Origin of the sequence: Kitasatospora sp. NPDC058032 (assembly GCF_042885845.1) — a bacterium.
Taxonomy (GTDB): domain Bacteria; phylum Actinomycetota; class Actinomycetes; order Streptomycetales; family Streptomycetaceae; genus Kitasatospora.
This window is the reverse complement of record NZ_JBHVRK010000004.1, coordinates 147,746-205,416: the sequence shown is the minus strand read 5'-3', so window position 1 is coordinate 205,416 and position 57,671 is coordinate 147,746. Positions and strand designations below refer to the sequence as shown.

General features: G+C 72.6%; 50 protein-coding genes, 1 tRNA gene and 2 pseudogenes (1 of these 53 cut by a window edge). 23 read left to right on the top strand and 30 right to left on the bottom strand.

The window, feature by feature from the left end:
- Positions 1-325: 325 nt before the first annotated feature.
- Complete coding sequence (locus ACFVUH_RS08745; RefSeq protein ID WP_355362635.1) at positions 326-1,048, top strand: VTT domain-containing protein; 723 nt, start codon at positions 326-328, stop codon at positions 1,046-1,048.
- 196 nt (positions 1,049-1,244) lie between these two features.
- Here the strand turns inward: ACFVUH_RS08745 and pyrE are convergent, their stop codons facing one another.
- The 5 genes from pyrE to ACFVUH_RS08720 form a co-directional block, all read right to left on the bottom strand.
- On the bottom strand, positions 1,245-1,781 hold the full coding sequence (gene pyrE / locus ACFVUH_RS08740; protein ID WP_355360886.1) for an orotate phosphoribosyltransferase: 537 nt from the start codon (positions 1,779-1,781) through the stop codon (positions 1,245-1,247).
- A gap of 30 nt (positions 1,782-1,811) precedes the next feature.
- Positions 1,812-2,885, bottom strand: a complete 1,074-nt coding sequence (locus ACFVUH_RS08735; RefSeq protein WP_387912052.1) for a hypothetical protein — start codon at positions 2,883-2,885, stop codon at positions 1,812-1,814.
- Between the two features lie 108 nt (positions 2,886-2,993).
- Positions 2,994-4,643, bottom strand: a complete 1,650-nt coding sequence (locus ACFVUH_RS08730) for a polyamine aminopropyltransferase (protein WP_387912050.1) — start codon at positions 4,641-4,643, stop codon at positions 2,994-2,996.
- Between the two features lie 137 nt (positions 4,644-4,780).
- Positions 4,781-5,308: a DUF2617 family protein gene (locus ACFVUH_RS08725; protein ID WP_355360877.1), complete on the bottom strand. Its 528-nt coding sequence runs from the start codon at positions 5,306-5,308 to the stop codon at positions 4,781-4,783.
- Positions 5,309-5,762: 454 nt separating this feature from the next.
- Positions 5,763-6,932, bottom strand: a complete 1,170-nt coding sequence (locus ACFVUH_RS08720) for a pyridoxal phosphate-dependent aminotransferase (RefSeq protein WP_387912048.1) — start codon at positions 6,930-6,932, stop codon at positions 5,763-5,765.
- Positions 6,933-7,159: 227 nt separating this feature from the next.
- Between ACFVUH_RS08720 and ACFVUH_RS08715 the strand changes: the two genes are divergently transcribed.
- A complete protein-coding gene (locus tag ACFVUH_RS08715; RefSeq protein ID WP_355360871.1) occupies positions 7,160-7,675 on the top strand; it encodes a hypothetical protein in 516 nt (171 codons plus the stop codon).
- Complete coding sequence (locus tag ACFVUH_RS08710) at positions 7,668-8,726, top strand: peptidase (RefSeq protein WP_387912046.1); 1,059 nt, start codon at positions 7,668-7,670, stop codon at positions 8,724-8,726. Before ACFVUH_RS08715 ends, ACFVUH_RS08710 begins: the two co-directional genes overlap by 8 nt.
- Before the next feature lie 84 nt (positions 8,727-8,810).
- Here the strand turns inward: ACFVUH_RS08710 and ACFVUH_RS08705 are convergent, their stop codons facing one another.
- From ACFVUH_RS08705 to ACFVUH_RS08695, 3 genes are all read right to left on the bottom strand, one after another.
- Entirely contained in the window at positions 8,811-9,374 is a 564-nt protein-coding gene (locus ACFVUH_RS08705) for a YbjN domain-containing protein (RefSeq protein ID WP_355360865.1), read from the bottom strand.
- Positions 9,375-9,556: 182 nt separating this feature from the next.
- Positions 9,557-12,163 carry an ATP-dependent chaperone ClpB gene (gene clpB, locus ACFVUH_RS08700; protein WP_387912044.1) on the bottom strand — a complete coding sequence of 869 codons (2,607 nt, stop codon included), beginning with the start codon at positions 12,161-12,163 and terminating at the stop codon, positions 9,557-9,559.
- A 72-nt stretch (positions 12,164-12,235) separates the two neighbouring features.
- Entirely contained in the window at positions 12,236-13,264 is a 1,029-nt protein-coding gene (locus ACFVUH_RS08695; RefSeq protein WP_355360859.1) for a LysR family transcriptional regulator, read from the bottom strand.
- 71 nt (positions 13,265-13,335) lie between these two features.
- Here ACFVUH_RS08695 and ACFVUH_RS08690 point away from each other — a divergent pair, with 71 nt between their 5' ends.
- From ACFVUH_RS08690 to ACFVUH_RS08680, 3 genes are all read left to right on the top strand, one after another.
- Positions 13,336-14,454: a TDT family transporter gene (locus ACFVUH_RS08690; RefSeq protein ID WP_387912043.1), complete on the top strand. Its 1,119-nt coding sequence runs from the start codon at positions 13,336-13,338 to the stop codon at positions 14,452-14,454.
- 619 nt (positions 14,455-15,073) lie between these two features.
- Complete coding sequence (locus tag ACFVUH_RS08685; protein ID WP_355360832.1) at positions 15,074-16,105, top strand: LuxR C-terminal-related transcriptional regulator; 1,032 nt, start codon at positions 15,074-15,076, stop codon at positions 16,103-16,105.
- Entirely contained in the window at positions 16,092-17,021 is a 930-nt protein-coding gene (locus ACFVUH_RS08680) for a LuxR family transcriptional regulator (protein ID WP_387912041.1), read from the top strand. Before ACFVUH_RS08685 ends, ACFVUH_RS08680 begins: the two co-directional genes overlap by 14 nt.
- Positions 17,022-17,028: 7 nt before the next feature.
- Here ACFVUH_RS08680 and ACFVUH_RS08675 read toward each other — a convergent pair whose 3' ends face one another.
- The 6 genes from ACFVUH_RS08675 to dnaK form a co-directional block, all read right to left on the bottom strand.
- The gene (locus ACFVUH_RS08675; protein WP_344335757.1) at positions 17,029-17,655 is read right to left on the bottom strand and encodes a hypothetical protein; all 627 of its coding nucleotides are present in this window, start codon (positions 17,653-17,655) and stop codon (positions 17,029-17,031) included.
- Between the two features lie 559 nt (positions 17,656-18,214).
- Complete coding sequence (locus ACFVUH_RS08670; protein WP_355360826.1) at positions 18,215-19,216, bottom strand: helix-turn-helix domain-containing protein; 1,002 nt, start codon at positions 19,214-19,216, stop codon at positions 18,215-18,217.
- A 216-nt stretch (positions 19,217-19,432) separates the two neighbouring features.
- Positions 19,433-19,948, bottom strand: a complete 516-nt coding sequence (locus ACFVUH_RS08665) for a heat shock protein transcriptional repressor HspR (protein ID WP_355360823.1) — start codon at positions 19,946-19,948, stop codon at positions 19,433-19,435.
- Between the two features lie 7 nt (positions 19,949-19,955).
- Positions 19,956-21,107: a molecular chaperone DnaJ gene (dnaJ, locus tag ACFVUH_RS08660; RefSeq protein WP_355360820.1), complete on the bottom strand. Its 1,152-nt coding sequence runs from the start codon at positions 21,105-21,107 to the stop codon at positions 19,956-19,958.
- Between the two features lie 158 nt (positions 21,108-21,265).
- Positions 21,266-21,904: a nucleotide exchange factor GrpE gene (gene grpE, locus ACFVUH_RS08655; protein WP_355360817.1), complete on the bottom strand. Its 639-nt coding sequence runs from the start codon at positions 21,902-21,904 to the stop codon at positions 21,266-21,268.
- Complete coding sequence (gene dnaK / locus ACFVUH_RS08650) at positions 21,901-23,751, bottom strand: molecular chaperone DnaK (protein ID WP_380684800.1); 1,851 nt, start codon at positions 23,749-23,751, stop codon at positions 21,901-21,903. Before dnaK ends, grpE begins: the two co-directional genes overlap by 4 nt.
- A 298-nt stretch (positions 23,752-24,049) precedes the next feature.
- On the opposite strand from dnaK, the gene ACFVUH_RS08645 reads away from it, so the two are divergent.
- From ACFVUH_RS08645 to ACFVUH_RS08630, 4 genes and pseudogenes are all read left to right on the top strand, one after another.
- Positions 24,050-26,272, top strand: coding sequence for a (Fe-S)-binding protein (locus ACFVUH_RS08645; RefSeq protein WP_355360811.1), 2,223 nt, complete (start codon positions 24,050-24,052; stop codon positions 26,270-26,272).
- Positions 26,273-26,605: 333 nt separating this feature from the next.
- Positions 26,606-27,679: pseudogene (locus ACFVUH_RS08640) on the top strand (sugar phosphate nucleotidyltransferase); the annotation flags it as partial.
- Between the two features lie 186 nt (positions 27,680-27,865).
- Positions 27,866-28,828, top strand: coding sequence for a YIP1 family protein (locus tag ACFVUH_RS08635; protein ID WP_387912037.1), 963 nt, complete (start codon positions 27,866-27,868; stop codon positions 28,826-28,828).
- Positions 28,829-28,962: 134 nt separating this feature from the next.
- Entirely contained in the window at positions 28,963-29,853 is an 891-nt protein-coding gene (locus ACFVUH_RS08630) for a metal-dependent hydrolase (protein ID WP_355360805.1), read from the top strand.
- Between the two features lie 97 nt (positions 29,854-29,950).
- Here the strand turns inward: ACFVUH_RS08630 and dcd are convergent, their stop codons facing one another.
- Positions 29,951-30,526: a dCTP deaminase gene (gene dcd, locus ACFVUH_RS08625; RefSeq protein WP_355360802.1), complete on the bottom strand. Its 576-nt coding sequence runs from the start codon at positions 30,524-30,526 to the stop codon at positions 29,951-29,953.
- 82 nt (positions 30,527-30,608) lie between these two features.
- Complete coding sequence (locus ACFVUH_RS08620) at positions 30,609-30,830, bottom strand: hypothetical protein (RefSeq protein WP_199839558.1); 222 nt, start codon at positions 30,828-30,830, stop codon at positions 30,609-30,611.
- A gap of 276 nt (positions 30,831-31,106) precedes the next feature.
- Between ACFVUH_RS08620 and ACFVUH_RS08615 the strand changes: the two genes are divergently transcribed.
- Positions 31,107-31,180, top strand: a tRNA-Gly gene (locus tag ACFVUH_RS08615).
- Between the two features lie 1,091 nt (positions 31,181-32,271).
- On the opposite strand, the gene ACFVUH_RS08610 is transcribed toward ACFVUH_RS08615, so the two are convergent.
- The 4 genes and pseudogenes from ACFVUH_RS08610 to ACFVUH_RS08595 all read right to left on the bottom strand — a co-directional run bounded on the left by ACFVUH_RS08610 (position 32,272) and on the right by ACFVUH_RS08595 (position 35,098).
- Positions 32,272-32,904 carry a hypothetical protein gene (locus tag ACFVUH_RS08610; protein ID WP_387912035.1) on the bottom strand — a complete coding sequence of 211 codons (633 nt, stop codon included), beginning with the start codon at positions 32,902-32,904 and terminating at the stop codon, positions 32,272-32,274.
- 372 nt (positions 32,905-33,276) lie between these two features.
- Positions 33,277-33,543 (bottom strand): annotated as a pseudogene (locus tag ACFVUH_RS08605) (transposase); the annotation flags it as partial.
- Positions 33,534-34,886, bottom strand: coding sequence for a tyrosine-type recombinase/integrase (locus tag ACFVUH_RS08600; RefSeq protein WP_387912033.1), 1,353 nt, complete (start codon positions 34,884-34,886; stop codon positions 33,534-33,536). The pseudogene ACFVUH_RS08605 and the gene ACFVUH_RS08600, both read right to left, overlap by 10 nt.
- On the bottom strand, positions 34,886-35,098 hold the full coding sequence (locus ACFVUH_RS08595) for an excisionase family DNA-binding protein (RefSeq protein ID WP_387912031.1): 213 nt from the start codon (positions 35,096-35,098) through the stop codon (positions 34,886-34,888). The genes ACFVUH_RS08600 and ACFVUH_RS08595 overlap by 1 nt, the downstream gene beginning before the upstream one ends.
- 258 nt (positions 35,099-35,356) lie before the next feature.
- On the opposite strand from ACFVUH_RS08595, the gene ACFVUH_RS08590 reads away from it, so the two are divergent.
- Positions 35,357-36,256 carry a DUF5655 domain-containing protein gene (locus ACFVUH_RS08590; protein WP_387912029.1) on the top strand — a complete coding sequence of 300 codons (900 nt, stop codon included), beginning with the start codon at positions 35,357-35,359 and terminating at the stop codon, positions 36,254-36,256.
- 93 nt (positions 36,257-36,349) lie between these two features.
- Here the strand turns inward: ACFVUH_RS08590 and ACFVUH_RS08585 are convergent, their stop codons facing one another.
- The 10 genes from ACFVUH_RS08585 to ACFVUH_RS08540 all read right to left on the bottom strand — a co-directional run bounded on the left by ACFVUH_RS08585 (position 36,350) and on the right by ACFVUH_RS08540 (position 46,956).
- Positions 36,350-37,237, bottom strand: a complete 888-nt coding sequence (locus ACFVUH_RS08585) for a hypothetical protein (RefSeq protein ID WP_387912027.1) — start codon at positions 37,235-37,237, stop codon at positions 36,350-36,352.
- Between the two features lie 49 nt (positions 37,238-37,286).
- The gene (locus tag ACFVUH_RS08580) at positions 37,287-37,916 is read right to left on the bottom strand and encodes a hypothetical protein (protein ID WP_387912025.1); all 630 of its coding nucleotides are present in this window, start codon (positions 37,914-37,916) and stop codon (positions 37,287-37,289) included.
- Entirely contained in the window at positions 37,913-38,890 is a 978-nt protein-coding gene (locus ACFVUH_RS08575) for a hypothetical protein (protein ID WP_387912023.1), read from the bottom strand. The genes ACFVUH_RS08580 and ACFVUH_RS08575 overlap by 4 nt, the downstream gene beginning before the upstream one ends.
- A gap of 337 nt (positions 38,891-39,227) precedes the next feature.
- The gene (locus tag ACFVUH_RS08570; RefSeq protein WP_387912022.1) at positions 39,228-39,656 is read right to left on the bottom strand and encodes a hypothetical protein; all 429 of its coding nucleotides are present in this window, start codon (positions 39,654-39,656) and stop codon (positions 39,228-39,230) included.
- 519 nt (positions 39,657-40,175) lie between these two features.
- Positions 40,176-42,602 (bottom strand): DUF317 domain-containing protein, encoded by a 2,427-nt coding sequence (locus ACFVUH_RS08565; protein WP_387912021.1) that lies wholly within the window; start codon positions 42,600-42,602, stop codon positions 40,176-40,178.
- 119 nt (positions 42,603-42,721) lie between these two features.
- Entirely contained in the window at positions 42,722-43,588 is an 867-nt protein-coding gene (locus ACFVUH_RS08560) for a DUF317 domain-containing protein (RefSeq protein ID WP_387912020.1), read from the bottom strand.
- Entirely contained in the window at positions 43,585-44,502 is a 918-nt protein-coding gene (locus ACFVUH_RS08555) for a DUF317 domain-containing protein (protein ID WP_387912018.1), read from the bottom strand. The genes ACFVUH_RS08560 and ACFVUH_RS08555 overlap by 4 nt, the downstream gene beginning before the upstream one ends.
- Positions 44,438-45,208 carry a DUF317 domain-containing protein gene (locus ACFVUH_RS08550; RefSeq protein ID WP_387912017.1) on the bottom strand — a complete coding sequence of 257 codons (771 nt, stop codon included), beginning with the start codon at positions 45,206-45,208 and terminating at the stop codon, positions 44,438-44,440. The genes ACFVUH_RS08555 and ACFVUH_RS08550 overlap by 65 nt, the downstream gene beginning before the upstream one ends.
- Before the next feature lie 82 nt (positions 45,209-45,290).
- Positions 45,291-46,052 carry a DUF317 domain-containing protein gene (locus tag ACFVUH_RS08545; protein ID WP_387912015.1) on the bottom strand — a complete coding sequence of 254 codons (762 nt, stop codon included), beginning with the start codon at positions 46,050-46,052 and terminating at the stop codon, positions 45,291-45,293.
- 154 nt (positions 46,053-46,206) lie between these two features.
- Positions 46,207-46,956: a DNA-methyltransferase gene (locus ACFVUH_RS08540; protein WP_387912014.1), complete on the bottom strand. Its 750-nt coding sequence runs from the start codon at positions 46,954-46,956 to the stop codon at positions 46,207-46,209.
- Between the two features lie 492 nt (positions 46,957-47,448).
- Between ACFVUH_RS08540 and ACFVUH_RS08535 the strand changes: the two genes are divergently transcribed.
- The 11 genes from ACFVUH_RS08535 to ACFVUH_RS08485 all read left to right on the top strand — a co-directional run.
- A complete protein-coding gene (locus ACFVUH_RS08535; RefSeq protein ID WP_387912012.1) occupies positions 47,449-48,582 on the top strand; it encodes a C40 family peptidase in 1,134 nt (377 codons plus the stop codon).
- Between the two features lie 94 nt (positions 48,583-48,676).
- A complete protein-coding gene (locus ACFVUH_RS08530; RefSeq protein WP_387912334.1) occupies positions 48,677-48,985 on the top strand; it encodes a DUF6112 family protein in 309 nt (102 codons plus the stop codon).
- Positions 48,986-49,708: a hypothetical protein gene (locus tag ACFVUH_RS08525; RefSeq protein ID WP_387912011.1), complete on the top strand. Its 723-nt coding sequence runs from the start codon at positions 48,986-48,988 to the stop codon at positions 49,706-49,708.
- Positions 49,709-49,760: 52 nt separating this feature from the next.
- Positions 49,761-51,371: a conjugal transfer protein TrbL family protein gene (locus ACFVUH_RS08520; RefSeq protein WP_387912010.1), complete on the top strand. Its 1,611-nt coding sequence runs from the start codon at positions 49,761-49,763 to the stop codon at positions 51,369-51,371.
- Positions 51,372-51,492: 121 nt separating this feature from the next.
- The gene (locus ACFVUH_RS08515) at positions 51,493-52,947 is read left to right on the top strand and encodes an SCO6880 family protein (RefSeq protein WP_387912332.1); all 1,455 of its coding nucleotides are present in this window, start codon (positions 51,493-51,495) and stop codon (positions 52,945-52,947) included.
- Positions 52,948-52,970: 23 nt separating this feature from the next.
- Positions 52,971-53,405, top strand: coding sequence for a DUF6238 family protein (locus ACFVUH_RS08510; protein ID WP_387912008.1), 435 nt, complete (start codon positions 52,971-52,973; stop codon positions 53,403-53,405).
- A 29-nt stretch (positions 53,406-53,434) separates the two neighbouring features.
- On the top strand, positions 53,435-54,970 hold the full coding sequence (locus ACFVUH_RS08505) for an ATP-binding protein (protein WP_387912006.1): 1,536 nt from the start codon (positions 53,435-53,437) through the stop codon (positions 54,968-54,970).
- A 163-nt stretch (positions 54,971-55,133) separates the two neighbouring features.
- Positions 55,134-55,991 (top strand): ParB N-terminal domain-containing protein, encoded by an 858-nt coding sequence (locus ACFVUH_RS08500; protein ID WP_387912005.1) that lies wholly within the window; start codon positions 55,134-55,136, stop codon positions 55,989-55,991.
- Positions 55,988-56,506, top strand: coding sequence for a hypothetical protein (locus ACFVUH_RS08495; RefSeq protein WP_387912004.1), 519 nt, complete (start codon positions 55,988-55,990; stop codon positions 56,504-56,506). Before ACFVUH_RS08500 ends, ACFVUH_RS08495 begins: the two co-directional genes overlap by 4 nt.
- Positions 56,503-57,180, top strand: coding sequence for a hypothetical protein (locus tag ACFVUH_RS08490; protein WP_387912003.1), 678 nt, complete (start codon positions 56,503-56,505; stop codon positions 57,178-57,180). Before ACFVUH_RS08495 ends, ACFVUH_RS08490 begins: the two co-directional genes overlap by 4 nt.
- Positions 57,181-57,391: 211 nt before the next feature.
- Positions 57,392-57,671: the 5' portion of a hypothetical protein gene (locus tag ACFVUH_RS08485; protein ID WP_387912002.1), read on the top strand. Its footprint extends 149 nt past the window's final position; the window shows 280 of its 429 coding nt (coding positions 1-280); its start codon is at positions 57,392-57,394; its stop codon lies off the right edge, out of view.

The window sequence follows — 57,671 nt, the reverse complement described above, 5'->3', positions numbered from 1 at the left end:
ACGGACGGTGCTGTCCGACGCTGTGTACGCCTGGTGACGACTCCGGGGTACCGGGGCCGGTGCGCGGCTCTGCGGTGCGGCGGACCGGTACCAAGGTTCGAGGCAGCGGCCGCGGTGCGGCGATGAGGGTGTTCGCCACTGCGGGCCGGACGCCGGTGCCATCTTCCCAGAATGCCTACCGGCTCCACCATGCGGCCCGCCTGTCGGGACGGCGGGCCCGCCGCGCTCCCCGGGGGGTCGGAGAGGAGGTGCGACGAAAGGATGAGCGCGCGCTCGACCCCGGGGGCGAAGCCCCGGAAAAGACGGGACCGCTATCCTGCGCCGTGTGGACTACAACCAGCTGGCCGTCAATCTGCTCGACGCCAAATCACTGATCTCGTCCCTCGGTGCCATCGGGCTGATCGCGATCATCTTCGCGGAGACCGGCCTCCTGGTCGGGTTCTTCTTCCCGGGTGACTCGCTGCTCATCATCGCCGGCGTGGCCTCCTCCAGCGCCGCCTCGTCGGTGCTCGGCGACGGTGCGCGGCTTCCGCTCGCGACCCTGTTGATCGGAGCCCCGATCGCGGCCATCGCCGGCGCCCAGCTCGGGCACCAGATCGGCGTGAAGGTCGGACCGAGGATGTTCGACAAGCCGGAATCGAAGATCTTCAAGCGCGAGTACGTGCTGAAGGCCGAGGAGTACTTCAACCGCTTCGGCCCCGGCAAGGCCGTCGTGCTCGCCCGCTTCATGCCGATCGTGCGGACCTTCCTGAATCCGGTCGCGGGCACCCTGGACATGCCGGCCAAGACCTTCTTCCTCTGGAACGTGGTCGGCGGCGTGCTGTGGACCGAGTCGATGCTGCTGATCGGCTACTTCTTCGGTGACGCGCTCGCCCCGGTGATCGACAAGTACCTGATCCCGGCGGTGCTGCTGATCGTGCTGCTCTCGATCTCGCCGATGATCTTCGAGGTGCTGCGCGAGCGCAAGAAGAAGAAGGCCGGTGGCGCGCAGGCCGCCGAGGGCGGCGAGGCCGTCCAGGCCGGCGGCGGTCGGCACCGGCGCGACTGAGCCCGTCCCCGTTCCGCACAACGGCCGGGGGCGGGGTGGTTTTAGGTGTTCAAAACACCCCCCCCCCGAGCCGGGGCGGGGGCCGGCCCGGCCGCGGCTCCGCCGGCCCCCGGACCGCCCCCCGGCCGGGGCCGGTGTGTTTCACGTGAAACACACCGGCCCCGGCCGTTCGCTGTGCGGGGGAGGAGGAGCGGGCTCAGAGGCCCAGGTCCTCCAGGGTGTACGCGGTGACGTACGGCAGGCCCTGGGCCTCGACCGCGGCGGCGCCGCCACGCTCGACGATCACCGCGACGCCGACCACCTCGGCGCCCGCCTCGCGCAGCGCCTCGACGGCGGTCAGCACCGAGCCGCCGGTGGTGGAGGTGTCCTCGACGGCCAGCACCCGGCGGCCCTTGACCTCCGGGCCCTCGATCCGGCGCTGCAGACCGTGCGCCTTGCCGGCCTTGCGGACCACGAACGCGTCCAGCTCACGGCCGCGCGCGGCGGCGGCGTGCAGCATCGCGGCGGCGACCGGGTCGGCGCCCAGGGTCAGTCCGCCGACGGCGTCGTACTCCAGGTGGGCGGTGGCGTCCAGCATCACCCGGCCGACCAGCGGAGCGGCCTGGCCGTCCAGCGTGATCCGGCGCAGGTCGACGTAGTAGTCGGCCTCCTTGCCGGAGGAGAGGGTGACCTTGCCGTGGACGACGGCCTTGTCCTTGATCTGTGCCAGCAGGGCGTCGCGGTCGTTGCTCATGAGCGTCCAGTCTAGGGGGTGAACGGGACGCTAGCGCCGCCGCAGGGCCCTGACCAGCACCACCGCGCCGCCCAGCAGGGCCACCCCGCCGCCGGCGATCACCCACGGCACCGCGCTGCGGCCGCCGGTTCCCGGCACCACGATGCCGCCGGCGTCCCCGCCCCAGCGGGTGGCCGCCCGGGCCCGGGCGCTGCGGGCCGGCAGGGCGGGCGCGTACGGGCCGCGCGGCGGGGCGTGGTCGACCTCCTCGGCGGAGCGGCCGACGATGCTGCGGCGCACCGGGCCGCCGAGCACCGGCTCCTGCTCGTAGCCGAACGGCAGCTCGGCGGGGAGTTCGGCGGACACCTCGTCCTCGGCCGCGGCGGCGGGCTCCTCGGCTCCGGCGGCCGCGGCGGGCTCGTCGACGTCGTCGGCGTCCTCGTCGGCGTTCCCGAGCGGGAGGCCGAAGCGCTCGGCGTCGGCGTCGGAGAAGGCGATGAGGTCGGAGAGGTCGTCGTCGAGGTCGTCGCCGGGCTCGTCCTCGCGGTCCTCCTGGCGGTTCTCCAGGAACACCACGGTGGCCTCCCCGGCGGTGTCCTGCTCCGCCGCGGTGGCGTCCTGGTCGCCCTCGCCCTCGCCGTCGCCCTGGGCGTCGGTGTCGGCCCCGGTGTCGGCCTCGTCGTCCAGGGAGGTCAGGGCGGCGGTGAAACGGTCCAGCAACCGGCGGCCGGCCGCAGCGAGCGTCTCCCCGTCGAACTCGGTGAGCCGCCCGGTGGCGCTCAGGTCACCGGTGAAGCGGACCACCGCGGTCCCCTCCCCGGCGCCCTCGGTGACGCTGATCCGGACGGTCGCGGTGGCCTCGCCGCTGCCGCGCGCCTCCTGCCCCTCGGCGAACGCGGTCAGCACGCCCTCGCGGCCCTCGATCAGTGAGAGCACGCCCTTGTACGTGATGGTGGAGGCGCCGATCCGCAGCTTCAACCGCCCGCTGATCTCCTCCGCCCCGCCACTGCCGACGGCAGCCGGTTCGGTACTCAGCCCCGGCACGGAACGCGCCAGCAGCGCCGGATCCTGCAGGGCCTGCCGGACCTGCCCGGCCGGGATCGGGACGACAACCTCATGCTCCATGCCACGGAGCCTACCGACCGAACCCCCTTCCGGCCCCGCCCTGTCCCCTACCGGCCTCCGCCGACCCGCCCCCGATCCGCCGATGGGGGCGGCCCGCACCCTCCCGCGTCAGTGGGGGCCGAGGAGGGTGAGGGCGGCGGGTGGGTGGAGGGGGCGGAGGGCGGTGAGGCGGGCGGCGGAGGCGCGCAGGTCGTCCGCGGTGAGGGCGCGGGGCGGCGGGGCGTCGGGGGAGAGGGTGAGCGGCGGTTGGGCGGCCGCTGCGAGCAGGAAGCTCTGGCTGCCCTCCGGCCCCGGACGGCAGCTGGCGGTCGCGCTGCCGGCGACCGCGTACGGCACGGTCCGCAGCCCGGCGGCCCGCAGTCCCGACTCGGCCTGCCACAGGCCCTGCCGCCCGTGCTGCTCGTCGCCGGCGCGGGCGGCGAGCCGCCCGCCGGGGGCGAGCAGCCGGGTGGTGAGGCCGTAGAACTCCTGGGAGTGGAAGGTCACCGGACCGCCGTCGGCGGGCGCGGGCAGGTCGGCGAGGACGACGTCGAAGGACTCGCCGGGGGCGGGGCGGACGGTGCGCAGCCACTCCAGCGGGTCGGCCTGGACGGTGCGGACCCGGGGGTCGTCCAGCGAGCGGCCGGAGAGCGCGGCGAGGCCGGGGTCGGTGCGGGCGAGCCGGGGGAGCGCCGGGTCGCGGTCGACCAGCAGCACGGAGCGCACCCCGCGGTGCCGCAGCACCTCCCGCAGGGCCAGCCCGTCGCCGCCGCCGAGCAGCAGCACCCGGGCGTCCGGCCCGGCGGCCATCGCCGGGTGGACGAGGCCCTCGCTGCCCCGGTACTCGTCGGGTCCGCAGACCGCGAGCCGGCCGTCGAGGTAGAGCCGCAGCGGGCCCTCGGCGGGGCCGGTGAGCACGATCTCCTGGTACCGGCCCTGGCTGACGGAGCGGACCTGCCCGCCGTACAGGGCCTGCCGGGCGGCGCGTTCGACCGCGTCGGACCAGACGGCGGCCGCGGCGAGCAGCGCGAGGACGAGCCCGCAGCCGCCCCAGAGCAGCAGCCGCACCCGGGGCGCCGGTTCCTCGCGGAAGAGCCAGAGCACCACCGCGGCCCCGGCGACGGCGTTGACCGCGCCGGTGAGCAGCGCGCCGCTGCCGGGGCCGAGCAGCGGAAGGATGAGGAACGGGAAGGCGAGTCCGCCGATCAGCGCGCCGACGTAGTCCGCGGCGAACAGGTCGGCGGCGGCGTGGCCGGCGTCCTCCCGGCGGATCCGCTGGATGAGGGTCATCAGCAGCGGGATCTCGGCGCCGATGAGGACGCCGATGAGGCAGGTCAGCCCGACCATCACGGCCTGGTGGTGGCCGATCCAGGCCCAGCAGGAGTAGATCGCCAGGACGGAGAGGCCGCCGGTGAGCGCGAGCGCGCATTCGACCAGGGCGAAGGCGGTGGCCGGCCGGCAGGTGAACCGTTTGGCGAGCAGCGAGCCGAGGCCCATCGCGAACACCATGACGGAGAGCACGACCGAGGTTTGGGTGACCGAGTCCCCGAGCAGATAGTCGCCGAGGGCGACGAGTTCGAGCTCGTAGACGAGCCCGCAGGCCGCGCAGACGAACGCGGCCAGCAGGACGACCAGCCGGGCCAGTTCGGGGCGGGCACGCAGCCGGGAGCGGCGGCGGGCGGGCAGCGGGGTCAGGCTCCGCCCGGGCCGGGGCGGACTGCCGTCGTCGAGGTCGAGGCTCGGCTGTGCGGGCGGCGGACCGGCCGGATGATTGATCACGAACAAACGCTAGGCGACGTGCGGGACGGACGGCTGCGCCCATTCGACGGACAGCGCGGTACGGCAGGTTGACGAATCGTTCCTGCGTACGAATGCGAAGCCGGTGGGCCGGGTTATGGACGGCTCGTCGGCCTCGGTCACCGGGGCACCACCAGCGAGGAGCGGGTGCAGACCAGCTGCCCCTCCTGTGGATAGGCGTGCCAGGTGCGCCAGAGCAGCCGGTCCGCGCCGCCCTGGGCGACCAGCGCGGTGAAGGCGCTGGGGTCGCCGGGGAAGACGCCGGCCAGGCCGCGCGGATGCCCCTCGACCAGGGCCAGCAACTCCTGTGCGCGGGCCGCGAAGTCGTGCGGCGGCAGCGCCTCGATCCGGGCGGCGAACTCGTACTCCCAGCCGTCCACCTGCTTGGCCACCCGGGCGGGCAGCGGCGTGCGGCGGCCGGGCAGACAGGCGACGGTCTCCAGGCAGTGGCCCGGCCCGGCGGCGATCACCACCTGGTGGGAGGCGCCCAGCAGGCGCAGCTGGAGGGTGCCGGGCGGGCCGGGGTGGCCGGGGACGTCGAGTCTCAGGTCGCGGACCGCGAGGGCGGGCAGCGGGTCGCCGCCCAGGCACCAGGCCAGGTCACCCGCGCGGGTGTCCGTGTAGGAGGTCTGCAAAGTGGTGAGCATGTTCGGCTCCGCGTTTCAGCTCCGTGCGTGCCCGCCGAGCAGCAGCGAGTAGGCCTAGGCAAGGGCGAGGCTGTTCGGCGCTGTGCGGTCCAGGGCGCGGCCGACCGTGGAAGGAAGGATTCCGGCTGGAGATTCAGCAGCAGAGAAGCACGAATACGCCGGGTCCGTCGGTGATTTACCCAACTTTGTCAAGCATTCACCGCTTCGAGCACATCTGCTTCCCTACTCTGATCGACCCGGTGTACGACTATGCGCAGCGCGCGCCCCTCACCCCGGCCCGCGCGCCGTGTGCGCCGTCCACACGCCGCCCGCACGTCCTGCACGCCCCCACCCTCCCCGTCCCGGGGCACGCCCTGCCGCGCGGGCGGCACGAATTGCCCGGCGGACAGCAAGCCAACTGTCCGCCGGGTGAATTGACGAATCGTCAGGACGTGCGAGAGGTTCCGCCGATGGGTCAGGGGCGGGACAGCCGGGAGAGCCGGTCGACCGCCTCCTCCAGGACGGCGGTCCGCTTGCAGAAGGTGAAGCGGACCAGGGGGCGTCCGGCCTCGGCGTCGTCGTAGAAGACGGCGTTGGGGATGGCGACGACGCCGCAGCGCTCGGGGAGGGTGCGGCAGAAGGCGACGCCGTCCTTCTCGCCCAGCGGGGTGATGTCGGTGGTGATGAAGTAGGTGCCCTCGGGCCGGAAGACCCGGAAGCCGGCGGCGGTGAGGCCCTCGGCGAGCAGGTCGCGCTTGTGCCGCAGATCGGCGCGCAGGCCCTCGAAGTAGCCGTCGGGCAGGTTCAGGGCCTCGGCGACGGCGTACTGGAAGGGGCCGGCGCTGACGTAGGTGAGGTACTGCTTGGCGGTGCGGACGGCGGCGACCAGCTCGGGGGTGCCGGTCACCCAGCCGACCTTCCAGCCGGTGAAGGAGAAGGTCTTGCCGGCCGAGGAGATGGAGACGGTGCGCTCGCGCATCCCGGGCAGGGCGGCGACGGGGTGGTGGGCGCCGGTGAACACGAGGTGCTCGTAGACCTCGTCGGTGACCACCAGCAGATCGTGCTCGACGGCGAGTTCGGCGATGGCGGTGAGCTCGTCGGGAGTGAGGACGGTGCCGGTGGGGTTGTGCGGGGTGTTGATCAGCAGCAGCCGGGTGCGCGGGGTGATCAGGGCGCGCAGCTCGTCGAGGTCGGGGCGGAAGTCCGGGGCGCGGAGGGTGAGCGGGACGCGGGTGGCGCCGGCCATGGCGATGCAGGCGGCGTAGGAGTCGTAGAAGGGCTCGAAGGCGATCACCTCGTCGCCCGGCTCCAGCAGTGCGAGCAGGGCGGCGGCGATGGCCTCGGTGGCGCCGGCGGTGACCAGCACCTCGGTGTCGGGGTCGTACGTCAGCCCGTAGAAGCGCTGCTGGTGCCCGGCGATCGCCTGCCGCAGCTCGGGGACGCCGGGGCCGGGCGGGTACTGGTTGCCGCGCCCCTCGCGCAGGGCCCGCACGGCGGCCTCGCGGACCTCCTCGGGGCCGTCGGTGTCCGGGAACCCCTGGCCGAGGTTGATCGAGCCGGTGGCCGTGGCCAGGGCGGACATCTCGGCGAAGATCGTCGTTCCCATGCCCGCCAGCCGGCGGTTCAACAGCGGCCTCGCACCCATCACGGCTCCTCACAGATTGTGGTCGGGCCAATCCTCCGACGGTCGCGGGGCGCGGACAAGCTCTCGGGCCGCCGGTCCGGTCCGGCGGGCGGGCTTTCCGGCTGAAACGCGGCATTCCTATGGCGCAGCGCGGCGGCCCCCGTCTTGCGGGAACGGTCCGCGCCGGTTTGCCTGACATCACGTCAACCTGCAGGTCCGCCGCCGGGCGGCTGTTTCCGGGAGTCACCGTGCGTTTACGAACACTTTCCGTCGCGGCCGCGGCCGCCGCCCTCGTCGCGGTCCAGCCGGGTCTGGCCGTCGCGGCCTCCGACCCCAGCACCACGCTCACCTTCGTGGTCACCTCCGGCGCGCTGACGCTGTCGGTTCCGGCGAGCGCCGCCCTCGGCTCGGGAGCGCCCGGCACCCAGATCAGCGCGCCGATCGGCCCGGTGACCGTCGTCGACAACCGGGCCCTGCTCTCGGCCTCCTGGACGGTCACGGCATCGGAGACGGACTTCGCCAACGGCCCGTCCACGATTCCGGCCACCGACGCGACCTACACGGTCGGGTCGGTGACGACGACCGGCGTCATCACCGTCACCACGACGAACGTGACGCTGACCAACTCCGCGCAGACGGTGGTCACCGGGTCCGCGGGCGTCGGTGACAACACCGCGACCTGGGACCCGACGGTCACCGTCAGCGTGCCCGCCGGCGCCATCGGCGGGCTCTACACCGGAACGCTGACCCAGTCCGTTGCCTGACCGGACGAGGGGCGCGCGCCGGTACGGGGTCCTGCTGACGCTGCTGGCCGTCGTCCAGGCGGTCGCGGTGCTGCCGGCGGCGGCGGACGGCACGCCCGGGACGCCCTCCCCGAGGCCGGGTGCCGCCGGGAAGGCCGCCGGGAGGACCATCGGCATCAGGCTGCTCGACGCTCCGGAGGACCGCCGTGACGATCCCAGGGCACAGGCGTACATCGTCGACCACGTCGCCCCGGGTTCGACCATCGAGCGGCGGGTCGAGGTCTCCAACGAGTCCTCGACGCCGATGCGCGTCAGCCTCTACGCCGGGGCGGCCGCCATCGCGAAGGAGCAGTTCGCCTTCGCGCCGGACCGCACCCCCAACGAGCTGACCGGCTGGACGTCGCTGGACCGGACGGAGCTCCAGCTGGAGCCCTCCGGGACGGCGCGGGTGCGGGCCACCGTCCGGGTGCCCAAGGAGGCCGCCGCAGGGGAGCGGTACGGCGTCATCTGGGCCCAGACGGCCGACCCCCCGGACCGTTCGCAGAACCTGGCGATCCTGGGCCGGGTCGGGGTCCGCATGTACGTCGACGTCGGTCCCGGCGGTGAGCCGCCCGTGGACTTCGCGATCGAGCGGCTCCGTCCCGCCAAGGCCCGCGACGGGCGGGGGGAGGTCCACGCCCGGGTCCGCAACACGGGGGGCCGCGCGCTGGACATCGGCGGGACGCTCTCCCTGACCGGCGGTCCGGGCGGCTTGCGCGCCGGGCCCTTCCCGGTCAGGACGGGCACCACGCTCGCTCCCGGTGACGTCGGGGAGGCGGTCGTCCCGCTGGACAAGGGGCTGCCGGACGGCCCGTGGACCGCGGAGCTCACGCTCCGCAGCGGAACGGCCGAGCACACCACCCGGGTCACCGTCACCTTCCCGGCGAAGCCCGACGGTGCCGGAGCCGTCGAGGCGTCGGCCGCCGGGACGGGGGACCTCCCGGCCCCCGTGACCGCCGGGCTCGCGGCCCTCGTCCTCGCCGGCCTGTGCCTGCTGCTCCACCGGTACCGCCGGCGGCGCCGCCGCTGGTGACCGCGGCGGGCGTGCGGGAACGAGCGCGGCCCGCCACCGGGGTGCCGGTGGCGGGCCGTACGGGGGAGTCGGGATCCCCGGGGGTCAGTTCTGGTCGGTGTCGTCGGACGGCTTGCCCTCGCCGTCCTCGCCCTCGATGTCGTCCTGCAGGCCGAGGCGCTCGACGATCCACTGCTCGAAGCCCACGGCGGCCTGGGTCCAGTTGGCGGTGGTGGTGACGAAGTAGTCCAGGTTGACGCCGGTGCCGACGATCATCTGGGCCTCGCCGATCAGGCGGACCACGCCGTCCTCGTGGGTGTGGGTGTAGACCTTCGGCCAGAGGGTCTCACGGTTCCACTCGTCGATCAGGTCGAGGATCTCGCCCTTCTTCTCCAGCGGGTACGGGCGGTCGTAGAACGCCCGGACCGCGAAGAGCTCCTTCTGCTCGCCACGGAACATGTAGTAGACGCGGAAGCCCTCCCAGGGGGCGGTGAGGTCGCCCTCCTCGTCCACGCCGTGCTTGAGCTGCATCTGGTCGAGGAGCTGTCCGACCAGGTTCTGGTCCGGGACGATGATCGGCGGCGGGCCGGCCGGACGCCCGCCCTGGCCTCCGGGCTGGCCGCCCTGGGGCATGCCGAACGACGGGATGGACGACGGGTCGATGCTCATGGGGTCCTCTTCCTCAGTGCACATGGTGGTCGGCAATGAGAGGCCGCCCTTCCGAGTCCATCCTGCCTCATCCGGGGCTCACCTCACAGGGGTGGCAGCCACCGGGAGGGGCATGGCCGGATCAAGGCCCGCCCCCGTGAATTCCGGGGGCGGGCCATGATCGTTCCGGTCGTGACGGGCGGCTACTTCTCCAGCGGCCCGCGGGCACGGACGGTGAGGCGGTCGCCCTCCTCGTCCCGCTCGACCAGCACGGTGTCGCCGTCGTGCACCTGGCCCGCGAGGATCGCCCGGGCCAGCTGGTCGCCGATCGCGGACTGCACCAGCCGGCGCAGCGGCCGGGCACCGTAGGCGGGGTCGTAGCCGGTGAGCGCCAGCCAGTCCCGGGCGGCCGCGGAGACCTCCAGGGTGAGCCGGCGGTCGCGCAGCCGGTCGCCCAGCCGGGCGATCTGGAGGTCGACGATCCGGGTCAGCTCGGCGGTGCCCAGCGGGTCGAAGACCACGATGTCGTCGAGCCGGTTGAGGAACTCCGGCTTGAAGGCGGCTCGCACCGACTCCAGCACGAGGTCCTTCTTCCGCTCCTCCGGGGTGGTCGGGTCCACCAGGAACTGACTGCCCAGGTTGGAGGTGAGGATCAGGATCGCGTTGCGGAAGTCCACGGTGCGGCCCTGGCCGTCGGTGAGCCGGCCGTCGTCGAGCACCTGCAGCAGCACGTCGAAGACCTCGGGGTGGGCCTTCTCCACCTCGTCCAGCAGCACCACGCTGTACGGGCGGCGGCGGACCGCCTCGGTGAGCTGGCCGCCCTCCTCGTAGCCGACGTACCCGGGCGGGGCGCCGACCAGCCGGGAGACCGAGTGCTTCTCGCCGTACTCGCTCATGTCGATGCGGACCATCGCCCGCTCGTCGTCGAAGAGGAAGTCGGCCAGCGCCTTGGCGAGCTCGGTCTTGCCGACGCCGGTCGGGCCGAGGAAGAGGAACGAGCCGGTCGGGCGGTCCGGGTCGGCGATGCCCGAGCGGGTGCGCCGCACGGCGTCCGAGACGGCCTGCACGGCCTCCGCCTGGCCGATCAGGCGGCGGCCCAACTCCTCCTCCATGCGCAGGAGTTTGGCGCTCTCGCCCTCCATCAGCCGGCCGGCCGGGATGCCCGTCCAGGAGGCCACCACATCGGCCACGTCGTCCGGGCCGACCTCCTCCTTGACCATCGAGGCGGAGGTGTCCTCGCCGGCGGCGCGCTCCTGGGCGTCGGCGAGCTCCTTCTCGGCGGCCGGGATCTCGGCGTACATCAGCTTGGACGCGCGCTCGAAGTCGCCGTCCCGCTGGGCGCGTTCGAGGGCGCCGTGCAGGTCGTCCAGCCGCTCCTTGAGCTCGCCGACCCGGTTCAGGCTCTTCTTCTCCTGCTCCCAGCGGGCCGTGAGCACGCTCAACTGCTCGTTCTTGTCGGCGAGATCGCGGCGCAGCCGGGCCAGCCGGTCGACCGAGGCCGGGTCCGACTCCTTCTCCAGGGCCAGCTCCTCCATCCGCAACCGGTCGACGGAGCGCTGGAGTTCGTCGATCTCGACCGGGGAGGAGTCGATCTCCATGCGCAGCCGGGAGGCCGCCTCGTCGACCAGGTCGATCGCCTTGTCGGGCAGGAAGCGGGAGGTGATGTACCGGTTGGAGAGGGTGGCCGCGGCGACCAGGGCGGCGTCCGCGATCTGCACCTTGTGGTGCGCCTCGTAGCGGCCCTTGAGACCGCGCAGGATGGCGATGGAGTCCTCGACGCTGGGCTCGCCGACCAGCACCTGCTGGAAGCGGCGCTCCAGGGCCGGGTCCTTCTCGATCCGCTCGCGGTACTCGTCCAGGGTGGTGGCGCCGACCATCCGCAGCTCGCCGCGGGCCAGCATCGGCTTGAGCATGTTGCCGGCGTCCATCGCGGAATCGCCGCCGGCGCCCGCGCCGACCATGGTGTGCAGCTCGTCGATGAAGGTGACGACCTGGCCGTCGCTCTGCTTGATGTCGTTGAGGACGGCCTTCAGCCGCTCCTCGAACTCGCCGCGGTACTTGGCGCCGGCCACCATCGCGCCGAGGTCCAGGGCGACCAGGCGCTTGCCGCGCAGCGACTCCGGCACGTCGCCGGCCACGATCCGCTGGGCCAGGCCCTCGACGACGGCGGTCTTGCCGACGCCGGGCTCGCCGATCAGCACCGGGTTGTTCTTGGTCCGGCGGGAGAGCACCTGGACCACCCGGCGGATCTCCTGGTCCCGGCCGATCACCGGGTCGAGCTTGCCGTCCCGGGCGGCCTGGGTGAGGTCGGTGCCGTACTTCTCCAGCGCCTTGTAGGTGCCCTCGGGGTCCGGCGAGGTGACCCGGCCGCTGCCCCGGACGTCCTTGAAGGCGGCGAGCAGCGCCTTCGGGGTGGCGCCCTGCTGCACCAGCAGCTCGGCGACCGCCCCGCCCTCGGCGGCCAGGCCGACCAGCAGGTGCTCGGTGGAGACGTACTGGTCGTCGAGGTCGTCGGCGCGCTTGCCGGCCTCGGTCAGCACGGCCAGGGTGTCGCGGGCCAGCTGCGGCGCGGCGACGGTGGCGCCGGAGGCGCTGGGCAGTCCGGTGAGCTGGCGGCGGGCCTCGGCGTCGATCCGGGACACGTCCGCGCCGACCGCCTCCAGCAGCGGCCTGGCGATGCCCTCGGGCTGTTCCAGCAGGGCGGTCAGGATGTGCACCGGCTTGACGTCCGGGTTGCCGACGGCGCCCGCCTGCCGGATCGCGGCGGACAGGGCGTCCTGCGTCTTGGTGGTGAACTTGCTGGCGTCCACTGCTGGGGGGTCCTCCCTGGTCGTGCGTGATGTCTGCCGTCTACAGCATGCACTAAGTTGAGTCTATTCCGCTCAACTTTTGGATGAACGGTCGGGTCGGGTCCGCAGCGCGGGGCGCTCGGCCGCTCCGGCGGGCTTGCGGTCCGTCCGCGGCGGGAGGGCGCGCGCCTGCGCCATCCTCGCCTGGTGGGTCCCGGCCGTCCGCCGGGTCAGCGCCAGCAGCTCCCGGGCCGGGCCGGTCGGCCGCTGCCCGGCCGGCCAGACCGCCCGCAGCGGCCGTCGCAGGTCCAGCTCCTCCGCCAGCTCCACCGCCACCAGCCGGCGGGTCGCCAGCTCCTCCACCACCGCCAGCTCGCTCAGGCAGACCGGCCCGGCCCCGGTCATCGCCGCCGCCTTGAGCGCCGTCGAGGAGGCCAGCTCCAGCCGCGGTGTGGTGGTGCCCCCGAACGGCGCCAGCGCCATCTCCAGCACCTCCCTGGTCCCCGAGCCCGGTTCGCGCAGCACCAGCGGGGTCGCCGCCAGCTCCCGGCCGGACAGCGGCGAGCGGCGCCGCGCCCACGGATGGTCCGGCGCCACCACGACCACCAGCCGGTCGGCCGCCACCACCGCGCCCGCCAGCCCGGCCGGGGGCAGCGGCCCCTCGACGAAGCCGAGGTCCGCGTCCCCCGCCAGGACGTGGCCGGCCACGTCCGCCGAGTTGGCGGTGCGCAGCGTCACCGCCGTGCCCGGGCTGACCGCGTGCAGCGCCAGCAGCCAGCCCGGCATCAGGTACTCGGCCACGGTCAGGCTGGCCACCACGGTCAGCCGGGCGTCCCGGCGCTCGCGCAGCGCGTCGATCCCGGCGTCCAGCGCTTGCGCCGCCTCCACCACCTGCCGCGCCCACTCGACCACCAGCCGGCCCGCCTCGGTGGGCCGGGAGCCGCGCGGGGAGCGCTCCAGCAGCGCGACGCCGATCTGCCGCTCCATGCCCTTGATCCGGGCGCTCGCGGTCGGCTGGCTCACCCCGAGCTCGGCGGCCGCCCGGCCGACGCTGCCGAGCCGGGCCACCGCGAGCAGCAGCTCCAGCGCACCGAGTTCGGGGACGCGCGGAGAGAGAGCCATAGACTCAGGCTATGCCCTCATAGAGCGCGCGGTGCTACCGGCACCGGCCGCCCCGGGCGACGGTGGGTGCCATGGCCACCCTGCTCAGCACCGCCCCCGACGCCCGCCCGCGGCCGTCCGCCCGGATCCGCCGCCTCGACCTCGCCCAGCTCGGCCCGAACTGGTACGCCGTGGTCATGGGCACCGCGATCATCGCCAACGGCGCCGCCGCGCTGCCGGTCCGGTGGCCCGGGCTGACCGGCTTCGCCGAGCTGACGTGGGCGCTCGGGCTGGCCGGCCTGCTGCTGATCGGCGCCGCCCGCGGCGTCCACCTCACCCGGCACCGCACGGCCGCCCGCGCGCACCTGCTGGACGACCCGGCCACCGCCGTCTTCTACGGCTGCCCGCCGATGGCGCTGCTCTCGGTCGGCCTCGGCACCCTGACCGTGGGCTCCCGGGTCATCGGCACCGGTCCGGCCGTCGCGCTCGACCTCGTGCTCTGGACGGCCGGCACGCTGTACGCGCTCGCCGTCGCGGCCGGCATCCCGTACCTGATGATCACCCGGCACACCGTCTCCCCGCTCGCCGCCAACCCGACCTGGCTGCTGCCCGTGGTCGCCCCGCTGGTCGCCTCCGCCACCGGCCCGGCGCTCGTCCCGCACCTGCCGGCCGGCACCGCCCGCGAGGCGCTGCTGTACGGCTGCGCGGCGCTGTTCGGGATCGGTCTGCTGGCCACCCTGGCGCTGCTGCCGGTGGTGCTCACCGGCCTGGTGCACAGCAAGCTGCCGGCCCTGGCGCTCACCCCGTCGCTGTTCCTGGTGCTCGGCCCGCTCGGCCAGTCCACCACCGCCGTCCACCAGATCGCCGACGCCGCCGGCCCGCTGCTGCCCGGCCTGGCGCCCACCGCGCTCGCCCTGGCCGAACTGTTCGGGGTCGCCGTGCTCGGCGCCGCGATGCTCTGGCTGCCGCTCGCCGTGGTGGCCAACCTGCGCGCCCGGCGGGCCGGTATGGGCTTCGCGATGACCTGGTGGGCGTTCACCTTCCCGATCGGCACCTGCGTCACCGGGGCGGCCGCGCTCGCCCGGCACACCGGCTTCCCCGGCTTCACCTGGCTCGCCGCCGGACTCTTCGCCCTGCTGCTGGCCGGCTGGGCGCTCGCGGCGGGCGGTACGGCCGCCGCGCTGGCCGGCGGGCGGCTGCTGGCCCGCTGAGCCCGGTCCGCGGGTGACGGTGGGCCGCGTCGTCCGCCGCATCGTCCGCCGCGTCGTCCGCCGCGCGGGAACCGGCCGGGTTTCCGGAACACGCGACTCCGCGGCCTACCGGCCGGACGGTCGGAGAATCCCCGGCCCACCTCGCTGACCTGCGCTTTCGCGGCGGTCGCCGGCGGACCGCAAGCGCACACGCCGGAGCGCCGGTGCAGGTTCCTGCAATTGCGAGAACATGCAGCAGGGTGGCACTTGTTCACCGGCCGTCACGCTGTGAGGGTGGAGTCACGCCAGGTCGTCCGGGCAACCGCAGCCCGAGGAAGGCGACTTGCTCTTCAGTACTGGATGCGACCGGCACGTCCGCACGTGCCTGCATATCGGGGGGGAGAGCGCCGGCCGGGACGCCATGTGTGGTGATGGCCCCCGGGACCGGAGTCGGCGAGGCGTTGCTGCTCCGCCTCGCCGGAAGCGCTGGGACCGCGGCGTACACCGGCGGCCCCCGGATCCGGGTGCGACGGCACCCGGGGTCCGGAGGGCCGCCGGCCACCAGTACGGTGATCACCGCCGCGCGCGGCGCGCGCGGAGCACCACCAGCCCCGAGAGCATTCGGCAGGGAGCGTTCGACGTGACGTTCGAGGCGACGGCGGACCCGACGGTCCTCCCGGGCGGACCCGCCCCGGACGGCTCGGCCGGTGCCACCGCGGCCGTCGGCGAACCCGACGAGCCCGCCCGCCGGCTCTACCTCGCGATCCTCGCCGACGGCGGCCGCGTCCGGATCGCCGACGTCGCCGAGTCCGACCAGGACGCCGTCCGCCGGCTCGTCTCCGTCGGCCTGCTGATGCTCAATCCGATGGACGCCTGCTACACCGCCGTCAGCCCCCGCTCGGTCAGCGACCGCCTCGGCGCGGAACTGCGCAGCGAGGCCACCCGGCTGCTGGTCCGGGCCGAGAACCTCCCCGGCGCCCTGGACGCCCTCACCCGCGCCTACGACGCGATGCCCCGCCCGCCCGAGCGCTCCGGCGGCGCCGTCTACATCGAGGGCCACATCCACATCCGGCACCGGATCTCCCAGCTGGTCTCCGACTGCCGCACCGAGGTCCTCACCGCCCAGCCCGGCCCGCGCCCGGCGGACGCCCTCAAGATCGCCATCCAGCAGGACGTCCAGCTCCTCCAGCGCGGCTGCTCGCTGCGCACCATCTACCAGCCGGTCGCGGTCTCCGAACCGCCCGCGCTGGCCTACGTCGAGGAGGTCACCCGGCGCGGCTCGCTGATCCGGATCCTGGACGAGCCCTTCCAGCGACTGATGATCTTCGACCGCTCGGTCGCGGTCATCTCCGCCAACGACGACCACACCACGGCCGCGTTCATCACCGACCCGGCCGCGATCGCCTTCATCGTCAACGCCTTCGAACGCGACTGGGCGCGCGCCGACGCCACCGACTGGTCCGCCGTCCTCAGCCAGGGTCCCGTCCACAAAGCCCCCGACCGGGTCGGGCGTCTGCTCGCCCGCGGGCTCACCCAGCGCGCCGTCGCCACCCGGCTGGGCCTGAGCGAACGCACCGTGGCCGCCCACATCTCCCGGCTGCGCGACCGCTACGGCGCCCAGACCCTGTTCCAGCTCGGCTGGCTGATGCGGGGCGGCCGTGACGACGGATGAGCCCACGCCGTCCGAACAGGACCTCTACCTGACGGCGCTCGCCAACGGCGGCCGGCTCAGCCCGCCGGACACCGCCGACCCGGTGGCGCTGGCCGGTCTGCTCGCCCGGGGCCTGCTCGTCCGCACCGCCGACGGCTATGCGGCCGCCAGCCCGCGCGCGGCCGGCGACCGGCTCTCCGCCGACCTGTGCAGCGAGGCCACCGGCCTCCTGCTCCGCGCGGACCGCCTTGCGGACACCCTCGCGCCGCTCACCGCCGCCTACGACGCCGCCCACCGTCCGGCCCCCGCCACCACCGGGTCCATCCGTGTCGAGGGGAATGCCGACATCCGGCAGCGGATCTCGGAACTCATCTCCGACTGCGGTGACGAGATGCTCGCCGCCCAGCCCGGCCACCGCCCGATCGCGGGCCTGCGGATGGCGTCCGTCCAGGACGTCGCGCTGCTCCGCCGCGGTGGCGCCATCCGCACGCTCTACCAGCCGGTCGCCCTCGCCGACCGCACGGTGGCCGAGCACGTCGCGCTGATGGCCGGGTACGGATCGCAGTTCAGGGTGCTGCACGAGCCGTACCTGCGGATGCTGGTGTTCGACCGCGCGGTGGCCGTCATACCGGACGCCGCCGAAGCGGCCGGCGCCGTCTTCGTGCACAACCCGGCCACCGTCGCGTACCTGGTCCGCCTGTTCGAGCGTGACTGGGTCCGCGCCTGCCCGGTCGACCGGTCCGCCGACGCCCCGCACCCGACGTCCGCCCGGATCGGCCGCCTCCTCGCCCGCGGCCTCACCCAGCGCGCGGTCGCCACCCGGCTGGGCTTGAGCGAACGCTCGGTGGCCGGGCACATCGCACGGCTGCGGGAGCTGCACGACGCGGAGACGCTGTTCCAGCTCGGCTGGCAGATGCGGGGGGCCCGTGATGACTGAAACGCGGTCAGCCGGTGGCGGCGCCGGTGGGCCAGTAGCCGGACGGGCCGACGGCGGGGGGCTGCTGGCGGGGGACGGTGAACTGCTCGCCGGGGGCGGTCCAGAAGCCCTCGCGCAGGGAGAGCGCCATGCCGGCCCAGTCGAGGGCGGTCTCCACGGTGTGGTGGAGGGCCTCCTGGGACCAGGTGTCGTCGAAGACCAGCGGCAGGACGGGGGCGACCTGCTCGATGGTGGCGATCAGCGGGTTGTGGGTGATGGCCTCGTCGACGAGCAGGACGATCGGCTTGCGCAGCGCCGACGCCCAGCCCAGCTCCAGGCTCACGCCGGCGGAGAGCGGCGCGCCGACGTAGGCGAAGACCAGGTCCGCGGACTGCAGCGCGCGGAAGTCCGACGGCACACGGGGCTCGGGGGCGCGCCCGGCGACGGTCCAGGCGTCACTGTGGTGGGCGCTGTACACGGCGGCGCCACTGCGGAGGAGGGTGGTGCGCAGGGTCGTCAGCCGCGTCCGGCTGGCGAGGGTCACCACGCTGTCCGCCGGCCCGGTCAACCGCATGAGCGGCGCGGCCAGGAACACGCGTGCACGCCGGCCCTCATGGGCCTGGCTGTCGTGGTGACGCAGGTAGGGCTCGGTCATGTCGACTCCGGGGGAATGGCCGACCGGGGTGGTTGGTGTCGGCAGATGCTGTTGGTGAGGGCTGCTCAGCTGACAGGGCTTGGGGAATCGTTGGTTGAACAGAGAATTTGAAGGTACATTGGCAAGTTTGGCGAGCCTGCAATGGACCATCGAGAGCGAACTGATCGTCCATCGGTGACCGCTGCCCCGTCCAGGTTTGCGTGGTGTCATCTGGATGCCTGGCAGGGAGATGACGCACTGGGCGGCGGAAGCATGGTGACACCGGGCCGTGTTGTACGGCACCATGAGTGGACGTTCGTTCTAGATGTCCGGTGGCTGATCCATTCAGAGGAAGTGATGTGCGTATGTCTCGTATGCGCCGATCCGGCCGGAAGGTTCTGCTTCCGCTCGTCATGGGTGTGGCGGCCCTGGTGATCGCCTGGGCCGGCGTGCCGCAGGGGCAGTCCGCCGAGACCGGGCGGACCGAGCATGTCGCGGCCCTCACCGACGCCGACATCAACTGGACCTGAGCCGCCCGCGGTGCCGGCGCGTGGACGCGCGGCCGGGAGCGGTGGACGCGCTACGCGTGGGGGCCGTCCTCGTTGGCGGCGCGTCCGAGAACGTAGCCGAGCTGGAACAGGGAATCCACGTTGTAGTCCTCGCGCATTTCGGCGATGTGCCGGGCGAGCGTTCTCTCGCTGATCCCCAGGCGGCGCGCGATGACTCGGTGATTCGTTCCCGAGAGCAGCAGTTCGATGATGGTCTGCCGTAGCCTCGATACCACTTGGCGCGGTACTGCCGGGTGGCCGTCGAATTCGAGTGCGCGGCCCCAGTTCCGCTCGAACACTTCCTCGGCCAGGTATTCGATGACTGATTGGTCGTGTATGAAGGCAGCCAGGCTCATGTCATCATCGACCGGGATGACGGCGATGCGCCGGTCGATGATGATGAGCCGGGTGTAGGGCTCGTCGAGCGTTCTGAACTGCCACCCGGCGGCGGCCAGCGTGGTGACGTAGTCGCGGGTGGGCTGGTGGTACCGCGTGCTGGCGTGATAGATCGTCCGCATCGTCGCGCCGCGCCGGAGGACCTCCAGGTCGCTCTCCAGGTTCGCGGCCAGGACGTCCGGTGGTCGCGGGCCGCCGGGTTGCATCGCCAGCGCCTCCTCCAGCCCGCCGGCCGTGGACTGCCGCACCCGCTGGTTGATGAGGGCCTTGCCCCGGACGTACTCGATCTGCCCGCCGCTCTGGCCCGGCGAATGGAATTCCTCGGCCAGTTCGGCCAGTTCGGTCGGAAGCGAGACGGCGCGGGACAAATGTTCCAGGGCCTGCCGCTGCCAGGTGAGGCTCAGACTGGCGGACAGCTGGGCCGGATCGGCCGCGATCAGCATGCGCGGTTCGTCCAGATCCGGAACCAGGAGACCGATCGACAGGAGTTCGTCGAACACCTGTGATTCGTCCGGGTCGTTTCCTTTCCGGGCAATTCTGCCGTCCTTGCGGAGGACGGCCAAATAGAGTTCCCGGGCATCGGTCGAGAGAATCCGCGGCGCTCCGGCCGCGGCGCCGCTCTGCTCCCGACCGTTCATTCTCGTCTCCTTGTCATCGACCGGCGGAAGCGGTCAACAGGGGCACGGGCCACGCCGCCTCATCGGCGATCCTAGAGGTACGGCGTGTCGCGGCGGCCGGGATCCGTTGACCGGCGGTTCGGTCCAGGTCCTCAACACTCTCTCACCAACGCCGTGCCGCCGGCACCCCCCGGCCAGGGGGAAACCGGCGGCGGTGCGCGGTGGCGACAGGGGCCGTCAGCGCTTGGGACGCCAGACGACGAGGGCGCTGGAGTGCGGGGTGGGCGGCTGGTAGGGGACGAGGTCGCGGCGGTAGGAGGCGTGGATGGTGGCCTCGCGCTGCTGGAGCGCGGTGGCGGCGCCCTCCAGGGAGTCGACCAGCTCGGCTATCCGGGACTGGAGCGCGGTGACCTGGTTCTCCAGTTCGATGATCCGCTTGATGCCGGCCAGATTGATGCCCTCGTCCTGGGAGAGCCGCTGGACCTCGCGCAGCTGCTGGATGTCGCGCGCGGAGTAGCGGCGCCCGCGCCCCGCGGTGCGGTCGGGGCAGACCAGGCCGAGCCGGTCGTACTGACGGAGCGTCTGCGGGTGCAGGCCGGAGAGCTCGGCGGCCACCGAGATCACGTAGACCGGGGTGTCCTCGGTCAGCACGTACTGGGGCTGCGGGGCGGTCCGGCGAGTGGTGCGGCGGGCGCCGCCGCCACCGGGCAGGCCCTCGCCCAGGCCGGGGCCGATGGGGTCGTCGGGGGTCATCTGGTCGTCACGCTCCCTCCGCCGCCCGGAAGAGAGCGGCTCGTGGGTCGTCGGAGGCGGTCGCCTCGCGGTACTGCTCCAGGGCGGTCAGCGCATCGCCGGTGACGCTCTGGGGCACCACGACCTCCACGGTGACCAGGAGGTCGCCGCGGGTGCCGTCCTTGCGGGTGGCGCCCTTGCCGCGGGCCCGCAGGGTCAGGCCGTTGGCGCTGCCCGGCGGCAGCTTGAGCTTCACCGACGGGCCGTTCAGGGTCGGCACCTCGATGGTGCCGCCGAGGGCGGCCTCGGGGAAGCTGACCGGGACGGTCACCGTCAGGTTGTCGCCCTTGCGTCCGAAGACGGGGTGGGAGTCGACGTGGACGCTGACGTACAGGTCGCCGGGCTGGCCGCCGCGCTCGCCCTGGGCGCCCTTGCCCTTGAGCCGGATCCGCTGGGCGTCCTGGACGCCGGCCGGGATCCGGACCTGCATGGTGCGGGCGGAGCTGGCGCGTCCGCTGCCGTGGCAGTCGGGGCACGGGTCGTCGACGATCATGCCGCGGCCTCGGCAGTCCCGGCAGGGTTCGGAGAGCGCGAAGGCGCCCTGGCCACGGCTGACGGTGCCGGAGCCGACGCAGGTCGGACAGACCCGCGGGGTGGTGCCGGCCTTGGCGCCGGTGCCGTTGCACAGCCGGCAGGGGGCCTGACTGGTCATCCGCAGCGGGACGGTGGCGCCGTCGACGGCCTCCTCGAAGGAGAGCGTCACCTCGGTCTCGACGTCGGCGCCGCGCCGCGGCTGGGCCTGCCGGCCGCCGCGGTTGAACAGGCCGCCGAAGACGTCCCCGAGGCCGCCGGTGTTGCCGCCCTGGGTGCCGCTGAAGAGGTCGCCGAAGTCGAAGCTGTAGCTGCCGGTGCCACCGGGGCCGCCGGGGCGGAAGCCGCCGTTGGCGAAGAGGCTGCGGGCCTCGTCGTACTCCTTGCGGCGCTTCTCGTCGGAGAGGACGTCGTACGCCTCGGAGATGTCCTTGAACCGCTCCTCGGCCTTGGTGTCGCCCTTGTTGGCGTCGGGGTGGAACTCGCGCGCCAGCTTGCGGTAGGTCTTCTTGATCTCTGTGGCGCTGGCGTCCTTGGGCACGCCGAGGACCTTGTAGTAGTCCTTCTCCACGTAGTCCTTGCCGCTCATGGCCGGCGCCACCTCCCGAGGTCCATCGTCACAGTGCTGTCAACGGTCCGGGCACGGCGTTCCGTGCCCGGACCCATCGACAGCGCGCTGCGGAGCCGGCCGCCGTACTGGCCGGCGTACGACTCCGCAGCGCAGGGGTTTTCAGCTGTCACCGCTGGTCAGCTGTCCGAGCCACCATCGGCCTGGTCCTTCTTCTCCCCGCCCTTGGCGGCGTCGGAGTCCGGACCGGACGTGGTCTGGGTGCCCGGCTGGGGCTCCGCGACCGCGACCATCGCCGGGCGGATGATCCGCTCGCCGATCCGGTAGCCGGGCTGGAGGATCTGGACGCAGGTGTCCTCGGTGACGTCCGAGGAGTAGCTGTGCATCAGCGCCTCGTGCATGGTCGGGTCGAAGGGCTCGCCCTCCTTGCCGAACTGCTGCAGGCCCAGCTTGGCGACGACCGTCTCCAGCGACTCCGCGACGGACTTGAAGCCGCCCGTCACCTCGCCGTGGTCGCGGGCGCGGCCGATGTCGTCCAGCACCGGGATCAGCGACTCCAGGATGTTGGAGACGGCGATCTCGCGGACCGTCAGCCGGTCGCGCTCGACCCGCTTGCGGTAGTTCTGGTACTCGGCCTGGAGGCGCTGGAGGTCGGCGGTGCGCTCGGCCAGCTCGCGCTTGGCCGAGGCGGCCTCCTCCGTGCCGGAGGCGGCGGAGCCCTCGGCCCCGGCCGCGGCGGCCTCCTCGGCCGCCTTGATCACGGCCTCCTCGGCGGCGGAGTCGTCGCCGGGCTCGGCACCCTGCGGCTTCTCCGTCATGCCGCACCGCCCTTGGGCTTCTCGTCGTCCACGATCTCGGCGTCGACGACGTCGTCGTCCTTGGCACCGGCGTCACCGGCCGCACCCGCGCCCGCACCGGCCGCACCGGCGGCGTCGGCGTTGGCGTACAGCGCCTGGCCGAGCTTCTGGGCGGTGGTGGAGACCTTCTCCGAGGCCTCGCGGATCTTCGCGATGTCCTCGCCCTTCAGGGCCTCCTTGAGCTCGCCGATGGCGGTCTCGACCTCGGTCTTGACGTCGGCCGGCAGCTTGTCGGCGTTGTCGGCGATGAACTTCTCGGTGGAGTAGACGAGCTGCTCGGCCTGGTTGCGGGTCTCCACGGCCTCGCGGCGCTTGTGGTCCTCCTCCGCGTACTGCTCGGCCTCGCGCATCATGCGCTCGATGTCGTCCTTCGGCAGCGCGGAGCCGCCGGTGACGGTCATCTTCTGCTCCTTGCCGGTGCCGAGGTCCTTGGCGCCGACGTGCATGATGCCGTTGGCGTCGATGTCGAAGGTGACCTCGATCTGGGGCAGGCCACGCGGGGCCGGCGGCAGACCGGTCAGCTCGAACATGCCGAGCTTCTTGTTGTACGCGGCGATCTCGCGCTCGCCCTGGTAGACCTGGATCTGCACGGACGGCTGGTTGTCCTCGGCCGTGGTGAAGATCTCCGAGCGCTTGGTCGGGATCGTGGTGTTGCGCTCGATCAGCTTGGTCATGATGCCGCCCTTGGTCTCGATGCCGAGGGACAGCGGGGTGACGTCGAGCAGCAGGACGTCCTTGACCTCGCCCTTGAGGACACCGGCCTGGAGCGAGGCGCCGATGGCGACGACCTCGTCCGGGTTGACGCCCTTGTTGGCCTCCTTGCCACCGGTCAGCTCGCGGACCAGGTCGGCGACGGCCGGCATGCGGGTGGAGCCGCCGACGAGGACGACGTGGTCGATCTCGGAGAGCGAGATGCCGGCGTCCTTGATCACGTTGTTGAACGGGATCTTGCAGCGCTCCAGCAGGTCGGAGCTCAGCTGCTGGAACTGGGCCCGGGTGAGCTTCTCGTCCAGGTGCAGCGGGCCCTCGGCGGAGGCCGTGATGTAGGGCAGGTTGATCGAGGTCTCGGAGGACGAGGACAGCTCGATCTTGGCCTTCTCGGCGGCCTCGCGCAGACGCTGCAGGGCCATCTTGTCCTTGGACAGGTCCACGCCGTGGCCCGCCTGGAAGACCTTGACCAGGTGGTCGACGATCTTCTGGTCCCAGTCGTCGCCGCCGAGGTGGTTGTCACCGTTGGTGGCCTTCACCTCGACGACCCCGTCGCCGATCTCCAGCAGGGAGACGTCGAAGGTGCCGCCGCCGAGGTCGAAGACCAGGATGGTCTGGTCGTCCTTGTCCAGGCCGTAGGCCAGGGCGGCCGCGGTCGGCTCGTTGACGATGCGCAGGACGTTGAGGCCCGCGATCTCACCGGCCTCCTTGGTGGCCTGGCGCTCCGAGTCGGAGAAGTACGCCGGGACGGTGATGACGGCGTCGGTGACGGTCTCGCCCAGGTACGCCTCGGCGTCGCGCTTCAGCTTCTGCAGGATGAAGGCGCTGATCTGCTGGGGGTTGAAGTCCTTGCCGTCCAGCCCGATCTTCCAGCTGGTGCCCATGTGGCGCTTCACCGAGCGGATGGTGCGGTCGACGTTGGTGACCGCCTGGCGCTTGGCCACCTCGCCGACGAGCACCTCGCCGTTCTTCGCGAAGGCGACGACGGACGGCGTGGTCCGCGCACCCTCGGCGTTCGTGATGACGGTGGGCTCGCCACCCTCCAGAACGCTGACGACCGAGTTCGTCGTACCGAGGTCGATGCCGACCGCGCGTGCCATCGTAGATACCTCCACGGAAGAGTTGAGCTTTACGGGCTCAAGGATGCATGACGATGGCGAGGGCGTCAACAGGGATGAGTCCATGGCGCTCAACTTTGCTGAGCGGTTCGCCCGGAGTGCGGTGACGGCCGCGTCGGCTGTGCGCCCGCGTGACTGCCGCCATACCTTGGGCATCTTCAGGAGAGGTGTTCGCGAACGGTAATGTCCGGCCCGTCGGCGCTGGAAGTTACCGACGAGTACACTCCCCTCGGAGAGACTGCACACCAGTAACACGCAAGCCGCAGGAGACGGAGAGCCGATGCAGCTAGCAGCGATCGTCATCTCGCTGGTCACATTCGTGGTCGGCACCGCGCTCGCCGCTCGTGCGGCGCTGTACATCTACCGGGTGGTGCGGACCGGCCAGCCGGACCCCACCCGCTTCGGGCAGCCCGCGCAGCGGGTGAAGACCGTGGCCGTGGAGTTCGTCGGCCACACCAGGATGAACCGCTGGGGGATCGTCGGCGTCGCCCACTGGTTCGTCGCGGTCGGCTTCCTCACCCTGGGCCTGACCCTGCTGACCGCGTTCTTCCAGCTGTTCGACGCCGAGTTCGTGCTGCCGGTGCTCGGCGGCTGGCTGCCGTACGAGCTGTTCACCGAACTGGTCGGCACCTTCACCACGCTGGGCATCGCGACGCTGATCGTGATCCGCCTGATGAGCCTGCCCGGCCGGGCGGGCCGCAAGTCCCGCTTCGCCGGCTCGATCGCCTGGCAGGCCTTCTACGTCGAGTACACGATCCTCGGCATCGGCCTGTGCATCATGATCCTGCGCGGCCTGGAGGGCGCGCTGGAGAACGTCGGCTCCTACGAGGCCAAGTACCTGATCTCCTACCCGCTGGTGGCGGCCTTCCGCGGGCTGTCCCACGGCACCCTGGAGAACCTGGTCTACCTCTTCGCGATGCTGAAGATCAGCATCTCCTTCGCCTGGGCGATCACCATCGGCCTCAACCCCTCGATGGGCGTCGCCTGGCACCGCTTCCTGGGCTTCTTCAACATCTACTTCAAGCGCGAGGAGGACGGCTCCACCGCGCTCGGCGAACTGCGCCCGATGACCAGCGGCGGCCGGCCGATCGACTTCGAGGACCCGGCCGACGACGCCGTCTTCGGCGTCTCCCAGGTCGAGCACTTCTCCTGGAAGGGCATCCTCGACTTCTCCACCTGCACCGAGTGCGGCCGCTGCCAGTCGCAGTGCCCGGCCTGGAACACCGGCAAGCCGCTCTCCCCGAAGCTGCTGATCATGAGCCTGCGCGAGCACGCCTTCGGCAAGGCCCCCTACCTGCTCGCCGGCGGCGGCAAGGACATGGAGGGCACCGAGCGGGCCACCGCCGAGCAGCTCGCGGACGTCCCCGCGGCGGCGCTGGCCGAGGCCGAGCGCCCGCTGATCGGCACCGCCGAGGAGAACGGCGTCATCGACCCCGACGTGCTGTGGTCCTGCACCACCTGCGGCGCCTGCGTCGAGCAGTGCCCGGTCGACATCGAGCACATCGACCACATCGTCGACATGCGCCGCTACCAGGTGATGATCGAGTCCTCGTTCCCCACCGAGGCCGGCACCATGCTCAAGAACCTGGAGAACAAGGGCAACCCCTGGGGCATGGCCACCAAGGCCCGTCTGGACTGGGTCAAGGAGCTCAAGAAGGAGACCGGCATCGAGGTGCCGGTGATCGGCGAGGACATCGACCCCGCCGAGGTCGAGTACCTGTACTGGGTGGGCTGCGCCGGCGCCCTGGAGGACCGCGCGAAGAAGACCACCAAGGCCTTCGCCGAGCTGCTGCACACCGCCGGCGTGAAGTTCGCGATCCTCGGCAAGGAGGAGTCCTGCACCGGTGACTCCGCCCGCCGGCTGGGCAACGAGTTCCTCTTCCAGATGCTCGGCGCGCAGAACGTCGAGACCCTGAACGCGGCCCTGGAGGACGCCCCGGTCAAGCGGATCGTGGCGACCTGCCCGCACTGCTTCAACACCATCGCCAACGAGTACCCGCAGCTGGGCGGCCACTTCGAGGTCATCCACCACACCCAGCTGCTGCAGCACCTCATCGACGAGGGCAAGCTCGTGCCGGTCAACCCGGTCGAGGGCCTCATCACCTACCACGACCCCTGCTACCTGGGCCGCCACAACAAGGTCTACAGCCCGCCGCGCGAGATCATGGACAAGGTCCCGGGGCTGCGCCAGCAGGAGATGCACCGCCACAAGGAGCGCGGTTTCTGCTGCGGCGCCGGCGGCGCGCGGATGTGGATGGAGGAGCGGATCGGCAAGCGGATCAACACCGAGCGCGTCGACGAGGCGCTGTCCCTCGACCCGGACATCGTCTCCACCGCCTGCCCGTTCTGCCTCGTCATGCTCTCCGACTCGGTCAACGGCAAGAAGAACGAGGGCGCGGCCAAGGAGCACCTGAAGGTCGTCGACGTCGCGCAGCTGCTGCTCGACTCGGTCAAGGCGACTCCGCCGGCCGGGACGGAGGAGCCGCAGACCGTCGACGCCTGAGGCGCGGCCGGCGCGGTCCCGGCCGACCCGACGTGGTCGTGAACCGGCCCGGTTCTTCGACAGTTCTGCAACAACCGCCCGGCCCGGGGGGTGCCCACCGGCGCCCGCCCGGGCCGGGCTTTTCGGGTCCGCTGGCCGCGCCGCGGTCACCGGACCGGGCGCCGGGCGCCGGGCCGCCGGGCGGCCCCGCGGTGAGGAGGAAATACAGTAGGCGCCGGACCGGCCGCGAGCCGGTCGATCCGTTCCGGCCCCCGGGACGGCGTACAGCAGACCGACGGAGGTATCGGCCCGCCGGGCCGGGCCGCAGAGAGCACAAGGGGAACAGCGCAGACCATGACCGAGGCGATCATGCTGGTCGGTGGTAAGGGCACGCGACTGCGTCCGCTGACCACCCACACCCCCAAGCCCATGCTGCCCGTGGCGGGCGTCCCCTTCATCGCGCACCAGCTGGCCCGCGCGGCGGCGGCCGGGGTCACCCGCGTGGTGCTCGCCACCTCCTACCTCGCCGAGGTCTTCGAGGACCACTTCCAGGACGGCACGCCCTACGGCATCGAGCTGGTCTACCTGACCGAGCGCGAGCCGCTCGGCACCGGCGGGGCCATCCGCAACGCGGCCACCGGGCTCACCTGCGGCCCCGACGAGCCGGTCCTGGTGTTCAACGGCGACATCCTCTCCGGCGTGGACATCGCCGCCCTGCGCGACGGCCACGTGGCCGCCGGGGCCGACGTCACCCTGCACCTCACCCGGGTCGAGGACCCGCGCGCCTTCGGGCTCGTCCCCACCGACGCGAACGGGCGGGTGCTGGAGTTCCTGGAGAAGCCGGAGACGCCGGAGCAGATCGTCACCGACCAGATCAACGCCGGCTGCTACGTCTTCACCCGCTCGGTCATCGACCGCATCCCGACCGGCCGCGAGGTCTCCGTCGAGCGCGAGACCTTCCCCGAGCTGCTGGCCACCGGCGCGCTGCTGCGCGGCGTCGTCGACACCTCGTACTGGCTCGACCTCGGCACCCCGGCCGCCTTCGTGCGCGGCTCGGCCGACCTGGTGCTCGGCAAGGTCGACTCGCCCGCCGTCCCCGGCCCGACCGGCGACGCCCTGCTGCTGCCCGGCTCGACCGTGCGGGACGGCGCGGTGCTCAGCGGCGGCACGGTGGTCGCCGAGGGCGCGGTGGTCGAGGCCGGCGCGATCGTCGAGGGCAGCGTGATCCTGCCCGGCGCCGTCATCGGGCCGGACACCCTGGTCAAGGACTCGATCGTGGGCGCCTTCGCGACCGTCGGCGACCGCACCGCGCTGGACGGCGCGGTGATCGGCGACGGCGCGATCGTCGAGGCGGACAACGAGCTGCCGAACGGCGTGCGGATCGCCTGCGGCACGCTGCTGCCGGTCGGCGCCGTGCGCACCTCGGCCGGCCCGGGCGGGTGCCCGGCCGGCACCAGCGCCGCGGCGGCGGTGCACGGGCCGAAGGTCGGCGTCCGGGGCTGAGCCCGGGGACGGGCGGCGGGCAGGCGGGTCGGCGGTAACAGGCTCGCTGCAAACCGGCCCCGGTCCGGTGCCCGTCCGCCGCGGCGCCCGCCTGGCGGGTACCTTCGGAACGTGGCTGGCAATCGATACGACAGCGGGCAGGGCGCCGACCCCCATGGCGGGTGGTCGGCGCCCCCGCAGCAGCAGGCGGCGCCCGGGGGGTACGGGCCGACGGACGGGCCGGAGTACTTCACCGGCCCGCAGCAGGGGCCGCACCAGGACCCCTACGGCGGTTACGACCCGTACGGTCCGCGTGCCCCGCAGGCTCCGTACCCGGCTCCGCACGCGGACCAGTACGCGGCCGACAACCCGGGCCACACCCGGGCCTTCCCGGTCGGCGCCGACCCGTACGCGGGCGAGCCGTCCTCCTACGGCCGGCCGCCGTACGGTCAGCAGGAGCCGCCGCACCAGGAGCAGTACCAGGAGCCCTACGGCCAGGACAACGTCGCCGTCTACCGGGCCGGCGGCCAGTCCGCGCCGCAGGCCGTCGGCCCCCGGCCGACCTGGCGCGAGCTGCTGGCCGGCCTGTTCCGCACCCCCACCGCGGTCTTCGACCGCACCCGTGACCACCAGGTCTGGCTCCCCGCCGTCACCGTCTCCCTGCTGTACGGCGCCCTCGCCGTGCTCGGCATCGGCCTGACCCGCGACGACGTGGTCAACTCGACCTTCACCGTGGCGCTCACCGCGATGCTCGCCGCCGCGATCGGCTTCACCCTGGCCGGCGCCATGCTCGGCGCGGTCACGTACGGGCTGGCCCGGCAGTTCGGCGGCGACGGCCCGTGGCAGTCCACCGTCGGCCTCGCCGTGCTGATCGGCTGGGTCACCGACGCGCCCCGGCTGCTGCTGGCGCTGGTCCTGCCCGCCGACAACCTGCTCGTCCAGGCCGTCGGCTGGGCCACCTGGCTGCTCTGCGGCTACCTGCTGGCCCTGATGGTCCGCCGGGTGCACGACCTGCCCTGGGGCAAGGCGGCCGGCGCGGCCGCGCTGCAGCTGCTGGCCCTGCTGGTGCTGATCAAGCTGCCGACCCTGGGCTGACCCGGGGGCGTCCCCGCGCCGACGGGGACCCTCGGCGACAATGGACGACGGGCCTCGCCTCGCGGGGCCCGTCGCGTTTTCCCGACCACGTTCCTTCCCGCCCTCACCCGACCCTCACCCGCACGGAGCCCGGCATGACCCTCCCCACCACCCACGTCAGCTTCCCGTCCGGGGCGGTGACCGGCGAGTCGACGGTGCTCGCGGTGCACCCGCTGGACGACGGCCGCTACGCCGTGGTCACCGGGGCGACCCCGTTCCACCCGCTCGACCACACCTGGCCCGACCAGCCCGCCGACCTCGGCACCCTCACCGTGGACGGCGTCGAACTGGCCGTCGTCGACTGCCTCACCGGCGCGGTGGGCCCGGACGGCGGCGCGCCGCTGGTCGGCGCCGACATCCCGGTCCGGCGCGGCGACGAGGAGTGGTCCTGGCTGGTCCTGCACGTCCTCGCGGCCGACCCGGGCGACCTCGTCGGCCGCACCGCCGTGCTCGCCGTCGACGCCTCCCGCCGCGGCGCGCTCAGCGCCTCGCACAGCGGCTGCCACCTGCTCGCCCTCGCCCTCAACGAGGCGCTCGCGCCGCGCTGGCGCAAGGACCCGGGCCGCGCCGACGCCTTCGGCCACCCGGACTTCGACAGCCTCGCCATGGCGACCTCGGTGATGGACACCGAGGCGAGCACCGACACCTACCGGCTCGGCAAGTCGCTGCGCAAGAAGGGCTTCACCGCCGAGGCCACCGAGGAGCTCCCGGCCCTCGCCGACGCCCTCCCCGAGCTCACCGAGGCCGTCAACCGCCGGCTGGCCTCCTGGATCGCCGCCGACGCCCCGGTGCGCATCGACGTCCCCGGCCCGGAGCTGACCGCCCGCCGCGAGTGGCACTGCGAGCTGCCCGAGGGCGCGGCGCGGATCTCCTGCGGCGGCACCCACCTGCACCACCTGGGCGAGCTGGCCGAGCTGCGCACCGAGCTGCGGCTCTCCGAGGACGGCAGCGAGCTGGTCGCCGTCACCCGCCCGAAGCGGGCCTGACACGCCGGCGGGCGGTCACCCCTGCCCAGGGGTGACCGCCCGCACCGTGCGCTCCGCTCCGTCCCGCTCGGGCCTGCTCGGACCTGCTCAGACCTGCTCAGACCTGCGTGCGGTGGAAGTTCAGGTAGGACCGGGACGGCGTCGGACCGCGCTGCCCCTGGTACCGCGAGCCGTACCGCTCCGAGCCGTACGGGTGCTCCGACGGCGAGGAGAGCCGGAACAGGCAGAGCTGCCCGATCTTCATCCCCGGGTAGAGCTTGATCGGCAGCGTGGCGACGTTCGACAGCTCCAGCGTGACGTGCCCGCTGAAGCCCGGGTCGATGAAGCCGGCCGTGGAGTGCGTCAGCAGCCCGAGCCGGCCGAGGCTGGACTTGCCCTCCAGCCGCGAGGCGACGTCCTCCGGCAGCGTGATGACCTCGTAGGTCGACGCCAGCACGAACTCGCCCGGGTGCAGGATGAACGCCTCGTCGCCCTCCGGCTCGACCAGCCGGGTCAGGTCCGGCTGCTCCTCGGAGGGGTCGATGTGCGGGTAGCGGTGGTTCTCGAAGACCCGGAAGAAGCGGTCCAGGCGCACGTCGATGCTCGACGGCTGGACCATCGTGGGGTCGAACGGATCGATCACCACCCGGCCGTTGTCGATCTCGGCCCGGATGTCCTTGTCAGAGAGCAGCACGCTTCGAGGTTACGTGCACGACGCGGCCCCGGACGAATCGCCCGGGGCCGCGGCCTTCACATCTCTCCCGTCCCCGCCCTCGTCAGGCGAGGAACTCCGCGGCCTCCAGCCGCAGCGCCCGGGCCAGTTGCGGCTCGGACAGCTCCCGCACGTCGGCCAGCACCGAGCTCCGCAGCCGTCCGCACTGCGGACACCTGATCAGCCGACCGGGCCCCAGCCGACCGGGTCCGAGGTTCTGCATCGGGAACGTGGTGGTGCTGAACAGGTGCCCCTCGGCACAACGAACGACGGCGCGCTGCTCCATCGGTCCCCTTCCCATCCTTACCCCAGTACTCACCCGTACTCGTCGCCCCGAACGGCGGAGCCCCCGGGACCAGCGTCACATTAGGGGATGTACCGGACATTCCACACCAAGGCTCGCCGCCCCGCGCCCACCCACCGGGGCACTCTCACGCGGCCCACACAGTACGCCTCCACCCACCCCCCGCGCCTCCGCCGCCACCCGCGGCCACCTGTGCAGCCACCGTCACGGATGGGGTACAGTGAGGGGCAGATCGAGCGGTCTCTGACGGCTCATCAGGCGGGCGTAGTTTAATGGTAGAACATGAGCTTCCCAAGCTTAGAGCGCGAGTTCGATTCTCGTCGCCCGCTCCACGGTAAAGCCCCAGGTCAGAGCCCTGGGGCTTGCCTGTTGTCTGGACCAATTTCGCGCTCTTGCGCGACTGCTGCGCGCAAAAATGTACCTCCAGGGGTGACGGTGCGTCAGGAGCCGAGGTCATCGAAACTTTGTTCGATGGGCGTCTCGAATGGCGAGATCGACTTTCCGTGATGCGGGTCACATAATCCTGGGTCGCGGTGTGACGTCGGTTGCGCGCGGCCTCGGGGTTGCGATCGACAACTCTGCAGGTCAGGGGCGTGGCCGCCCCGATCGCCGCCCCCCGCCTCGTCTGGATCCGCTTCCCGGGGGCGCGCCTGCGGGCCTCTTTCTCTAAGTGACGATCCGTCAGTTCAGAGCTGAAAGCGCGTGCGCGACTATTGCGCGACTACGTACCCGCGTGGGTGCGTGGTCGCCGCAGCACCGGGGCCTTCCGGCGTGTGGCCACCTGCGGCTTGTCTGAGGAAGCGGAAGCTGGGACAGCCCCCTCACGCCCGGTGAGGCAGGTCGGCCGCAGCCTCGGCTCGGAACCCCTTCCGGCTTCCAAGTCGCCCATACCGCTTGCTTCTTTAAGCGCACCGTGCCGATGCGGTTCGCCGAAGTAGGGCAGGTCTACGCAGTGGAGAAAAGAGGCGCGAGAAGCGCCCTTCGTTCCGGTCCCCGCGCGATCACTCTCATCGTGTTGACCGACATTGTCGTCGTCGTGTTCGCGATGGTCGTCGTCCCCGCCGTCTACGTCTCCCCATCACGTCCCCGCTGGTGGAACGGCCGATGTCGCGGCGCCGCTCGGCGGATCAGTGGTGACGGGCACCCTGAAGGGCTTCTGCCCGGCCTGCGTTGACAAGAGCTTGGACGTCTGGCGAAGGATCTGCGGCTGATCGACCTCGACTCCCTGTCGCTGCTGGCCGGCCACGGCCGACTCGGTACCGTCCCTTCGAGGACATCACGGCGGGCCGCCCCTCCTCGCGATGGGTGGCCCGCCGTGATGTCCGCAGTCTGAGCCCTCGACGGCGACGACGGACAGCTGGGACGCCGCTGCGGTCGGCTGCGGCGCCCGGCAGTACCGCTGCTCTCGCCGCTGAGGGAGCGGTCAGCCCGTAGGCGATCCCCCCAGGCCGGCGTACCAGGCGACGTCCTGGACCGGCACCGGGGTGACCCCGAGCGCCGGGGCGACCTCGGCGAGCGTCACCGTGTCGCAGCCCTGCGCGGCGAACCGGTACTCCATCAGGGTGTTGTACGCCGCTCCCCGCAGGTACGGCCGGGAGCGCGCAAGGAACTCCAGCTCCCTGAGCACGGTGGTCACGGCCCTGACCACGCTCCGGCCCCGATCGGTGCCAGCGATCAGCACATCGGCCAACGCGTCCCAGCGGTCCGCGTACGGCCCGTCCGGTGCCGGCCAGCCCCGCTCGCTGGGCTGCGGGAACTCGTGCCCGGTTTGGGCCCAGAGCAGCAGCTCGTCGGCGAGGAGGTCCACGCGGATGTCGCCGATCTCGCTGGCGCGCATCCGCAGCCGCAGCGACTCGGCGACGCCGACGACGACCAGGGCCCAGTCGTCCTCGCCCACCACGACCTCAGCGCGGGAGGTCAGCCGCTGCGGCCGGCGGCGGTACCAGGCGACGATCGCCTCGGCCCACGGCCAGGCATCGGTGAACGGGTGCCGGCCGTCATGGCCGACGGCGTACCGCTCGGCGTGCTCCTGGAGCTCGGTATCGGGATCCCACACGGGCGCGGCCTCTCCGGTCGATGACGGCTCGACAGTAGTCTGCCCGCTTCCGGCTGCCCATACGAGACGCTCCAGGCCGAACCGCTGGAGAAGCAGACCGGCCGGCCCCGGGGAAGTAAGGGGGGTGTTCCGCAGGACCGGCCGGTGGGAGGCAAGCAACGCCGGGAGGACGTGGCGCGGCTGCTCTGCCCGGCGGCCCGATGGTGCTGTGATGGGGCCGCCGTGATCGGGAATGCTAGACCTCGAAAGCTGACGCTGGAAGGTCCCTGACCTGGGATTTTTCGGCCGCGAACATGCCATCGGGCTCCCCGCCCGGCCGGTCCTGTGACCGGGAGCGGTTCTCCAGGCCGGCGAGGGGAATAAGAGGACATCTCATTTGGAGATTCTGCGGGTGCAGATCAGAGCTGCTGCGATGCTGGCGAAGGCGGCGAAGTGGTCGGCTTTTCGCTCATAGCGACGGTGAAGTCGGCGGAAGCCACCGAGCCAGGCCACGGTGCGCTCGATCACCCAGCGGTGTCGGCCGAGACGGCTGGAGGTCTCGATGCCGCGGCGGGCGATGCGGGCAGGGATCTGCCTGCGGTGCAGGTAGGAGCGGATGAGGCGGTCGTCGTAGGCTTTGTCGCCGTGTATCAGATCTGGCGCCGTATGGGACGTACGACTGCCCCACTGTCCGGTGCGTCGCTGGGTGGCGCTGGCGGGGTCGGCGGCGTCCGGCCGATATCACCGCGCACGCGGGAGTCGAGCTTGGCGGCGAGCTGGCGCTGGCGGCGCTCGGTGGAGTGCTGGTAGATCATCGCGGCGCGCACCGAGGACTGCCCCATGCGGACCATCAGATCCTTGAGGCTGGCACCCTCCTCCGCGAGCAGGCTGTTGCCTGTGTGCCGCAGGTCGTAGAACGTGAAGTTCTTCGGCAGCTCCTCCATCTGCTCGGCCTCCTCGGCTTCCTCGGCCGCCTCGCTCTCCGCGCTGTAGGGGTGCGTCTCCTCGCTGACGAGCCGCAGCGGGATTTCGGATCCGCTTTGCGAGCGCGTCAGTTCGTTCATCCGGAAGGGGGACTCCACGTGCTTGCCGACCTTGGCGCGCGCCTTGGCGAACTTCTTGCCGAAGGTCGTCGCGCGCAGGCGTGCGCCCTTCTCGCCGACGAAGAGGTAGCCCTGGGGGCCGTCCTCCGCGAACCAGGCCATGTGCTGGCGCATGGGGACATCGAGGAAGGACGGCAGGTGGATGGTGCGCTTGCCGGCCTTCGACTTGGTCGGTCCGGTGACCCGCGTGCCGTTGTTCAGCTGCGGTGCGGCCTCGGTGATCCGCAGCGTGCGCTTGTCGAGGTTGACGTCCTCGCGGCGAAGAGCGGCGAGTTCCTCCGGTCGCAGGGTGGCGAAGGCGCCGAGGAAGATCATGAACTGCCAGCGAGGGCCCATGAGTTCGGCGAGTTCGAAGACCTGGGCGACCGTGGCCACCGGCCGCTCGTCGGGGTGCTCCTCGCCCGCGCCCTTGATCCGGCAGGGGTTGCGGGGGATCGCCTCGTCGTCGGCGGCCGTCTCCATGATGGATTTGAGAAGGCGGTAGGACTTGGCGACGGTGGTGGCGCCGGTCGCCTGCTTCCGCTTCGCGTGCCAGGTGCGAACCGTGGCCGAGGTGATCTCGTTGAGCGCGAGGTCGCCGAAGGTCGGCAGGAGGTGTAGTCGCAGCAGGCGTTGGTACAGCTCTTCGGTGGTCGGCATCAGGCCCCGCTCCTCGACCCACTTGGCGGAGAAGTCCTTGAACAGGACCTTTCCCGCGTTGGGGTCGATCCAGGTACCACGCTTGATGTCGGCTTCGGTGAGGGTGAGCCAGACCTCGGCGTCCGTCTTGGTCTCGAAGGTGTGCGGGGCGTTGTGGTCGGTGCCGGCCGCGTCGCGGTAGCTGGCGCCCCAGCGGCCCGATCTGTGCTGGCGGATGTTTCCGAACCGCCGCCGGGTCGGCTCGACCTTCTTGCGCGGCATCAGACACCGCCCCCGTGCCGGTCGCGTCGGCTGCGGACGGCGGGGACGGTTCCGGCGGCGATGTAGGCGTCGAGGCTGGTCGCGGATATGCGGACGTGGGCGCCCATCTTCACGAAGGCGATCCGCCGCTCGCTGATCAGCCGGCGGACGAACCGCTCGGTGGTGCCGAGGCGTTCGGCGACCTTGGCGACGGTGAGGTACTGCGTGGGCATGGACCTCCTTTCGCACGCCGACCGGCGGCGGTGCGTCGTGGGTGTGGTGGATGAATGGGTGGCCGCGGCGGCCCACGGACTGCGGCGAGGCCCCGGGGCCGCCGCACGGGGCGAGCCCGCCCTTCAGGCGGGCCTCTCTATTCCCTCCGGATCGAAGTGAGACATCTCCAACATTGCCTGGTATGCCCGAGTTCGAGGGATGTAGGTTGGCTCGTCCATCCGCCGATCGGGTCCGGCGGGGAGGTCTGAGGGGGGACCGTGGCATTGAAGGTGTTCCGCGTGGACGGCGCCGAGGCGCAGGAGATCGTCGGCACGACGGTGCAGCTGGAGCGGGACCTCCAGACATACATCGAGCGCAACATGTCGGCGCTGCTGGGCGTGCGGTTCCTCGCTACCGAGGTCTACACCGGTCCGCTGCACGCCGGCCGGATCGACTCGCTCGGCCTGGACGAGGACGGCAGCCCGGTCGTCGTCGAGTACAAGAGGACCCGGGACGAGAACGTCATCAACCAGGCGCTGTTCTACTTGGCGTGGCTGCGAGACCACCCCGGCGACTTCGAGGCGCTGGTGGCGCAGCGGCTCGGCGCCGAAGCGGTCGCGGAGGTCGACTGGACGAGCCCGCGGATCATCTGCATCGCCGCCGAGTTCAGCCGTTACGACGTCCACGCGATCGGGGAGATGAACCGGCGCATCGACCTGGTGCGCTACCGGAAGTTCGGCGACGGTCTGCTGACGCTGGACCTGCTGGCCTCGGTCGCCGGCGGGGTGGCCCGCTCCGACGGTGGCGCTCTGCCGGTCCCGCGCAGGACGGTCGGGCAGCGACTGGAAGCAGCGCCGGACGATGTCCGGGAGCTGTACGACGACCTCGACGGGCGCCTGCTCGCCCTCGGGGACGTCCACAGCGTCCAGTTGAAGCACTACGTCGCCTACCGGCGGGGCGGCAACCTGGCCTCGGTGAAGATCCTGGCGCGCGACCGGGCGTTGCGGGTGTTCCTGCGTCTGGACCCGGCGTCGGTGGAGCTGGAGGAGGGCTTCACCCGGGACGTGACCGACGTCGGTCACCACGGCACCGGGAACCTGGAGGTGCGGATCGCCTCGTCCGCCGACCTCGACCGGGCGGAGCCGCTCTTCCGGGCCGCCTACGAGGCGGTGGCCTAGCCGCCTGCCCCGGCCGGGGGCCGGGCGCAGGGAAGGGGCCGGTGGGCGGAGGGAGTGTCTCCCGCTCGCTGGCCTCCCGGCGTTGGTGTCCCGTCAGCTCTGGAGGGTGCGGGGCAGCAGGGTGATCAGGCTGCGCTCGCGTACGAGGTCGGCGTGGAATCCGGGCGCGTTCGGACCGAGGTGTTCCATCGCGGCGTCGATCGCGGCCAGTGCCTGGTCCCGGCGGCCGAGCATGCGCAGGGCGGTGGCGGACCGGAACAGTCTTACCGGGTCGTCGCCGGCCAGGGCCGGTGAGGCGGCCAGGCGCAGGATCTCCTCGGCCTGGTCGGGCAGGCCGTCGCCCAGCCACAGTCCGTGGAGCAGGGCGTGGACGACCTGGGGGTTGTCGCCGGCTTCCTCCAGGCAGTCCCGCATGGCGGTGAGGCCCTCGGGCCCGGACTGGCCCAGCAGGGCGAACGCGTGCAGTGCGCGGGTGTAGGGATCCCACCGCGAGCGCTGGCCGGCCGGTGCGTCGTCGGCGAGGTCGGTGATGGCCCGGCACCGGAAGTCGAAGCGGAGCCCGACGAGTTGGAGGTGTCGCAGGGCCTGGGCGTAGACGGGGTCGGTGCCCTGGGTGCGCAGGCGGTTCGTGCCGCTCGGGCCGCTGTCGGCGCTGTTGTTCCTGGTCCGCGCGTACCAGGCGAGGTTGCTGCATACGCGCGCCGAGGTCTGCCAGTCGGCGCGGGCCCGGCTGAGCCAGAACGCGGCGGCGTGCGTCCACGGCTCGCCCTGGTCGATGGTCTTCTCGACCATCGCCCGGGCGACTTCGAGGGCGGCCGGGCGCAGGGCCTCGCGGCACAGGGCGGTGGCGAGCGCGCTGTCGATGCCGGGGGCGTCGAGCAGCCCCCTGGTGACGAGCCGGGTCGCGGCGCTGCCCGGGACGGGGCTCGGTCCCAGGAGGGCGAGGCCCCTGGCGAGTGCGGTGGAGGGTGGTGCGGTCACGGAGTCCCTTCTGGGGTGGCGTCGGATCGGTGCGGGGCCGGCCGCAGGTTCAACGGCCCCGGACCTTGGGGACGGTGGGACCGGGGGCGGGCGGCCGGTGCAGGGACCCGGCTGTGGACGTGCGGGCCGCGCCGGCGCGCAGTGCCGCCGAGGGCTGGTCGGGTCCGGCGAGATAGAGGGGGCTGACCAGGACCGGTGGCCCGGGCTGCGGGGCCGTCCGGTCCGGGCCTTCGGTGTCGGCGCGCGCGGCGGTGGGTGCGGCGCTGCGCTGGTGCGGCGCGCGGGGCGGGGCGTCGGTGTAGAAGTCGAGGTACCGGTCGACGGCCTCGCGCAGGGGCGCCGGGTCGAGGTCGCCGAACTGGAGCATCCGGTCGAGGTCGCCGAGGGTGTGGACGAAGCCGGGGCGGGGGACGGTGCCGTGGGCGTCGAAGTCGAAGCGGTTCGAGCCCAGTTCGGCGCCGCTCTCCCGTAGGACCGCCCGGACCCGGATCCCGTTGAAGGTGTCGTCGCGGATACCGGCGTGGGCGAGTTCGGCGGTGACGAGCACGCCGCCTCGGCGGGCGACCATCTGTCGGCCGGCGGCGGTGCCGTCGGCCAGCGGGGCGAGGGCGGTGAGGACGGTGGCGTGGGTGGGCTTCAGGGTTTCCTCGTCTGGGGTGCCGGGCCGGGGTCGGTTCACCGGCGGCGGGGCGAAGGAGTCGGGGGCGGGGCGCTGTTGCCTGCCGCGGGAGCGGGCCGCCCGGCGGCCGGTGGGGGTGCCGGGGCACGCGCGGCGCCGGCGCGGTCCGCGCTGTGTTCGCTGCCGGGGTCGGTGAGGGCCTGGGCTTGGTCGACGAGCAGCTCGGTCAGCGCGGGGTCGATGCCCAGGTCGGTGAACCCTGCGGCGGCGAGGCGGTCTGCGGCGTCCTCGACCCGCAGCATCGCGTCCAGGGGGTGTGTGTCGGCGGGCAGTTCGTGGATGCCGAGGTCGGGGAGGCGGCGGAATCCTGCCTTCTCCAGCAGCCGCGCTGCCAGGGAGCCGTCGCGGGAGGCGCCGATGGCGACGACCGTCGGCTGGTCGGGGAGGGCGCCGAAGCTGATCGACAGCTCCCCGGACACCACCGAGGTGGTGGTGTGCAGGGGCCGGTCGCCGGCGGCGCGGCGGGGGCTGGGCTCGTGCGCGGTCCAGGAGCGTCCGAGGGCGGCGACCTGCGGACCGGTGTTCCGGAGCCTGCCCGCAAGGGCCTCGGTGTCGCGGACGGCTTCGAGGAGCCGGTCGGCCAGTTCGTCGCCGGGAACGTGCCGCCGGTCCTCGCACCAGGCGGCGGCGGCCCGGGTGAGGGCGGCGAGGGAGTCGAGGACCCCGTTCGCGCCGGCGAGCTGTTCGAGGAGGACAGCGGCTTCCTCGTATCCGGTGTCGGTGCCGAACCGCTCGGCCAGGGCCGTGAGCGCGGCCACCGGGTCGGGCACCGGCGCGGGCACGTACCCGGCTGTCGGGGGAGGGCTGCCGAGGCCGGGATCGAGGTCGACTCCGTAGCCCGCGGCGGCCAGCATGCTGGCGGCGTGGACGGCGGCCTCGTTCTGCGAGCGCTCGCCCAGGTACAAGGGGAGCTGGCCCTCGTAGCCGGGGGACATGGCCAGTCGGATCCGCCGGAATCCGGCGCGCTCCAGCATGCTGATCGCGAACTGGTCCAGGGGGCCTTCGACGACCGTGCCGGTCGACGGTGCCCGGCTGATCCGGTAGGAGGGCAGCGCTGGCTCGCGAGCGCTGAGGGTGCTGCCGGTGCCGGCGGCGGGCGGGCCGGTGTGGTTGAGCCCGGCGGTCGGTCGGGAGGTGGGGATGGGCTGCTCCTGGTGGAAGGGGATCTCTGCGAGGTGCGGACGGCGTGCCGACGCGACCCGGTGCCCCTGCCGGGCGCCGGGGTCGGTCGGACGGGTTGTGAAGGTGTCGCGGTGGGCGAACGGAGCTCGGCGGCCGGGTCGCTTCCGCGCGTTCAGGCACCTTGAAACCTCAGCGACTGCGTCCAGCGGGCTGCGACCGAGCCACGCAGGGGGTGCCGGCTTCGCCTCGTCGGGCGTTCGATGGAAGGGACCGGATCCGTGCCGCGTGGACCCGGTCCGGTCGGGCGACGGGCAGGTGCTTCAGCGTCGAGGTCAGTCGGACGAGGCTCTCGGGGGCGGGCGCGCTCATGTTCTTGGCCGCGGTCAGGGGACCTACTCGCTTCTGTTCCCACCCTTCGAGCCACTCCTGGGTTGCATCCCAGGAGTCGAACTCGCCCAGTTGCACGGACCGCTTCCACATCTCGCCGTCGGTCCTGGCTTCCCAGCCCCACTGCTCGAAAAGGAGGTAGAGGCTCTGGTCTGCCGGGTCCGCTGCGGTGTCCTTGAGGATGGCCCAGATGTCGTGCCGCTGGTGGGTGTCGTTGCCCGTGGTCGACAACGTCGTACCGCTCGCCGAACAGGAGCAGACGTTCGCGGAGTTCGGCTTCCTGCAGCGTGGCGGGGCCTCCGGGCTCGCCGATGTCGGAGCGGAAGGTGGCGGGGTCGGCCCCGCGGCTGATCAGCCAGGCGGCTGCGAGTTCGAAGGTGGGGCGGGCCTGCCCCCGGATGGTGAACGTGCGCTCGGTCGGGGTGAGGTGGATGTGGGCGCACAGCATCTGGGCGATTCCGGGATGGTCCCAGTCGGCGCCTTTGTCGGTGTAGATCAGGTAGTCGTCGAGGCCGTCCCGGCTGACACTCCGGGTGATGAAGTCGTACATCCCGTTGGTGGAGATCCAGTCGGCTCTGAGGAAGTCCTCCTGGGCGTTGGCGCTGGTCTCGTCGGCAGGCGTCCAGCCGTGGAAGTGGAAGTCGGGGATGGGCGCTCCAGGTTGTGGTGGGGGGCCGGGGCGGACGGAGGGGGTGGTTCTGCCGGTCGTCGGCGGTTGCTGCGGACCCGGTGGCGGTCGCTTCGGCGAGGTCAGCGCCCGCGAGGAGGACGGTCGGCGCCCGGCAGTGGTGTGGTCGCCCCGCCGGCGGCCCGGGGCGCGGTCACCGTGGAGGGGGCGCTGCGGATGCGGGCTGCGGCGATCCGCGCCTTTTCGGCGGCTAGTTCCTGCTCCTCGACAGGGGGGTCGGCCCAGCGGGCCGCCTGGCGGCCGGGGGTACCGGTGACGACGAGGTCGGCGATCGTCTCCCGAACCGAGGCAGGGTCCGTTTCGACCCGTTGCAGGCTGTCGGCGATGACCTGCCCGGCGGAGTGCCGCAGGTCGTGGTCGGTGTACCGGCGCGCCGTTTCGGCGGTAGGTGCTGCGGTGCGTTCGTGGTGGGCGAGGAGTTCCTCGTCCATCCAGTCACGGTCGCGCCGAAGGGGAGTGGGATCGGTGAGTGCGCGGGCGGCCAGGGCCCGCGCGGACGGGCCGGGTGCAGGCTGGGGGGCGAGTGGGCGGACGTTGAGGTACAGCAGGTGCTCGGAGGTGAGGTCACGGCCGAGGCGGGCGACCGGCGCAGGGTTGGCCATCGCGGCTGTGACGGCTTCCAGCAGCGGGACCGGGATGCCCTCCGACATCTCGATGGTCCAGCCCTCGACCTCGCCCGGACCGGGGCTGCCGCCGCTGATCTGCCAGTCGCGGCTCTCGCCGACGAACAGCCGCCCGGTGGGGGCGGTGCAGCGGTAGACGCTGGCCGTCTCGGCGTGCGGCGAGTCCCACATGAGGTGGTCGCTGGTCCCGTTGTCGTGCCAGCCTGCGGCGATGATCGGCACGAGACCGTCCTCGGCGTTCTCGGCGGGCTGGACCAGCTCGCCCGGGTCGGCGGTGAGCGCGGTGTTCAGGGCAGTCACGATCTCCGGCGGGGTGCGGCGGTCCGCGGTGACCCGCCATACCTCCTCGCCGCTCACCGGGTGGTTGAAGGAGGCGCTCCACGCCGTCCCCGTGCCGTCGGTGGTCGACTGGGCGCTCAGCCGCTGGCACGGGCTGGTGTACACCGTGGTGGCGCCCTGCTTCTCTGGGGTCCAGCCGCGGTCGGTCAGGGACTTGGCCGCGGTGGTGCGGTCGTGGCCGGGGCCGGCGAGGTAGACCGGGGCGACGAGGGCCAGCGGCGCGGGCCTGAAGTCCGGGGCGAAGAGCTCCGGGGTGCGCTTGGCGGCTCCGGCCAGCAGACGGTGGATCGCGTGGAGCGCCTGCTCGTGCTGGGCGGTCGGCAGGGATCCCCAGGTCCACGTGCTGCCGGTGCCGACCGGCCGGTCGTGCAGCGCTTCGGCGATCTTGCCGGGGTCCACCCCGTTGATCCGCGCCGCGGCGGCGTAGGCTGCGGCGTCCTCCAGGTCGCCGATGTTGAAGGGGAGTTCGCTCAGCGCTGTGCTGAGGGGTGGTGTCGGCTTTCGGCTCCCCCTCCGGGGGTCGAGGTTGGCGCCCAGGTCCAGGTCGAGGAGCGCCGGCGCACTCGCCGCCGCCGCGACGACCCTGTCTTCAACCAGCAGGTACGCCAGGGCCCTCTGCTCCGGGGGAAGTTGGCCCCAGGTCGTCGGGGTGCGGCTCCGGCTGCTGGGGATGACCCGGTCCGCGATGTACCGGTCGGGTATGTGGTCGAGGTGCTCGACCTCCTCCAGGGCCTCCTCGCACAGCTCGGCCGCTGCTTCGCGCAGGTCCGTCTCGGTGTGCGGGCTGGCGGCGGGGCCGGCCTCCGTCCGGTGACCGAGGTGGGCGAGCAGGTCCTCGTCCATCCAGTCCCGGTCGCGCCGCAGGGGGGTGGGGTCGGTGAGGGCCTGGGCGAGGGCGTCGACGACGACCGCGGGGGCGGCGGTGGTGAACATGGCCTGCCAGTAGGGCGGGTAGCCGCCGGTGTCGCGGGGGCCGACCTCCACGTACAGGTGGGGCCGGCTCATGAGGTCGAGCGGGTCGCCGGGCGGCTCGGTGCGGATCTGGACGCGGGCCAGACCGTCCGGGGCCTCCAGGTCGAGGCAACCGTCGCGGTAGGTGCTGCGCCATCCGGCGCCGGTCAGCGTGCGGATCAGGGTCCGGCGGTCGGTGGGGGCCTTGAGTGCGGGGTGCTGCTCGCCGGTCCAGTCGGTGGCCGGGCCGGTGCGGGCGAGTTCCTCGGCGACGGCGAGGACGATCTCGGGCGGGGTCTCCTGGGAGAAGCCCGCCTGCCACTCGGGCGGCCCGAGCGGCTCCTTCGCGGCGGCGATGCGCCACCAGGCGCCGGGGTCCAGTTGGCCCGCTCCGAGACGGAAGCGCTGGTCGCCGTTCCAGGCGAATGTCTGGCTCAGCTCGGTTGAGTCGGCGCGGCCCCAGGCCCACTGCGAGGTGAGGTGGTCGAAGACCAGGCTGCTGAAGTCGCGGCCGGCCAGGTAGGCGGGGGTGACGTCGATCACCGTGTCCGGGTCGGCGGGTACGGGGGCCTCCATGGCAGGTCGTTGGTGTGGGTCCGGTGGCTCTTCCCAGGTGCGGGGTGCTGGCGGTGGCCCCTTCTTGCCGCTCGGCGGTCCGGGCCTGGTGTGTGCTGTGCGGCCGGTGGGGGCGCGGTTCAGCGGCGCCCCGGTGCCGTCGTCGGGGTGGAGGTCGACCAGGCCAGCGTCGCGGCGGGCGCGCGTTCGGGCGGTGCGCTCTGGACGATGCGGGGGACGGAGCGGGTGCGTGCCGCCAGCGCCCGGTGGACGTCGAGGGGGCTCGGCGTCGGCGGGGTGATCGGGGTGATCGTGGCGTTGCGCCTGGCGTACGGGGTCAGGCAGCCGCGGTAGCGGACAGCGGGGGTAGGGGTGAGCATCGCGGTGGCGGCGGCGTCGAGGATCCGGGCCGGGGTGCCGCTGCTGAACCGGCCGTACCAGCCTTCCTGCGGGCCGCCGGCGCTGAGGGTGTACCGCCCGTCCTGCCCGGCCTGTTCCGCTTCGTTGCGGTCGAGGGGCTGGTGGCTGTAGCTGGCCTCGGCGTGGCCGTCGGGGGCGGCGGCCACCAGCTCTCCCCGGGACGTCGGCCGCACGGTCCAGCCCTGTGCGGTGTAGGGCGCCATCGACTCCAGGATGCCGGGGCGGCGGGCGGTGAGCCACGCGTCCTCGTCGGGCCGGTACATGGCGGCGAGTTCGGTGGTGACGGCCGTGACGATTTCGGTCGGGGTGTCCTCGGAGAAGCTGGCCACCCACGCGGGGGCGGCGAAGGGCCGGGGTGCGACGGCGAGCTGCCACAGGGTGTCCCAGTCCTGCTCCGGGATGAACCCGAGCCGGATCCTCCCGTCCGGGGTCGCGGCGAAGTAGTTGCCGAGGTCGTCGTGGTGGGTGTGCGCGCCGAGGCCGAGCAGCGGGTGGAAGGCGGCGTCGCCGGCCCAGTGGGCGCCGGCCAGGTACGCCGGGTGGACATGGACGTCCCCGTCGACCTCCGCTGCCGGGGTGGGGGTCATCGGCTTGTCCTCGCGCTCCGGACGGCAGCGGGGCCCGTCGCGGTGGCGGCGGCTGCGGCGGTGCCGCTGGGTGCGGTCGAGGGGTGGAGGGAGCGGCTGGCTGCCGCTGCCTGGCGGCGGTCGACGGTGGCGAGGTCCCGGTGGGCGAGGGGGACCTCGCTCAGGTGCCGGACTGCGGTGAGCGGTTCGGTGAGTTCGGCCAGGGCCTCGGTGATCAGCAGGGTCGGGGCGGCGGCGGTGAAGGTGGCCTGCCACTGCTGGTCGCCCGTGCCGCCCCACAGCTTCACGGGTGCCGGGGCGTCGGGCCCGGCGGGGGAGCGGTGGTGGGCGCCGCCGTCCCAGCGGACCAGGCCGGCCAGGCCGTCGGGCGACCGGAACTCCATCTGGTTCTCGGTGCTGACGTCCTGCCAGCCGGACTCGCGCAGGTCCCGGGCGAGGACCTCGCGGGTGGGTCGCGAGCCCCACTGCGCCTGGTCCCTGCGTGCCAGGGAGCCGTGGCCCAGGGCGTAGGAGAGGCTGGAGGCGACGGACAGGGGGATCTCGTGCGGGGTGAGGACGTCGAAGTCGGCGTGCCAGCTGAGGTTGGAGACGGGCGAGTCGTAGACGGCGATCGTCCAGCGCGGTCCGTTCAGCGCGGGCTCGTGGTCGAGCTGGATCCGGGCGCAGAGGTCTTCGTGGACGGCCACCGTGGTGTCCCCGCCGTCGGGCGAGAAACGCAGCCAGCCGTCGTGCTCGTCGAGGAACTGCGTGAAGGCGGAGGCACCGTCGCTTGGGCCGGCGAGGTGGACGGGGAGGACGACCTGCGGGTCGTCGGCTGTGTCGTGGGGGGTGCTGATGGTGCTCCCGGGGTCAGCGGACAGTCGGAGTCGGCACCGGGCGGGGCCGAGCGTGAGGATGCGTGTGCAGATGGGCACGGTGGGCCATCGGGATCTGGGAGGCCCGGCGCGGGTACGGAGCAGGGCGGGTGAGGGTGTGCAGCGCGGCGAGGAGGATGTTCGGCGGGGCGAACCGCGTGAACTGCGCGCTCCAGGAAGGGTCCTGGCGCCCGGCTGGTCCGGCCCACAGGGTGTAGGTCAGGTCGGCGTCGGTGGTGGCCGGTCTCTCGTGGTAGCCACGGATCTCCAGACCGGCGGTCCCGTCGGAGCTTGCGTGCCTGGCCGTCGAGATCGTGCAGCCGGTGCTGGTCCAGCCCGCCCGGTCCGCCTCGGCGCGGATCAGCTCGTCGGCGTCAGGGGTCTCGTCCCAGTCCCCCCAGAGCTTGAAACCGCGCTCCTCCTCTGTGGGTTGGGCGAGGGCATGGTCCAGGCGCCTGGCCACGGCGAGCGCGACCTCGGCCGGGGCCTGCGGGCACAGCACCGCCGTCCAGTCCACCGGCCCGTCGGGCCTGTGGTAGGAGGAGATGGTCCAGCGCCGGGCGGCGAACGGGGAGTTGTCGAGGACGATGCGCGCGGTCGCGTCCTCGTGCAGGGCCACCGTGCTGTCGGCGTCCGGCCGGCGCACGGTCCACTGGGGCCGGCCGTCGAGGAAGTCTGCCAGGGCATCCGGGCCGGGGCCGGCGAGGTAGCCGGGGAAGACGGTCATCGTCATGTCGTGGACGGGGGACGGCTCGCGGTCGGACACCGGGAGTGCTCCTGACGGGTGAGAAGGGGTGGGCCGGTGGCGGCCCAGCGGGTTGCTGGGCCGCCACCAGGGCGGGAGAGCGCTACAGGCGGGCGGAGGCCTGTTCGGCCTTGAGGATCGCCGCGACCTGCTCGGCGCGGGTGGTGCCGATGCCGATGCCCCGGGCGCGCACCGCGGCGGCGATGTGGCGGGCGCTCGGAGAAGCGCCTTCCTGCAGGCTCTCGCGGGCGATCCGCAGGACGGTCTCCAGGGGGGCACTTCTGGCCCGGCTCCGGCCGGCGGGCGCAGCCGCCGCCGGCTCGTCGGCCGGTGCGGGCCCGTCCGGGCCGTCGGCGGGGGTGGGCGCGGTGTCCTCGGCCGTCGTGGGGTGGCCGCAGGCGGCGCCGTCGACCAGCGGGCGGCAGGCGGCGGCGATCAGGTGGGCCGGGGTGGCGTCGTCGAACTGGGCGCGCCAGCGCCGGCCGTCCTCACCCAGGCCCCACAGGACCCAGCCACGCTCGGCGCGGTAGGAGTGGTCGAGGCCGAAGGTGCGCCGGCACCGGCAGAAGCTGCCGCTGCCGCCGGCGGGGCACCAGCTGAGGTCGGGCAGGCACTCGGCCGCGCTCTCCGCCGCCGGCCCGCGCAGGCCCCGCTGCTGGTCGCGGGGGTCGGGCTCGGCCAGGTCGCAGGCGAGCGCGCACAGGAACGACTGGAGAACCTCGTCGGGCGTCTCGGCGCCGAACCGCGCCCGCCACAGGGCGTCGCCCGTGGGGCCGGCGTACGCGGCGACGGTCGCGGCCGGCTCCCAGGTCGCGGCGAGGTCCTCCTCGATCCGCACCCGCTGGCACGGGCTGGCGAGGACCACGTCCCCGGAGGGGAGGACGTGCAGCGTCCACTCGGCCGTGCACGAACGCGGGGTGCCCGGCGGGGAATCGGTGTCGGTGCAGGGACCGGCGGGACAGGATGTGGACAGAGGATCTCCTTGGTGCGGTGAGTGGGGAAGACGGGACGGTGCCCGGCTACGCCGGGTCGGGCGCGACGGCGGCGCTCTGCCGAGCCTCGGCGAGACGCCGCTCGGCAATGTCCGCGTAGTGGTCGGTCAGCTCGATCCCGAGGAAGGAACGGCCTTCCAGCAGGGCGGCGACCCCGGTGGACCCGGACCCGGCGGTGAAGTCCAGGACCCGGCCGCCCGGCGGGCAGATCTTCACCAGGTCGCGCATCATGGCGACCGGCTTCTGCGTGATGTGCTCCCGCTTGGAGCCGGACGGCTGGCTGCCTTCGAGCAGGCCGCGCAGGTAGACCGGGTTGCGCTCCCCGTCCATCGCGCCCTTGGAGCCCCAGACCACGAACTCGCAGTTCTGGGTGATCCGCCCCTTCTGCGGGCGCGCGGCGGGCTTGTACCAGGGCACGATGCCGCGCCATAGCCAGCCGCCGGCCTGCAACGCATCGGTGGTCGTCGGCAGCTGCCTCCAGTCGGTGAAGACGCACGCGGTGCCGCCGTCGACGGTCAGCCGGTGGGCCTCGGCGAGCAGCTGGCTGAGCCAGAAGCCGTACGACCTCTGGTCCTTGTTCTCGCCGGGGAAGTCCGGCAACTGCTTCTTGCTGCCGGTGGTCGTGTACTTGTCGCGGGCGGAGCGGCCGGTGCGCTCCTGGGTGGTCCGCCCGCCGCTGTTGTAGGGCGGGTCGCAGATGACGCAGTCGACCGTGCCGCTCTCCAGCTCGGTCAGGCGGGTCAGGGCGTCGCCCCGGTAGAGGGTGTAGTCGGTCAAGTGGGCATGTCCTCGCAAGGGGTGGGGTGCCGCCGGCTGGCGGAGGGCTCGGCCGCCCGGTCGCTGCGGCCGGCCGCGAGGCCCGGTGGACAGGGCGCGGGGGAAGAGACCCGCCGCGCTGATCGCCGCTGGGCCTGATTGGACAGTATTCGCCGTGCTATCCCCCCGACAAGGAACCCAGGAATGTTCGCGAATATCCGTGGAATTCTTTTCAGGGGGATAGTCGGCGACCTAGTGTCCTCAACAGCGCCGGAAGTCACCGGCCCCTGACCTGCACCGACGGAAGCGAGAACTTCCCTCGGAGCCCAGGAGGCCGCCGGCCCGGCTGATTTTCCGCCGCACGCCCGGCGACGCACGGACGCCCTTGGACGAGTCTCCTGCGCCACCGCACACACGATCGGAGTCCCACATGACGGGAATTCCCCTGCCCGCATTTTCCGCTGCCCGCGACCCGGGCCCGTGCCGAGGAGGTCCGCTCCACCGGCGGCGCCTGTGAAGAACGCCGTCGCCGGTCTCGGCGCCGCAGTGCTGCTCTCCCCGTTCCTGGTGGTCCTGCCGCTCGTGGTCGTCTCCGCCAACACCGCGTCGGCGGGCTGCACGCCCTCGACCGGCAGTCCACAGGCTGTGGACAGCGCCGCCGTTGAGGCCGCGGTGAAGCTGATCCTCGGCGGCGCCTCCGGCCCGACGGCCCCGGTGGAGGGCCTCGACCTGCCCTCCACCCAGATCCCGATGGCGAAGGTGATCGTCGCCACCGGCATCGCCCTGCAGGTGCCCGCCCGCGGCCAGGTCATCGCGCTCGCCACGGCGATGCAGGAGTCGCGGCTGCGCAACCTCTCCTACGGCGACCGGGACAGCATCGGCCTCTTCCAGCAACGCCCGTCCCAGGGCTGGGGCACACCAGCACAGCTGCAGGACCCGGTGTACGCGAGCACCGCCTTCTACAAGGCGCTGCTCAAGGTGGCCGGCTGGCAGGAACTGCCGCTCACAATCGCCGCGCAGAAGGTGCAGATCAGCGGCTTCCCGGACGCGTACGCGCAGTGGGAGCCGCTCGGCAACGCCCTCCAACAGGCGATCGGAAAGGTGCTCGGCGCGCCAGCCACCGGCACCACCCCGCCCGCAACGGCCCCACCTTCGACGGCTGCGCCAGGATCGTGCCCGCCGGGCGGGGACACCGACTGGGGCATCATCCCGCCGGGCGTCCTTCCGCCCGGCTACCAGGCGCCCACCGACGTCCCACCGGCAGTGCAGTCCGCGATCCGCTGGGCCCTCGGGCAGCTCAACACGCCTTATCAGTGGGGCGGTTCATGCACCGACAGCCACGGTCCGGACCCGATGGGCCGATGCGACTGCAGCAGTCTGATGCAGCAGGCGTACAAGACCGGCGGGGTCACGCTCACCCGCACGACCTACACCCAGGTAAACGAGGGCACTGCCGTTCCCGTCGGTGAAGTGCGCCCGGGCGACCTGCTGTTCACCCGGCCCGGCCCCCAGGGGCCCGAGCACGTGGGCATGTACATCGGCTCCGGTTTGGTCGTGCACGCACCAAAGACCGGCGACGTGGTTCGCGTCGCTCAGTTCAGCGGCTGGAAGCCGGACGTGATCGCGGTCCGCCGCGTCGCCGTCTGACCGTCCCCGCTTCCCCCCTCCTCTCGTGCCGGTGTGGCGCCGATCCGCGCCCCGGCACGCCCAAATCCCCTTCCTGGAGAACCGTTTGTCCTTGATTCTTGCCGCCGAGGCGGTCAGCCACCTTGCCTACGACCCGGGCGTGGCGCCGGCGGAGGGCGGCCTGCCGGGCCTGTCGGTCCTCAAGCAGGTCGTCTCCTCCATCAACCTCTTCGCGGTCATCGCGACTGTCGGCGCGCTGTGCGTGGCCGGCATCGTCTGGGCCTGGGGGCACCACACCGGCTCCCACGGGGCCGAGGCCAAGGGCAAGCAGGGAGCCCTGGTCGCCTCGGGCGTGGCCCTGCTCCTGGGCGCGGCCAACGGCCTGATCTCCTTCTTCAGCGCGCTCGGGACGCAGGTCAAGTAAGTGTCTAAGTCCCGTCTTCTCAGCAGTGATTCGGTCTTCCACCGGCGGCTGCTGATCGGGCTGGGCGTGCTGCTGGCCGCCGCCCTGCTGGCCGGGCTCGTCGCCCGGCTGGCGGGCGGCGGCCCCGCCGACCACCCCGCCCCGGCATCCTCCGCCACCGCTTCTGCCGTTGCGGGCCCCGGCTCCTGGGCGGCGTCCTCGCCCACCGCTGTCGCCACCGCCACCGTCTCCACCGGTGCCGGTGCCGGTGCCGAAGCCGGTCCGAGCGTCGCCCGCCCCCCGCACACCGGCTCCCCGACCGACTTCGCCCAGGCGTTTGCCCGCACTCTCTGGTCGTACGACACCCGCATGCTCGACCAGCAGCACTTCGTGAACGGGCTGCGGCTGTGGCTCACACCGGAGGTCCAGTACGCCGACGCCGCCTCGGTCGAGTCCCAGCTCCCGGACCCGCTGTTGTGGTCGCGCATGCGCGACCAGGCCCAGACCTCCACCGCCGACATCGCCGAGGCGCACCTGCCGGCCGCCTTCCAGCAGGCCATCGCCAAGAACCCCGAGGCGCTGAGCACGGCGTACATCTACGCCGTCACCGTCACTGGCAAGGTCGAGGTCGCCTGGAACGGGGGCGGGCGCGGCGCGGAGGAGCGGGCCATCACCCTCGCCGTGCAGTGTCGCCCGCAGCGCGACTGCGCGTTGGCCTCCATCGCCTCCACCGTCTACCCGTGACCTGCCCGGTCCCCCTGCCTGAGGAGCTGAACAGCCCATCGGTTTCTGCGATTTGCCCGGCGCGGGCCTGCTGTGCGACGTCGTCACCGGCGGCGTCGGCGAATCCATCACCACCAGTATCGGCAACTGGATCGCGAAGAGCGCCGGCGACCTCGCGAAGAGCGCCGTCGACATGGCGTCGCGCGCCGTCGACAAGACCACCACCGTCGACCTGAACGCCGACTGGTTCCGCACCAACTACAGCATCGTCCTGCCCATCGCCCTGACGGTGATCGTGATGACCTTCATCCTCCAACTCGTGCGCGCCGCCTGGCGCCAGGACGGCCAGGCCCTGGTCCAAGCCGTCACCGGCACCGTGTCCTCCGTCTTCTTCGCGATGACAGCGATCACGTTCACGGGCGTCGCGGTCGTCGTGGTCGACGCCCTGTCCAGGGGCCTCTTCCAGATCGCCAACAGCTCGATGGACGACGCGGTGCGACGCCTCGTCAAGGTCTCGATGATCACCATAACCACCCCTCTCGGGTGGGCTGTTCCGACCCTGGTGGCCCTCGGGTGCGCGGTCGGCGCGATCCTCTACTGGGGCATGATGATCTTCCGCAAGGTCAGCATCCTCACCCTGGTCGTCCTCGCCCCGCTCGCCGCCGCAGGCGGTCCGTGGGAACCGACCCGAGACTGGAAGAGGCGCTGGGTGGAGGCCACCGCCACCGTCGTCATGTCCAAGCTCGTGATGACGATCATCATGTTGGTCGGCGTCTCGGCGATCGGCCAGAGCGACACGAAGGACGGCCTCACCGCGCTGTCGGACATCATCGCCGGCCTGGTCGTGATGGCCCTCGTCCTGTGCTGCCCCTTCATGATCTACAAGTTCGTCCACTGGGCCGGCGACGGACAGGCCCACGACCTGCACCGTTCAACCTCCGCGGGCCTGCAGACCGCCACCGCCGCCGCGAAGAAGGGAGGGCAGATGGCAATGAGCGCTGGCGCCGGCGGAGGCGCGGGCGCGGCAACCGGCGCGGGTGGGGCGGCCAGCGCGGGTGGGGCGGCCAGCCCGCAGGGGCCCGCCCAGGTTCCCGGCATGCAGACCGGCAGCCTCTCCGGCGGCGCCGACCCCTCGGGCGGATCCGCCTCCGGCGCCCTCGCCAAGGCCACCCCCACCTCGTTCAAGTACGGCGCCCCCACCAGGTCCGGCCCGGGCGACGGCGGTCTCCCGTTGATCAGCCGCTCCGGCCCCTCCCGCACCGACGGCGACCAGGACAAGCCCCTCATCACCCGAGCAGGCTCCTCTAACCCGTCTGGTCCGGGCGGATCCGCCACAGACACCGCCGCGCAGGCAGCCGGTTCCTCAACCCGGATCACGACACCCGGCGGCGCACCCGCGCCCTCCGCCGCCCGCTCGGCTCCTGCCGGTGCCGCGCCTGCCGCCGAAGGTCCTGCCTTCGAGCCGGTGATCGCCCCGCCCGCGGGCCCCGCGCCTACCCCTGGCAGCCCGGTACCCGCTTCCGGCGGCGCACCCGCGGCTTCCGCCGCCCGCTCGGCTCCTGCCGGTGCCGCGCCTGCCGCCGAAGGTCCTGCCTTCGAGCCGGTGATCGCCCCGCCCGCGGGCCCCGCGCCCACCCCGGCCGGCCAGCGGTTCACCTTCCCCCAGCGCCCGCCGTCCGCCTGACGCCCGCGCTTCCCTCCCCGCGTCCCCGACAGCCCCCGGCTGCCTGCGGCGCCCTCCCGGACCACAACCTCCGGGAGGGCGCCGGGACCGGTCCCCGCCCGCACCGTAGGTAGAGAGCACCCTGACCAGCGAGACCCCTGCCACGATCAGATTCCCCACCCGCTCGCGCCGCGGCATCCTCCTCGGCCTCACCTTTCCCCAGCTCGTGGTCGTCGGCTTCGGCGCACTGCTGCTCCTCACCGTCCTCATGACCATGGGCGTCCTCGCGGCCCTCGCGCTGAGCCCGCTGTGGGCCCTGCTCGGCGCCGTCGCCGTCGTTCGAATACGCGGCCAGTCGGTCGCCGAATGGGCGCCGATTGCCCTGCGCTACGGGCTGCGCCGCGTCCGGGGCCAGCTCCTCTGGCTGGCCAAGCCCTCCACCCGGCCCCGCCGCGAGGGCCTGCTCCACCTGCCCGGCACCGCCGCGTCACTGCGCGCCGTCACCTCACCCGACGGACGTCTGGGCGCTGTCCACGACCAGCAGCAGGGCACGCTGACCGCCGTCACCCGTGTCTCCAGCCGGGCGTTCGCGCTGCTCGACCCGGCCACGCAGAACAGCAACGTGGCAGGCTGGGGACGGGCTCTGGCCGCACTGTCGCGATCCGGGCAGATCGCCCGGATCCAGGTCCTGGAGCGGACCGTCCCCGACTCGGGCGACACCCTGCAGCGGTACTGGCTGGAGCACGGCCGTCCCGCCACCGCGGTGGCCGGCCCGATCTACGAGGACCTCCTCGCCGCCGCCGGACCCAGCGCCGCACCCCACGAGGCGTACATCGCCATCGCCCTGGACCTGCGCGAGGCCCGCCGCCTGATCAACCAGGCCGGTGGCGGCCTGCCGGGCGCGTTCGCCGTCCTCGCCCAGCTCACCGCATCCCTCGACACATCGATCCGCGGCGCGGGCCTGGTGCCCGGCGGCTGGCTGACCGCAGGCGAGATTGCCGCGGTCGTGCGCACCGCCTACGACCCGGCCGTCCTCGGCGCGCTGGAGCGCTGGAGCGAGTCCGGCCGCCCCGAGGCCGACGTCGCCGCCGCAGGCCCCGTCGTCCTGGTCGAAGAGCCCGAACAGATCCGCACCGACTCCGCGCACCACGCCACCTTCTGGATCGAGCAGTGGCCCAGGACCGAGACCAGCGCCGGGTTCCTCCACCAACTGCTCTACAGCAGCGGTGTCCGCCGCACGCTCTCGCTGACCTACGTCCCCCAGCAGCTCGACGCCGCGCTCAAGGACGTTCAGCGCAAGAAGGCCACGATCATCGCGGACGCCGCCGAGCGAGTACGCCGTGGCCAGGTCGACTCCGAGAGCGACACCGTCGAGTACGCGGACGTCAAGCAGCGTGAACTGCAGCTGATCGCCGGCCACGCCGACGTCGCGATGACCGGCCTGCTCGTCGTCTCCGCAGACGACTCCGAGCAGCTCAGCGCCGCCTGCGCCCAGGTCGAGACCGCGGCCGTCGCTGCCCTGATCGACCTGCGCCGCCTGACGATGCAGCAGGCCGAGGCGTTCACCGCCGCCGCCCTTCCCCTCGCCCGCCTCTGACCACCGAAGGGCGCCACCGCTCCTTGTCCCACGACTCCCCGGACCTGCTGCGCTTCGCCAGCGCCGCCGTCGACGTCCACCATCACACCCGGCTCGCCGACGAAGGGCCCCTGCCTCGCGCCGAGCTGGACAGCCTCCATGCCCACACGAACGCGCTGTTCGGCCTGTTGGACACCGCCGCCGACCGGGCCCGCGCCCACGACGCGGCCGTGGGCGACCACCTCCACGGCGCCCGCCTTCGCCTGTGGCAGGTCTGCGAGCACCTCCACGACGCCTACCACGCGGCCCCGCGCGCCGACGGACGCCGCCCGACCCGCGAAGCCTGCGCCTCCCGGTTGCCCGAGGGCACGCCCGACCTGGGCATCTGCCGGCGCCGCGGCGCCACGGCCGCCCGGCTGCGCAGGATCGCGACCCCGACCGACCTGCACGCACCCGTCACCGGCATGGTCCGGCGCTGACCGGCGACCCGCGAAAGAGAGGAGCCCCTATGCGCAGTACCAGCGCCAGCCCGCTGTTCACCCCCGCCCGGGGCAACCGGGCCGCCCGTCGCCAGGCCCGCCGCGACCTGGCCGAGGCCCGCCGCCAGGCCCGGCTCGCCGACCGGCCCCGCCGCCGGGAGGCTGGCGCCGTCGACGAGTTGGACGAGCGCCCCGCTTACCCTGCCGCCGGCCGTCCCGGCCCCGCTTCCGCTCGCGGCGGCAAGCTCACCCTCCCCCCGCACCGCATGACCACCGCCGTGGCCGCCGGCGCTTTCCCCTTCCTGGCCGAAGGCGGCCTCGGGGCGGGCGGCATGTACATCGGCCGCGACGTCCACTCCGAGGCGTCGTACGTGTTCGACCCCTTCAGTCTCTACGGGAAAGTTGAAGGTTTTACAAACCCTAACGTGGTGCTGGCCGGTGTGATCGGTATGGGTAAGTCCGCCCTCGCCAAGTCGCTGGCCTTGCGCTCGATCGCCCACGGCTACAAGGTGTACGTGCCCTGCGACCCGAAGGGCGAATGGACCTCCGTGGCAGCGGAGTTGGGCGGCCGGACGATATCGCTCGGCCCCGGGATGAGCGGTCGCCTCAACCCGCTGGACGCCCCCGCCGCGCCGCCCGGCACGGACGAGCAGGACTGGGCGGGCGAGGTCCGCAAGCGTCGCCTCCTCCTGCTGGCCGCCCTCGCACGCACCGTGCTGCACCGGGACCTGCTGCCGATGGAGCACACCGCGCTGGATGTCGCGCTCGACGAGGTCGTCGCCGATGCCCAACTCGCGGGCCGCGTACCGCTGCTGGGGGACATCGCGACGATGCTCGGCGACTCCTCGCGCCTGGACGACGCGCTCGGCGACCGGGCCCGGCGCCTGGGCGCCGCTGCCGAGGACCTCGCTCATGCCCTGCGCCGTCTCGTCCAAGGTGACTTGGCGAACATGTTCGACGCCCCCTCGACAGTCCGCTTCGACCCGAGAGCTCCGATGCTCACGATTGACCTCTCCAGCCTGGGCACGGCCGGTGACGACACCGGGCTGATCCTGGCGATGACCTGTGCTTCTGCCTGGATGGAGGCCGCGCTTTCGGACCCGGGCGGTGGCCGCCGGTGGGTCGTCTACGACGAGGCGTGGCGCCTCATGCGGCACCTGCCGCTGCTGGAGCGCATGCAGGGCCAGCTGAAGCTGGCCCGCGGCCTGGGCATCGCCAACCTGATCGTGATCCACCGCCTGTCCGACCTCTTGTCGGCCGGCGACGCGGGCTCGCGTGGCCGGGCCCTGGCCGAGGGACTGCTCACGGACTGCGCCACCCGGATCATCTACCGCCAGGAAGCGGACCAACTCGCCGCCACCGCGAGCCTGCTGGGCCTTACCAGTGTGGAGACCGCGGCCATCGCCAACTGCGGCCGGGGCCGCGGCCTCCACAAGCTGGCCGGCCGGAGCTTCGTCGTCCAGCACATCCTGCACCCGGCCGAGCGAATCTTGTTCGACACCGACGCCCGGATGGGCGAGAAGGCCAGCGGGTTCACGAATCCCGAAGCGCTGCCGGAGCTCTGACCGCCCCGGCGGCCGGCGTCCTCCCGCCCTCCTGCTCGGACGCTGGCGGAACCCGCACCGCTCGCACCGCCGGGCACGCCTCCGGCACGCGGCCACTCCCGATGAGCGGCCCGTCCACCGCCAGCGGCGTCCGTCCGATCCTTGCCGCCCCCATCCGCAGCCGATGACACGCGCTCCGGACAAGCCCTTCCACCAGGAGGAAACCATCGAGGTCCACCCCACCGCCGCCATCTTCCCCATGCTCGACGACGACGAGCTGCAAGCACTCGCCGACGACATCAAGGATCTCGGCCAGCTCCACCCGATCGTGGTGGACGAACACAACCGGATCCTGGACGGACGGAACCGCTTCAAAGCATGTGAAATTGCCGGAGTAGAGCCGCAGTTCGCCGCCTTCCAGGGAAGCGACCCCGCGACCTACGCGCTGTCGGTCAACATCCGCCGGCGAAGCCTCACCAAGGGCCAGGCCGCGATGGTGGCCGCCAAGGCAGTTTCAGTTTCTGAAGACGACCCCCGTTCAAAAACTGAGCGGTCGGTCCGTTCAATTTCTGAAACTGCGGGCGTCTCCATTGGACGGGTCGGCCAGGCCAACACCGTGCTGCGCCACGCTCCCGACCTGGTGGACGCCGTGATCGCGGGCGCCACGGGGCTGGACGAGGCGTACAAGGTGGCTCGCGAGAACAAGGCGTACGCCGACTCCGCCGAAGCCCAGCTCGCACGGCTCCGGGCGGAGGACCCGCAGTTGGCCGACCGAGTGGTGGAGGGCGAGCTCACACTCCCGGGGGCCTGGGCCGAGCGCAAGGAACGGGCGGAGGAAGAGGTCCGCCAGCGCAAGGTCGCCACCCAGTTCCTGTGCGAGGTGGTTCCGCCGCTCGCCCAGGCCCGGGGCACCGATACGGTCCGCCTCTACGATCCGCAGTTCATGCTGACCGGCCGGCCGATCACCGCAGAGGTGATCGACCAGGCGATCGAGGCCCTGGCCGAGATGGCCCAGGCGTGGCGGGAGCGTGAGGAGGCGTGATCGACATCGCCGACGTGCGGCTGCTGGAGATCGTCGAGGACGCCGCCGCGACGGTCACCGACGACATCGGACGTCTGCGCAAGGTCGCCTTCGAGAACGAGGTGTACGACCAGCTGATGGCCGAGGACCTCGACGCCCGCGTGCGGTCCGCCGCCGTCCGCAAGACTGCCAAGGCGCTCGTGCGCGGCTTCGGTGACAGCCGCAGCCCCAAGCCCCGCAAGAACGCCGGGATGTTCCATCCGCGGCTGGTCTTGAGGCTGGGCGGCGGTGTGTGGGTGTGGATGGATCGCGCCACGCCCACTGACCTCCTCGAATGGGGTCGGCTGTCCACCAAGAACCTGGCGCGGGTGGCCATCGCCGAGGCGGACCGCCAGGACTACGTCGCGGAGCGGTTGGAGATGTTCCGCATCCACATCGGCTTCGCCCACCTCGGGGAGCTGGAGCGGGCCGTCTACGGTTACACCGACAGCGACGCCTCCTTCGAGGACGGCGATTTCTGGCCGGAGTCGCCGTGACGTATGTGACTCTCACGCACGACGTCGGCCTCGCCACCTACGTCGCCTCGGCCCCCGACCGGCACAGCGCCCAGGAGCTGGAGCAGGCCGGGTTCGTGCGGCACGATGCGAGTGGGCTGCACCGCCTGCGCCGGGGCACCCCGTTGTCGGTGGGGGACCGGATGATCCGGGACGCCGCCCGGTACCTGAACGCGGTCGACTACGGATTCCTGCGGGTCTACTCCGAGGACGAGCAGCGGCGCCAGGCCGCGGCGGGCGTGCCGGGCCCGGCGCAGACCACCGCGCCCGGCACGATCCGCCGCCACCACGTGAGCGCTGACGTCGCCCGCGGCCACCTGGTCCTGCTGGCGCGCTTCAGCGGCGCGTACGGGGAGACGGAACTGCTGGGCACCTACCCGGTCACCGGAGGCGCGGCGACGTTCTACACGGAGGCGGACAGCGACTGGTGGGGCGTCGTCCGTCACGACGGTCTCGACCGGGCGGTCGCCGACTTCGGTCGCCCGCTGTCCCTCCCGGCGCCCGCGGGCTCGCGGGGAGATGCGGCCCGCGCCGCCTCGCGCAACGCCGCCCAGCTCCGCTCCGCCGCAGCCTCCGCCACACCCGCCCAGGCCGCCACCGCGGCTCGGGCCCTGCCCGTCGCGCAGGCCGAGCGCGGCAGGGGACAGCCCTTCTGATTCCCCCCGTTCCCGCCGACCTTCCCCGACAAGTCTGGAGCATCTCCTGGCCACCCATTCCGCGATCACGCTTGCGACCGAGACCGGTTACACCGGTGCCTACTGCCACTGGGACGGCCACCCCAGCCACCAGCTGCCGCTGCTGCTGACCGCTTACCAGCACCGCTTCGGCGGCGACCTGGCGGAGATGGGCCGCCATCTCGTCGAAACCGTGGAGGCTGGATGGTCCTTCCTGGGCACCGATCTGCTCGACGGTGCCCCCGACGACCTCCGGGCCGAGGTCATCGGCCCCCGCCGCGATCCCAGCCGCGAACTGAGCGGGCCGGGACGGTACGTCATCAATGAGCGCGACACCAAGGGCCTGCAGTGGGTGTACGTGCTGCGCCCGGACGGCGCCGAGGTGATCGGCCTGGAGGAGCACCGTCGCGGCCCGGTCGTGCCGTGGGGGACGGATCCGCGCAGCCGTTTCAGCGACCGCCCGCGCCTGTGGA

Excerpts from the sequence above, each read along its gene's own strand:
- ACFVUH_RS08560 (WP_387912020.1), bottom strand. The coding sequence starts at position 43,588 with ATGACCCCCACCCCGGCAGCGGAGGTCGACGGGGACGTCCATGTCCAC.
- ACFVUH_RS08675 (WP_344335757.1), bottom strand. The coding sequence starts at position 17,655 with ATGACCGAGCCCTACCTGCGTCACCACGACAGCCAGGCCCATGAGGGC.
- pyrE (WP_355360886.1), bottom strand. The coding sequence starts at position 1,781 with ATGAGCAACGACCGCGACGCCCTGCTGGCACAGATCAAGGACAAGGCC.
- ACFVUH_RS08645 (WP_355360811.1), top strand. The coding sequence starts at position 24,050 with ATGCAGCTAGCAGCGATCGTCATCTCGCTGGTCACATTCGTGGTCGGC.
- ACFVUH_RS08565 (WP_387912021.1), bottom strand. The coding sequence starts at position 42,602 with ATGGAGGCCCCCGTACCCGCCGACCCGGACACGGTGATCGACGTCACC.
- ACFVUH_RS08500 (WP_387912005.1), top strand. The coding sequence starts at position 55,134 with ATGACACGCGCTCCGGACAAGCCCTTCCACCAGGAGGAAACCATCGAG.
- ACFVUH_RS08665 (WP_355360823.1), bottom strand. The coding sequence starts at position 19,948 with ATGACCCCCGACGACCCCATCGGCCCCGGCCTGGGCGAGGGCCTGCCC.
- dnaK (WP_380684800.1), bottom strand. The coding sequence starts at position 23,751 with ATGGCACGCGCGGTCGGCATCGACCTCGGTACGACGAACTCGGTCGTC.
- ACFVUH_RS08575 (WP_387912023.1), bottom strand. The coding sequence starts at position 38,890 with ATGCTGGAGCGCGCCGGATTCCGGCGGATCCGACTGGCCATGTCCCCC.
- ACFVUH_RS08630 (WP_355360805.1), top strand. The coding sequence starts at position 28,963 with ATGACCCTCCCCACCACCCACGTCAGCTTCCCGTCCGGGGCGGTGACC.
- ACFVUH_RS08595 (WP_387912031.1), bottom strand. The coding sequence starts at position 35,098 with ATGCCCACGCAGTACCTCACCGTCGCCAAGGTCGCCGAACGCCTCGGC.
- ACFVUH_RS08505 (WP_387912006.1), top strand. The coding sequence starts at position 53,435 with ATGCGCAGTACCAGCGCCAGCCCGCTGTTCACCCCCGCCCGGGGCAAC.
- ACFVUH_RS08695 (WP_355360859.1), bottom strand. The coding sequence starts at position 13,264 with ATGGCTCTCTCTCCGCGCGTCCCCGAACTCGGTGCGCTGGAGCTGCTG.
- grpE (WP_355360817.1), bottom strand. The coding sequence starts at position 21,904 with ATGACGGAGAAGCCGCAGGGTGCCGAGCCCGGCGACGACTCCGCCGCC.
- ACFVUH_RS08735 (WP_387912052.1), bottom strand. The coding sequence starts at position 2,885 with ATGGAGCATGAGGTTGTCGTCCCGATCCCGGCCGGGCAGGTCCGGCAG.
- ACFVUH_RS08690 (WP_387912043.1), top strand. The coding sequence starts at position 13,336 with ATGGCCACCCTGCTCAGCACCGCCCCCGACGCCCGCCCGCGGCCGTCC.
- ACFVUH_RS08670 (WP_355360826.1), bottom strand. The coding sequence starts at position 19,216 with ATGAACGGTCGGGAGCAGAGCGGCGCCGCGGCCGGAGCGCCGCGGATT.
- ACFVUH_RS08725 (WP_355360877.1), bottom strand. The coding sequence starts at position 5,308 with ATGCTCACCACTTTGCAGACCTCCTACACGGACACCCGCGCGGGTGAC.
- ACFVUH_RS08720 (WP_387912048.1), bottom strand. The coding sequence starts at position 6,932 with ATGGGTGCGAGGCCGCTGTTGAACCGCCGGCTGGCGGGCATGGGAACG.
- ACFVUH_RS08705 (WP_355360865.1), bottom strand. The coding sequence starts at position 9,374 with ATGAGCATCGACCCGTCGTCCATCCCGTCGTTCGGCATGCCCCAGGGC.
- ACFVUH_RS08600 (WP_387912033.1), bottom strand. The coding sequence starts at position 34,886 with ATGCCGCGCAAGAAGGTCGAGCCGACCCGGCGGCGGTTCGGAAACATC.
- dnaJ (WP_355360820.1), bottom strand. The coding sequence starts at position 21,107 with ATGAGCGGCAAGGACTACGTGGAGAAGGACTACTACAAGGTCCTCGGC.
- ACFVUH_RS08620 (WP_199839558.1), bottom strand. The coding sequence starts at position 30,830 with ATGGAGCAGCGCGCCGTCGTTCGTTGTGCCGAGGGGCACCTGTTCAGC.